We start from the raw sequence: 55213 nt of genomic DNA, 5'->3' as shown, positions 1-55213 counted from the left end.
TCCACTGCAGGGCGTCAAGGTGGTCGAGCTGGCCGGGATCGGTCCGGCGCCGTTCGCGTGCATGATGCTCGCGGAGCTGGGCGCCGACGTACTCCGGATCGACCGGCCCGGTGGTGGACTGGCCTTCGGGCCGCCGGAGTACGAGCTGGTGAACCGCGGTCGTCGCAGCGTGGCCCTGGACCTGAAGAGCCCGGCCGCGATCGACGTCGTACGACGCTTGGCCGCGCAGGCCGACGTACTCGTCGAGGGCTTCCGGCCAGGCGTCGCCGAGCGCCTCGGAGTCGGTCCGGAGGACTGTCACGCGATCAATCCCCGGCTGGTCTACGGGCGGATGACCGGCTGGGGTCAGGACGGTCCGCTCGCTCAGACCGCGGGGCACGACATCGACTATCTCGCGGTCTCGGGTGCCCTGCATCTGATCGGTCGTGCGGGTGGACCGCCGCAGGTGCCGGCCAACCTGCTCGGTGACTTCGCCGGCGGCTCGCTCTACCTGGTGGTCGGCGTGCTCGCGGCGCTGCACGAGGCCCAGCGCAGCGGCCGCGGTCAGGTGGTCGACGCCGCCATCGTCGACGGCTCCGCACATCTGACCACGATGCTGCTCGGCGCGCTGGCCGCTGGGAACTGGCGGCAGGACCGCGGGACCAACCTGCTCGACACCGGCGCGCCGTTCTACGACGTGTACGAGACGTCTGACGGCAAGCACGTCGCCGTCGGTGCGATCGAGCCGCAGTTCTACGACGAGCTGATCGCGAAGCTCGCGATCAGCGCCCCGGATCGCAACGACCCGGCCGACTGGCCCGAGCTGCGCAAGGTGCTGACCGAGACCTTCCTGCAGCGGACCCAGGCCGAGTGGGCGGAGATCTTCGACGGCTCCGACGCCTGCGTGGCGCCGGTGCTGCCGCTCGCCGCCGACCACCCGCATCTTGTTGCCCGAGGCACCTTCGTGGGGCACGACGGAATCCGCCAGGCCGCCCCCGCACCCCGCTTCTCCGGTACGCCGACCAGCCTCGGGCGACCGCCCGCGCGGCCCGGACAGCACACCCGCGAGGCATTGACCGAGTGGGGTGTCACCGACCTCGACGACCTGCTGCAGACCGGCGCCGCCGTACAGAACTGAGAGGAACCGCCCGATGGAACGTCAGCTCTTCGACGCCGATCATGACGCCTTCCGGCAGACCGTGCGAGCCTTCTGCGACAAGGAGATCGTGCCGCACCACGACAGCTGGGAGGAGGCCGGTATCGTCCCGCGCGAGCTGTGGAGCGCGGCCGGACACGCTGGCCTGCTCGGCTTCATGATGCCGGAGGAGCACGGCGGTGGCGGTGTGCGGGACTACCGGTTCAACACCGTGCTGATCGAGGAACTGACCCGCGCCCGCGCGAGTGGTGTCGGCTTCACGATCCACACCGACATCAATTCGGCGTACCTGCTGGACTATGCGACCGAGGAGCAGAAGGCGCGGTGGCTGCCGAAGTTCTGCTCCGGCGAGACCATCACCGCGATCGCGATGACCGAGCCGGGCGCCGGCAGCGACCTGCAGGGCATCCAGACCACGGCGCGACGCGACGGCGATCACTATGTGCTGAACGGGCAGAAGACGTTCATCTCGAACGGCATCCTCGCCGACCTCGTCATCGTGGTGGCCAAGACCGACCCGGCGGCCGGGGCGCAGGGTGTCTCGCTGCTGGTGGTCGAGCGCGGCATGCCCGGGTTCGAGCGCGGCCGCAATCTGGACAAGATCGGGCTGAAGGCGCAGGACACCGCGGAGCTGTTCTTCGACCACGTCCGGGTCCCGGCGGAGAACCTGCTCGGCGAGGAGGGCAAGGGCTTCGTCTACCTGATGGAGAAGCTGCCGCAGGAACGGCTGACGATCGCGGTCGTCGCGGCGGCCGCCTGCGAGAACCTGCTCGACGACACGCTGCGCTACGTCAAGGAGCGCAAGGCCTTCGGCCGCCCGATCGGCTCGTTCCAGAACAGTCGTTTCGTGCTCGCCGAGCTCGCCACGGAGACGCAGATCGCCCGGGTGTTCGTGGATCGCTGCATCCAGGAGCTGAACGCCGGCACGCTCACCGTGGCCGAGGCCGCGATGGCCAAGTGGTGGACCACCGAACTGCAGAAGAAGGTCGTCGACCGCTGCCTGCAGCTGCACGGCGGCTACGGCTTCATGACCGAGTACCCGATCGCCAAGGCCTACCTGGACACCCGGATCCAGACCATCTACGGCGGCACCACCGAGATCATGAAGGAGATCGTTGGCCGCAGCCTCGGGATCTAACGCTCAGGCTCCTCCTCGACGCGCTGGCCCAGCTCGTAGCGCAACCTGCTTCGGTAGATCGCCAGCCGCAGGTCGATGACTCTGGCCGTGCCTGCTGTCTGCGGCTGCTGGGCGTGGAGGTTGTCGACCACGGCCAGAGCGGCCGACAGGTCCTCGGATTCCCATAAATCCAAGGGCTCGGACCGCCCAAGGCGTGCTAGATAGTCAACCCCGCGGTCTGCGTTGGCCACCGGTCCTCCCAGGCAGGGTAGAGGGCCGGGGTCTGGGGCCACCTTTGACGGATCTGCTCAGACTACGCCTGAGGCTACGGATTGGGCAGTCTGAGGTAGGTCAGGCCGCGGAGGTCCAGATAGACGTCGGACGGGGTGGTGACGACGCGCAGCAGCACGCCGTCGCAGCCGGAACAGCGGGCGACCAGACCGGGCGCGTTCACGTAGACGTGCGATTCGGCGAACACGCCGGTCTGTCCGCAGCCGTTGCACTGGGTGATCGCCGCGGTGACATCCATCGCGAAGACTTGGCTCAGCGCGCCGGCGGCGGCGTTGCCGTCCAAGTAGCTGGCATCTGTGGTCATCACGGGCCTCCTGTCGGTCCGAAACGCTCGGTTCTGACGCGGGCCGGGTCGTGACCGGCGGCAACCAGCAGGTCCGCCACCGCCTCCACGAACGGCGTCGGCCCACACACGTACGTCGTCGGCTCGTCCGCCGGCTTGAAGGCGAGCCGCTCGATCACATCGGCGTCGATACGCCCCACTCGCGGCTCTCCGGCCGGCGCCTCCCGCGTGTAGACGAGTCGTACGTCGACGTCGTCCGACGCGGCCAGCTCCTTCAGATCCTGCACGTAGATCACCGAGGCGGGTCGTCGTACCGAGTAGAGGAGCCGCACTGGTGTCGTACTGGCCGCGGCGGCGTGGGCACGCAGCATCGCGCGCAGCGGGACGATTCCCGATCCACCGCCGATCAGCTGCACCGGCCCTTCCTGCTCGGGCTTCCAGACGAACCACCCGCCGACCGGACCGCGGATCTCCAGCGGGTCGCCCACCTGCAACACGTCGACCAGGTACGGTGAGACCTCACCCTCGGGCACCTGCTCGACGGTGAGCTCGATCGTGTCACCGGGCCACGCCGAAGCCACCGAGTACGACCGCGAGGCGCGATACCCGTCGGGCGCCGTCAACCGGACGTCCAGGTGCTGCCCGGCGAGGTGCCCCGGCCAGTCCGGTACGTCGACGACCAGCGTTCGAGCGGTCGCCGTCTCCCGCCGTACGTCGGTGACAGTGCCGACCTGCCAGGTCAGTCGCCGGCGTATCGTTGTTCTTTCCATGGGTCTCCGTACTCGTGGTAACCGGCGGTCTCCCAGAAGCCGAGGTCCTGGTTGTCGGACAGCACCAGGCCGCGGACCCACTTCGCGCTCTTCCAGAAGTACAGGTGCGGGACCAGCAAGCGGGCCGGGCCACCGTGTTCGGGGTCGATCGGCTCACCGTCGTACTCGTAGGCGATCCAGGCCTGACCGTCGAGCAGGTCGTCCATCGGCACGTTGGTCGTGTACCCGCCGTAGCTGTGCACGAGTGCGTAGTCGGCGCTGGTCTCCACATCCGCGAGCAAGGTGTCGAGCGAGACGCCCTTCCAGTTCGTCTCCAGCTTCGACCACCGGGTCACGCAGTGGATGTCCTTGGTGATCTCGTCGGCAGGCAGCGCCAGCAGCGCGGCCCAGTCCCACTTGGTCGCCTCACCCGTCTCCGTGGTGACGGTGAACTCCCAGTGTTCGGTCCGGATGTGCGGGGTCGGGCCGGCGGACAGCACCGGGAAATCCCGCGTCAGGTACTGCCCGGGCGGAAGCTCCGATCCACTCCGCCGGCGCCCGCTGAATCCCGGCGACACAATCCCCATCGCAACCTCCCCTGAATCATCTGAAGGCAGTCAATCACGCTGCGGCCTAGACTGTCAGGGAAGGTGCTGCCCCAGACCCCGGCGGCTGTGCGCGGGCTGACTGGATGGAGCATCGATGAGCGAATGGATCGGTCTGCCCGCAGCCGTGGCCGAGAAGGCCTCCGCACCGAAGCGAGCCAAAGAGCCTGAACCGGAGCGCGTCCCGGACGCCGAACCGAGCGTGTCCCCGCCTGACGGTGAGTCGACCGACGAGTAGGGCCGCTAAGGTGAGTCATCCGCCCGGCGGCGGCACGAGTCTGGATGGAGCGGGTGGATCAAGACCGCGGTGCCAGGGTGTGGGGGGCGATCGACGCCGCTGCGCGAATCGACGGCGCATTGCCTTCGCTGCGCTACGCCGTGTCGGCCTGCGCCGACGCACTGTCGGCCGTAGGCGCCGGGCTGTCCATGTCGCCTGACGGCGGACCGTACGAGCCGCTGCTGGCGACCAGGCCTGAGGTCGGTGAGTTGGAGGAGTTGCAGTTCACCCTCGGCCAAGGTCCCAGTGCCGATGCGATCGCGAGCGGCGCGCCGGTGCTGGCGACCGATCTGTCCGCGATGGATGCGGTCAAGCGGTGGCCCGCGTTCGCGCCGGCCGCGGCCCAGCACGGCGTGTGCGGCATCTTCGCCTTCCCGATCGGTGCGGGTGCGGCCAGGATCGGAGCGCTGAGTGTCTACCGGCGGCAGCCCGGACCTCTCGGCGGCGATCAACTCCTGGACGCCTTGGTGTACGCCGACGCGGTCTTCGTCCTTGCGCTCGACGATCGTCATGGGTTGAGCGCAGACTTGGACCAGGTGATCGATGCGGCGTTCACCGCGCGCCGTGCGGAGGTGCACCAGGCTGCGGGACTCGTGGCGGCCCAGCAGCGCATCAGCGTGACCGATGCGCTCGCTCTGCTGCGTGCCCACGCGTTCAGCAGCGGCAGACCGTTGCACCGGGTCGCCACCGAGGTCATGGCTGGTCATCGGTACCTGGATGGCGACCATCAGGGCGTCATCGCCGACGGGAGCGACGGCCGTGGTGATCCGCCGGGACGGGACCCGGATCCGCCGGGATCCGACGGTCCGGACAAGCAGGAATCGGAGCAAGCTGAGAATGAAGAGGAGGATGAAAGATGAGCGTGTCTGACCGCAGGGCGAGAGAAGTGTTCATCGAGCTGGCTGACACCCTCGTCGACGATTTCGACATCATCGACTTCCTGGATCGGCTCGCCACGCGCTGCAGCGAGCTGCTGGGGGTGTCGGCGTGCGGCATTCTGCTCGTCGACCACCACGGCGCACTGAACCTGGTGGCGGCCTCCACCGAGCAGGCGCGGTTGGTGGAACTGACCCAGTTGCAGAACTCCGAGGGACCGTGCCTGGACGCGTTCACGACCGGGCGCCCGGTCCAGTCCGGGGACATGCGTCAGGCCGATACGCGGTGGCCCCGGTTCAGTGCCGCGGCGATCGACGCCGGCTACCTCGCGGTGCACGCGTTGCCGATGCGGCTGCGCGGTACCGTCCTCGGAGCCGTCAACCTGTTCAGCGCCACCGCCGGACCGCTCGACGACGACACGATCGCGCTGGGGCAGGCACTGGCCGATGCCGCGAGCATCGGCATCATCCACCAGCGCGCACTGGCCCGCCAGGAGATCGTCACCGAGCAACTTCAGTCGGCGCTCAACAGCCGCATCCTGATCGAGCAGGCCAAGGGGTTCCTCACCCACAGCCTTGCAGTCGGCGTCGACGAGGCGTTCGCCATCATGCGGACCTATGCGCGGACCCACAACCGCCGCCTCACCGACGTCGCCAACGACGTCGTCGAGGGCCGGGTGAACATCATCGTGCCGGCGCAGGAATCACCGCCCGCCTAGGAAGGCCACCGCACCGGCCGGGGGAGACGAGCTCCGCCGGCCGTCAGCGGCGCTTGCTCTGGGTCCGCCGGATCGTGTCGCGCTGCGTCTCGCCGACAGCTCGCTCGTACGCCAGCACCAGGCCCTGGATCGTCACCGGCTTGAACCGCTCGACCAACTGCTGGATGTGCTCCGGCGGACCGCCCGAGTCCCGGTAGTGCGGCCACACCTTGGTCCGGAACACCTCGGTCAGCTCCTCAGCGATCGCGCGGCCGTGCTCGGTGAAGATCCGGCCGGCGGCCAGTACGGCGTCGACCGGCAGATCCAGATCGAGGAGCTCGACCCCCAGACTGAGGTGCGCGGTCGCGACCTGGAACACGTCCTCGTCCGGCGTCGGCTCGACCACGCCGAGCGCGACCAGCATCTCGATGTCGTCGTCGCTGAGTTCACGACCGGTGCGTCGTACCAGGGCTGTGCGGTTCAGGGTCTCCGGGAGGTCGCGCATCCATGGGGTCAGTAGCGTCCGGTGCAAGGCGATGTCCTGCGGTGTCGCGTTCGGCGGGATGCGGTCCAGATAGCCCTCGATCGCGGACAGAGTGAAGCCGTGCGCCTGCAGTTCGCGGACCAGATCGAGCCGGGCGATGTGCTCCGGGCCGTAGTAGCCGACCCGGCCGCGCCGGATCGGTGGCGGGATCAGGCCGCGGCCGGCGTAGAAGCGGAGCGTCCGCACCGTCATCCCGACCCGAGTTGAGAGCTCGTCCACCGTCAGTGTCGCCTCGTCCACGGTTCCCCCCGCACTGGTTTCCGGCATGGCGGAGATCATAACGAGGCCCCCTTGACCATCGTGACACCAGAACTGTCACAATCGTGGGGAGTCTTCGACCGACGGGATCATGATGACCAGTGAAGCCTTCCTGTACGACGCGATCCGCACCCCCCGCGGCAAGGGCAAACCGACGGGTGCCCTGTACGAGGTCAAGCCGATCCAGCTGATCACCGGCCTCCTGCACGAACTGCGGGACCGGCACCCCGAGCTGGACCCGGCCACGATCGACGACGTCGTCCTCGGTGTCGTCACACCGATCGGCGACCAGGGCATGGACATCGCCCGGACCGCGGTGCTGGCGGCGGGCTACCCGGAGACGACCGGCGGCGTACAGCTCAACCGGTTCTGTGCGTCCGGCCTCGAGGCGGTCAACCAGGCGGCGCAGCGGGTCCGGTCCGGGTGGGAGGACTTCATCCTCGCCGGCGGCGTCGAGTCGATGTCCCGGGTGCCGATGGCGTCCGACGGCGGCGCCTGGGCGATGGACCCGGAGACGGCCCTGGCGACGAACTTCATCCCGCAGGGCATCAGCGCGGACCTGATCGCGACCCTCGACGGCTTCTCCCGCACCGACGTCGACGCGTACGCCGCCGAGTCGCACGCCCGAGCCGCCAAGGCCTGGGCGAACGGCTACTTCGGCCGCTCGGTCATTTCGGTACAGGACCGCAACGGCCTGCAGATCCTGGACCACGACCAGCTGGTCAGGCCCGGTACGACCGTCGAGACGCTGGCCGGACTGCCCGTGTCGTTCGCGGCGATCGGAGAGCACGGCGGCTTCGACTCGGTCGCCCTGGAGAAGTACGTGACCGTCGAGCGGATCAATCACGTCCACCATGCCGGCAACTCGTCCGGCATCGTCGACGGCGCCGCGCTGGTTGCTGTCGGCAACGAGAAGGCCGGCGAGGCGCTCGGCCAGGCACCTCGCGGCCGTGTGGTCGCCACCGGCGTCAGTGGCGCCGACCCGACCATCATGCTGACCGGTCCGGCACCGGCCGCCCGCAAGGCGCTGGCCAAGGCCGGGCTCGAGGTGAGCGACATCGACCTGTTCGAGATGAACGAGGCGTTCGCCGCCGCGGTCATGCATTTCATGAAGGATCTCGGCGTACCGCACGAGAAGGTGAACGTGAACGGCGGCGCGATCGCGCTCGGTCACCCGCTCGGTGCCACCGGCGCCATGCTGATCGGAACCCTGCTGGACGAACTGGAGCGGCGCGAGCTCCGGTACGGACTGGCCACCCTGTGCGTCGGCGGCGGGATGGGCGTCGCGACGATCATCGAGAGGCTTGCGGCATGATCTCCTGGCAGAACGTCGACGGTGTCGTCACGCTGACGATGGACGACCCCGACGCGTCGGCGAACACCATGACCGAGGCGTACCTCGCCGCGATGGCGCAGACCGTGGAGCGGTTGCAGGCCGAGAAGGGCGGTCTGAAGGGGGTGGTGATCACCAGCGCCAAATCCACCTTCTTTGCCGGCGGCAACCTGCAGATGTTGTCGCAGATCCAGCCGGGCGATGCGGCCGAGGTCTTCGCCACGGTGGAAGAGGTCAAGCGACAACTCCGCGCACTGGAGACGCTGGGTGTCCCGGTCGTCGCCGCGATCAACGGTTCTGCGCTCGGTGGTGGCCTGGAGATCGCGCTCGCCTGTCACCGCCGGATCGTTGCTGACGACAACCGGATCGAGCTGGGTGTACCCGAGGTGACGCTTGGCCTCCTGCCCGGCGGTGGCGGCGTGACCCGGACTGTCCGGATGCTCGGCCTGCAGGACGCGCTGATGAACGTGCTGCTGCAAGGGCAGCGGATGAAGCCTGCCCATGCCAAGTCGGTCGGCATCGTGGACGAGGTCGTCCCCGCCGCGGAGTTGCTCGATGCCGCCTGTCGCTGGATCGAAGCGTACGACGGTGACGCCAAGCAGCCATGGGATCGCGACGGTTACAAGATCCCCGGCGGTACGCCGTCGTCCCCGAAGCTGGCCGCGTTCCTGCCGGCCTTCCCGGCGAACCTGCGCAAGCAGTTGAAGGGCGCGCCGTACCCGGCGCCGCGGGCGATCATGAGTGCGGCCGTCGAGGGCAGCCAGGTGGACTTCGCCACGGCTTCGCGGATCGAGTCGCGGTACTTCGTGTCGCTGGCGACCGGGCAGATCGCGAAGAACATGATCCAGGCGTTCTTCTTCGACCTGCAGGCGATCAACGCCGGCGCGTCGCGGCCCGACGGCGTACCTCGCTACTCGGCCCGCAAGGTCGGCGTCCTCGGTGCCGGGATGATGGGTGCCGGGATCGCGTACGTCTGCGCGAAGACGGGCATCGACGTGGTCTTGAAGGACGTCACGCTCGAGGCGGCCGCTCGCGGCAAGGAGTACTCCGAGAAGCTGCTCGCGAAGCAGGTGCAGAAGGGGCGGACGACCGCGGGACAGGTGGAGGAGTTCCTCAGCCGGATCACGCCGACCGCGGACCCGAACGACCTGGCCGGCTGTGATCTGGTGATCGAGGCGGTCTTCGAGAGCGAGGAGCTCAAGCAGAAGGTGTTCGCCGAGATCGCCGGCGTGGTCGAGCCGGACGCGCTGCTCTGCTCGAACACCTCGACACTGCCGATCACCTCACTCGCCGACGGCATCGACCGGCCGGACGACTTCATCGGCATGCACTTCTTCTCGCCGGTCGACCGGATGCCGCTGGTCGAGTTGATCGTGGGGGAGAAGACCTCGGACCGTGCCATCGCCAAGGCGTACGACGTCGTACGGCAGATCAAGAAGACGCCGATCGTGGTCAACGACAGCCGGGGCTTCTTCACCTCGCGGGTGTTCGGGACGCTGGTGATGGAGGGTGCGGCGATGGTCGCCGAGGGCATCGACCCGGTGACGATCGAGCGGGCCGCGACCCAGATGGGCTTCCCGGCGCCGCCGCTGGCGATGCTGGACGAGGTCACGCTGACGCTGCCCCAGAAGATCCGGGACGCGGCCAGGGCTGCCGGCGACAGCGCCGGCGCGTTCGACGAGCACCCGGGGATGGCGGTCGCGGACCGGCTGGTGAACGAGTTCGACCGGCGCGGGAAGGCCGCGGGTGCCGGCTTCTACGACTACCCCGCGGATGGTCCCAAGACCCTGTGGCCCGGACTGTGGGAGCACTTCCCGCGACACGACGACGTACCGCTGATCGATCTGCAGGAGCGGATGACGTTCGCGATGGCGCTGGAGACGGTCAAGTGCCTCGACGAAGCGGTACTACGCTCTGTTGCCGACGCCAACATCGGATCGATCTTCGGCATCGGCTTTCCACCGCTGTACGGCGGTGCGCTGCAGTACATCAACGGCTATGGGCTGCCGGCGTTCGTCGAGCGTGCGCGGGCGTTGGCGTCCTCGTACGGAACCCGGTTCGAGCCGCCGGAACTGCTGGTGCGCAAGGCTTCGGCGGGGGAGATGTTCGGCTGATCACGGTCTGATACCGCCCGAGCAACATTCCACAGATTCGAACAAAGAAGAGCGCGCCCGGTCTTGCGCCGGGCGCGCTTTTGAGCGATGGTGCTACACACTTCTCCAACGATTCACCTGGGAGCGTCGGAGCGGAATCCTCCCGCCGGATGGGTACCGTGCCGGAAAGACCTGTGGCGAAGCCTGTTGGAATGTTGGATCTAGTTGTAGCGTGTGCGAAATCGGAGATGCTTAACGCCGTTAAGTAACTCGGAACCGCCGGCGTCGTACCCCCTGCGGCGCTGTTCCTCGGGAAGGTGGAATTCATGCCTGCTCATGTTCCGAACGCCGGTCTGACCCGGCGGGATCTGCTCAAGCGGACCGGCGGCCTGGCCGCGCTCGCCGCGTTCACCGCGGCCTGCGGCGGTAATACCGGCCGGCCCTCGAGCGGGGGCGATGACGGCGGCGGCGCCAAGGCGACCTTGTCGCAGTGGTACCACCAGTACGGCGAGACCGGCACTCAGCAAGCCGCGACGAAGTACGCCAAGGCCTACACCGATGCGAACGTCACGATCGCGTGGACCCCCGGTGACTACGCCGCCAAGCTGTCGTCCGGCCTGCTGTCGAACAAGGGCCCGGACGTCTTCGAGAGCCAGCTCAACATCGGGATGGTGAAGAGCAACCAGGTGGTCGCGCTGGACGACATCATTGCCGACGTCAAGGACGACTTCCAGCCCGGTGACCTGGCCACCAACACCGTCGACGGCAAGGTCTACGGGATCCGGATGATCGTGGATCCACAGGTGATCTTCTACCGCAAGTCCCTGCTGGACAAGGCCGGGATCAAGCCGCCGGAGACGATCGACGACCTGATCTCCGCGGCCAAGGAACTCACCACGAACAAGGTGAAGGGCATCTTCGTCGGCAACGACGGCGGTCTCGCCCTGGGCGGGCCGGCGCTGTGGTCGTCAGGCGGCGACCGCCTGACCGAGGACCACAAGCCGGGCTTCACCGACGCCCGCGCGGCCCAGGCGTTCGGGAAGCTGCACGAGCTGTACGCGAGCAAGAGCGTGCTGCTGGGCGCGCCGACCGACTGGACCGACCCTGGCGCCATCAACCAGGGCCTTACAGCGATGCAGTGGATCGGCATGTGGGCCGTGCCGGGCATGCAGAAGGCATTCGGCGACGACCTCGGCGTGATCCCCTTCCCCGCGCTCGACGCACAAGGCAAACCAGCGGTGTACTCCGGCGGCTGGACCCAGTTCGTCTCGGCCAAGAGCGCGAACGTCGACGCGGCGAAGAAGTTCGTGAAGTGGCTGTGGATCGACAAGGAAGACTTCCAGGAGGACTGGTCGCTGAACTACGGCTTCCACATCCCGCCCCGCAAGAGCCTCGCGGCCAAGGCATCGAAGCTGCAGAGCGGCGTCGCGGCGGAGACGGTCAAGCTGACCGCGGACTACGGCCACACCGACGACCCGGCCTGGACGCCGAAGATGAACACGGCGTTCAACGACATGCTCACGAACGTGATCAAGAAGGGAGCCGACCCCGCCGCCGAGATCACCAAGGCCGAGAAGACCGTCAACGACGAGTTGTCCCGGTTGTTCGGGTGAGCCGCAGCGCACCGGCAGACACGCAGCCGGCCGCGTCCTCCGCCACCACTGGTGAGCGGCGGAGGACGCGACACCGGCGGGGGATCGCCGGCACCACGATGTCGTTCTGGCTGTTCGTCGGACCGTTCGTCGCCGGGCTGCTGATCTTCTCGTACCTGCCGATCATCTGGAGCCTGGTCCTCAGCTTCTTCGAGGCCTACAACACGGTCACGCCGTCGAAGTTCGTCGGGCTGCAGAACTACATCGACATGCTCACCGACCACAACTTCTTGTCCAGTCTGGGCACGTTCACGATCTTCGCGGTGTTCATCGTGCCGCTGACGTTCGTGCTGTCGCTGGCGCTGGCGTTACTGGTCAACCAGGTGAAGATCGCCCGCGCGTTCTTCCGGTCAGTGTTCTTCCTGCCGACCGCCTGCTCGTACGTGGTGGCCTCGCTGATCTGGAAGCTGTCGATCTTCAACGGCGTCCGGTTCGGCCTGGCCAACACCGTCCTCGGCTGGTTCGGGGCGGATGGCATCGCCTGGCTGTCGACCGTCGATCCGCCGTGGTACTGGATCCCGCTCGTCACAGTCCGGCTGTGGCTGCAACTCGGTTTCTACATGATCCTGTTCATCGCAGGACTGCAGCGGATCTCGCCGACGCTCTACGAGGCGGCGTACGTCGACGGTGCGAAGCCCGGCTGGCAGGTGTTCCGCTACATCACGCTGCCGCAGTTGCGCGCCACGTCGGTCGCCGTACTGATCCTGAACCTGATCGCGGCGTACCAGGCGTTCGACGAGTTCTACAACCTGATCGGCAATCAGAACTACGGCCGGCCGCCACTGGTCTACCTCTACAACATCTCGCTCGGGTCGATCCAGGACCTCGGCCACGGCTCCGCGGGTGCGCTGATCCTGGCCGTGATCATCATGATCGTGACGTTGCTGCAGAGCCGGATCTTCGGCTTCGGGAAGGCGGGTGACTGATGTCGGCCACTGAACGTACGTCGGGAACCCCACAGCCGATCGGCTTCAGCCGCAGCCCGCTCGGTGTGGTCGGCATGGTGGGGCGCTGGATCGCGTTGTTCGTCGCGGTGGTGCTGTTCCTGCTGCCGTTCTACCTGATCGTGCGCAACGCGCTGTCCACCGAGGCGGACATCACCGCACCGGACTGGACGTTGTTCCCGAAGGATCTGCAGTGGGGCAACATCAGCGAACTGTTCAACGACACCCAGGTGCCGATGGCGCGGGCGATGTACAACTCCGCGGTGGTCGGCGTCCTGGGCACCGCCGGACAGTTGCTGCTGGCATCGATGGCGGGGTACGGCCTGGCCCGGATCCCGTACCGGCACGCGGACAAGATCTTCTACGCGATCGTCGCCACGCTGATGATCCCGGCCGCGGTCACCTTCATCCCGAGCTTCATCGTGGTGTCTTCGCTCGGCTGGGTCAGCACGTTGCGCGGCCTGATCATCCCGACGCTGTTCAGTGGGTTCGCGGCGTTCCTGTTCCGGCAGTACTTCCTCGGCTTCCCCAAGGAGTTGGAGGAGGCGGCGCGGGTGGACGGTGCCGGGTACTTCGGGGTGTTCTGGCGGATCGTCGTTCCGAACTCGCTGCCGTTCTTCGCCGCGCTGGCCGCGATCACGTTCATCGGCAACTGGAACTCGTTCCTCTGGCCGCTGGTGATCGGTCAGGACTCGTCGTCGTGGACCGTCCAGGTCGCGATGTCGACGTTCGTGACGGCCCAGACCATCAACATCCACGAACTGTTCATGGCGGTCGCCGTCTCGATCCTGCCCCTGGTCCTGATCTTCGCCTTCCTCCAGCGCTACCTCATCCAAGGAGTAACCCAATCCGGCATCAAGGACTGAGAACCACCCCCGGTGCCCGCAAATACATCACCAACGAATACATTGTGACCACCACAATGCTCCAACTTCTTGAACGCTGAAGAAGTTGCGAATACCCCGGCGGGGAGTCCACCAGGCTCCCCGCCGGTCCTGTATCCAGCCCCGAAGGACACCGCCTCCGGCAGAGGTTCTTGGTCAGGGTCGGGGGCGGCGGGACCAGAAGAGGGCGTGGGCTGAGGAGCCTTCGGGGATGACGGCTTGGTGTTCGATGGTCAGGCCGGCTTGGGTGATCCAGGTGCGGTTGGTGTCGGCGTCGGTGTGGCTCCACCACATGGGCGCTCCGCCGTCGAGCCAGTCGTCGTCGACGCCGGTCCAGGCGTGCTGACCGGTGGTGCACAGGAACCATCCGCCGGGGCGGAGCCAGGTCGCGATCTTGTGCAGCAGGTCTTGCTGCTCGTCCTGCGGCATGTGGATCAGGGCGTACAGAGACACCACGGCGTCGAACGACTCGGCCGGGAACTCCAGCGACGTCGCGTCGGCGCGGATGAACTCACCATCCGGCACGAGTTCACGAGCGCGACGGATCTGCACGTCGCTGATGTCGACCCCGGTGACGTGATGTCCCGCGGCCGTGAGTTCACGCGCGACCGGCACCCCACTCCCGCAGCCGACGTCGAGCACCCGACTACCACTCTCGAGCCGCGCGATCAGCTCGTCGATCCAGGTCCGGTACTTCGAGTCGGCGCCGGTCGCCTCGTCGTACCGCCGCGACAGTACGTCGTACCCACGCCGAACTATCTGCTTCGGATCGTCGTCCGTCATGCTCGCCGACGCTAACGGCGACGATCGGCACCGGCAACGGGTTTACGCGGCGCTTCGCTGGACGGTCACGAGCCAGGCCGGAGCGCCGTTCTCGTCGTGGAACACCGTCCTGACCCGCTCCGGCACGATCGACGCGATGCTCCAACCAGAACCGGGACAGAACGCCATCCGCAGATCCTCTTGACGCACGGGATGCGGACCGACGTCCGGCCCTTCGTCGCCGAAGCAGAGCACATACAGCGTCCCGCCGTACTCCGTGGCCGTCGCGAGGCTGGCGGCGTACACCTGCCGCTCCTCGGTGTTGAACGTATGGAACAACCCGGAATCCAGCACCGTCTCGAACCGCCGCCCCAACCGCTCCAGGTGCAGGGCGTCAGCCATAGCGAAGTCGGCCGAGATCCCGCGCTCGGCAGCCTTCTCGCGCGCCATCTTCAACCCAGTCTCGGCGACGTCGACGCCCAGCACCGGCAACCCCATCGAGGCAATCAGCAGCGTGTTCTCGCCGCTCCCGCACCCCGCATCAAGCACCGTACCGGCAAACCCGCCTGCCGCCGCGACCCGTTGGACAGCCGGCTGCGGCCCGCCGAAATCCCAAGGAGCCGAACCATCCCAGTACGACGCATCCCACGGCCGGCCGGACATCCGCTCATGACTCGTCGGTTGCCGCCCGCCGAACAGATCGTCCTGCGACATCGGGTGTCCCCTTCCGTGCGACTGCTTTCATCCTGGCACTCAGCAGGGCCGCCTCGCGAAGGATCCTGAAGGTGGTGGCTCAGGATGCTCTTCGGCACCGACGTCTCGAACCGGACCCGGAGTTCGATCGGCATCGAACTTGTTCTAGAGTAGTTCTATGACTATCGAACACCGCCGGGGTGTCACGGTGCTCGCACTGGTCGCCGCCTTCATGGTTTTCGTCGACGGCACGATCGTGCACCTGACCCTCGCCCAACTCGCCGAGCACCTGCACGCCTCGCGGCCGGAGCTGGAATGGGCCGTCAACGCCTACACGCTGTCCTTCGCGGCGGTGATGCTCGGCGCCGGCGCGATCACGGACACGCTCGGCGCCAAGCGCGCGTTCGTGGCCGGGCTGCTGATCTTCACCGCGTCCTCCGCGGTGTGTGCGGTCTCGACGTCGATGCTGATGCTCAACCTCGCCCGGCTGATCCAAGGCGCCGGGTCTGCGCTGCTCCTGCCGAGCGCGCTTGTACTAGCCACCGCAACCGCGCGAGACGAGCAGCTGCGGCACCGCCTCGTCGGGTGGTGGGCCGCCGCAGGAGGTGTCGGCATGGCGGCCGGACCGCTGCTGGGTGGTGCGTTGGTCGCCGTGGCCAACTGGCGGGCCGTGTTCGCGGTGAACGTCGTCATCGGCATCCCGGCCGCGATCTGGGCTCTGCGCTTCATGCCTAGTGTTGCGAGTGCCGGTCGGCGCCTGGACGTGGCAGGCATGGGTACGGCGACTGTGCTGATCGGCGGACTGGTCTTCGCCCTCATCGAGGCGCCCGCCCAGGGTTGGCTGAGCCGTCCTGTCGTGACCGCAGCCGCCCTGACCGTGGCTGGTCTCATCGGCTTCGTCTGGGCCGAACGCTCCACCCGTACGCCGCTTCTTCCGTGGGGCGTGTACTCCGATCGCGGGTTCGTGGTCACCGCCGTACAGGGGGCCTTGTTCAACTTCGCGTTCTACGGGCTGCTGTTCGCCATGAGCCTGATGCTGCAGCAAGGTCGCGGACTCGGCCCACTAGTGAGCGGACTGCTGTTCCTGCCGCTCACCGGCTTGATCTCGATCGGCAGCATCTGCGCGGCTCCACTCGCCAAGCGCCTCGGCCGCCGAGGCGTACTCGCCCTCGGTCAGGCAGTCCTGGCAGTCACCCTCGCCGCGGTCGCGTGGACCAGTACGTCGAACGCACTGTGGCCACTGGCACTCGCTCTGATCCCCGCCGGCTTCAGTGCGGGCCTGCTAGTACCCACCATGACCTCACAGTCGATGGCCGCCGTCGTACCATCCGCCCACGGCGCAGCCTCCGCCGCCTTCAACACGTCCCGCCAACTAGGCGCCGCCATCGGCATAGCCACCTTCGGCCCCCTCCTAGGCACCACCACCAACCTCAACACCGGCTTCATAACCTGCGTCACCGTAGCCGCCACAGCCACCGCCACCACCCTCCTCCTAACCGCCACCACCACAATCGGCCGCCGTACCAAAACCACCCCAGCGCCCACTCCAAGCACCTGCCACCTCGACCCCACCACGTCCTGACACCCGGCCACACAGCTTGGCTTGAGAGCACCAGTGGGGTTACTAGACGCTCACCCCTGTCGGCACACGCCCATCGCGTGGGGAAAGCAGTACGCCGGGGGAGTCGCCTTGGGGGAGGCGACTCCCGAGTGGGGCTACTCGGCGATTTTGTAGGTCGGGGTGATGATGGCTCGGGCGAGGGTGTGGAAGGCGAGGTTGAAGCCGACTACGGCGGGGGAGGCGTCGCTGTCTACCTCGAGGGCTTCTACGTCCATCGCGTGGACGACGAAGTAGTAGCGGTGGACTTGGTCACCGGGGGGCGGGGCTGCGCCGCCGAAGGCCTTGGTGCCGAAGTCGCTGCGGACGTGGAAGGCGCCGTTGTCGAGGCGTTCGGGGGTGCCGGCGCCGGTGGGGAGTTCGGTCACGCTCGCGGGCAGGTTGACCAGGACCCAGTGCCAGAACCCGGACACGACCGGCGCGTCGGGGTCGTAGCAGGTGACGACGAAACCCCTGGTCTCCGCCGGGAAGCCGGACCAGCTCAGCTGCGGCGACTTGTTGCCGCCGGCGAACGCGTGGTCTTCGGCCAGCTGTTCGTTGTCGGCGACGTCGGTGCTGGTGACGGTGAAGGTACCGGCCTGCGGGAGCAGTTCGTACGGGTCCGGGGCGACGGGACGATCGAGCGACATCTGTGTTCCTCCGGGATCTCGCAAGGTGTGGTGATTCCGACATTACTGTCCACATCGCGCTGGTCCGGACCGGGGCACACGTCCGGGGATGCGAAGATCGGACTCGACCCCGCCCAACCGGGCGGGAGGGGTGTGGTGGAGTGGAGGAGTGCGGTGGTGGAGTACCTGGATCGGATCGGGCCGGCGGATGGTGCGGCGATGCGGGCTGCCGCGGAGCGTCAGTCGCAGCTGACGAAGCCGGCCGGCTCGCTCGGGGTGCTGGAGGAGTTGTCCGTCCGCGTCGCCGGGATGACCGGTAGTTGCCCGCCCGAGGTGCCCGCGCCGGCGGTGGTGACGGTGTTCGCCGCGGATCACGGCGTACACGCACAAGGCGTGTCGCCCTGGCCGCAGGAGGTGACCGCCGCGATGCTGGCGAACTTCGCTGCCGGCGGCGCCGCGGTGAACGCCTTCGCGGCCAACAACCGGGTCGATGTCCGCGTCGTCGACGTCGGCGTGGCGACCCCGGTGGAGCAGTTGGACATCATCCACGCCAAGGTCCGGCCCGGGACGCGCGACCTGTACGTCGAGGACGCCCTCACCGAGGACGAGGTGCGCGACGCGATTGCCGTCGGCTTCGACCTGGCGGACCGCCTCATCCAGGACGGGTACCGCTGCCTGCTCACCGGCGACATGGGCATCGCCAACACGACCGCGAGTGCCGCACTGATCGCCACCTTCACCGGCTCGACCGCGGACGCGGTGACCGGCCGAGGCACCGGCATCGACGACGCCACACTGGCCCACAAGACCGCGATCGTCCAGGAGGCGCTCGCAAGTCACGACGTACCAGCGACCGAGCCGCTCAAAGCACTCCAGGCGTACGGCGGCCTCGAGCACGCAGCGCTGGCCGGATACCTCCTCGGCGCAGCGGCGAACAAGGTCCCGGTCATCCTGGACGGGGTGATCGCAGGCGCGGCCGCCCTCGTCGCCCAGGCTCTCCACCCTGCGGTGATCGACTACTGCGTCGCCGGACACCGCTCGGCCGAGCCAGGTCACGCGATCGCACTGAAGACGCTCGGCCTCCAGCCGCTGGTCGACCTGGACCTCAGGCTCGGTGAGGGCACCGGCGCGGTGCTGGCGTACCCGATCCTGACCTGCGCGGTCCGAGTGCTGGCCGAGATGGCGACCTTCGAGTCCGCGGGGATCACCTCGTGACGGATCAGTACCTGTCCGGCCTCGTGCTGGAGGGACGACGCGTGGTCGTCGTCGGCGGTGGCGGCGTCGCGCAGCGGCGGCTCCCGCGCCTGCTCGAGTCCGGCGCGAAGATCGACCTGATCTCACCGTCGATCACCCCCACCATCGAGGGGCTGCTCTCCAACCCGTCCCTTTCCTGGACCGAGCGCGGCTATCAGTACGGCGACCTGGACGGATCCTGGTACGTCGTCGTGGCCACCGACGACACCGCGGTCAACGACCAGGTGTCGCAGGAGGCCGAGGAACGCCGGATCTTCTGCGTCAGGTCCGACGACCGATCCCGGGCAACCGCATGGACGCCGGCATCAGGACAGCACGACAACGTGACGATCGGCGTACTCGGCGGCGGCGATCACCGCCGTTCGGCCGCGGTCCGGGACGCCATCCTGGAAGGTCTCCGGACAGGGGAGCTGGGCGCACGCGAGGCCGGGAAGCACCCCGGCGTCTACCTGGTCGGCGGCGGGCCGGGCGACCCTGACCTGATCACGGTGCGCGGACGGCGGTTGCTGGCCGAGGCGGACGTGGTCGTCGCGGACCGGCTCGCGCCGCAGCAATTGCTGGACGAGTTGCATCCGGATGTCGAGCTGTTCGACGCGGCCAAGCTCCCGCGCGGCCGGGCGGCTCAGCAGGAGGAGATCAACCGGATCCTGGTCGACCGCGGTCAGCAAGGAAAGGTCGTCGTACGGCTGAAGGGCGGCGACCCGTACGTCTTCGGCCGCGGCTTCGAGGAAGCACTGGCCTGTGCCGAGGCCGGTGTCCGGTGGACGGTCGTGCCGGGCATCACCAGCTCGATCTCGGTGCCGGCGGTTTCCGGCATCCCGGTGACCCATCGCGGTGTGACCCACGAATTCACCGTCGTCTCGGGCCACATCCCGCCGTCGCACCCGGACTCACTGATCAACTGGGATGCGTTGGCGCAGCTGTCCGGCACGCTCGTGCTCCTGATGGCGGTCGAGAATCTGGCTGCCATCACCGAGCGCCTGATCGCCGCCGGTCGTCGCGCTGACACCCCGGCCGCGGCCATTGCCGACGGCACCCTTCCGGGTCAGCGGATGGTCACGTCCGACCTGGCCGGGATCGCCGCAACGATGGCCGAAGCGGGCGTCGGCGCCCCCGCGATAGTTGTCATCGGCAACGTCGTCGACGTGGCCGCGCAGGCACGCCGCGACGGCACCCGGGCCTGAGACCGCATGAGCCCACAGGTCCCGCTGGACGATCCGGCCGACCCGCGGTTGGCGGACTACGTCCGGCTGCGGGAGGTGACGCTTCGCCGGTTGCTGGAGGAAGAGCACGGGCTGTTCATCGCCGAGGGCGACAAGGTGATCCGCCGGGCCGCGGACGCCGGGTGCGAGCCGCGGTCGTTCCTGCTCGCGCCGCGCTGGCTCGACTCGCTGGCCGACGTCCTCGCGCAGTGGCCGGACGTGCCGGTGTACGTCGTCTCGGAAGAACTGGCCGAGCAGGTCACCGGCTTCCACGTCCACCGCGGCGCCCTCGCGTCGTACCGCCGCCGACCGCGGGTGCCACTCCAACAGCTCCTCAACGAGGACGTCAGGCGGATCGCGATCTTCGACGACATCGTGGATCACACGAACGTCGGTGCCGGCTTCCGCGCGGCCGCGGCGATGGGCGTCGAGCTCGTGCTGGTGACCCCGACCTGCGCCGACCCGCTCTACCGACGTTCGATCAAGGTGTCGATGGGGACGGTCTTCCAGGTACCGTGGACCCGGCTGGACTCCTGGCCCGGCGACCTCGCCCAACTGCAGGACCGCGGCTTCGTCGCAGCCGCGTTCGCGCTGACCGACGACTCGATCACACTCGACGAATTGGTCGCCCGGAACGATGAACGGCTCGCGTTGATCTTCGGTACCGAAGGACACGGCCTCAAGCCGCATGTGCTCGAAAAGGCAGATCTGGCGGTGCGCATCCCGATGGCAGGCGGCGTCGACTCGCTGAACGTGGCAAGCTCAGCAGCGGTCGCCTTCTACGCCACGCGACCCATGTCTTAGGGGGAGCGATGCGTACGACGGAACGCCTGGTACTGCGTCCGTTCCGCGAAGAGGATCTGGAGCCGTGGGCCGCGCTCAACCTGGACCCTGAGGTCCTGACGTACCTCGGTAGGCCGCTCAGCCGGGAGGAGTGTGACCGGATCGCGTCGGCGGTGAACGAGCGGTACGTCTCCGACGGGTACGGCTTCCTCGCGGTCGAACGACGTTCCGACGGCGCGTTCCTCGGCGCGTGCGGTCTCACCCGGGAGCAGTGGTATCCGGACGATCTGGAGATCGGCTGGCGACTGGCCCGTGAGTACTGGGGTCACGGCTACGCGACGGAGGCCGCGGTCTCCTGGCTGGAGCACGGCTTCACCACGCTGGACCTGCCGCGGATCATCGCCGTCACCGACACTCCGAACCAGCGCAGCATCGCCGTCATGCGTCGGCTCGGCATGACCTTCGACCACGAGGTGGAGCTCGAGGAGGACGGCGTACCGTTTCGTGCCACTGTCTACACGATGACCGCGGAGGCTTGGCAGGCATGCGGAAAGTAGTACTCATCACGGGAATGCAGGCTGCGGGGAAGTCCACCATCGCACCACTGCTGGCCGCGCGGCTCGGGCCGCCGGCGGCGACCCTGGACGGGGACGTCTTCTACAAGGCGGTGGTCGCGGGCGCCGAGGTGATGACGCCGGACCCGTCGGCCGAGGCGGTCCGCCAGTTGGAGCTGCGGTACGACGCCTCAGCACTCGTCGCCCAGCACTACGCCGACGCCGGGTTCGACTTCGTCTGCAGCGACATCATGCTCGGGGAGCACGTCGAGAAGTGGTTCGCCGGGTTGCGTGGTGTGGAGACGTACCTGGTTGTGCTGTACCCGTCGGTGGAGTCGATCGTCGAGCGGGAGATCGGGCGAGGAGGCAACAACGCCTACCGCGACTGGCAGGAACCTGGCGGCACGCTCGCGGACGGGGTCCGGGCGCTGCAGAAGGATCTGGACGCGATGCCGCGCCGGGGTCTGTGGCTCGACACCAGTGACCAGACCCCGGAGCAGTCGGTCGACGCGATCCTTGCGGATCTCCCGAAGGCCCGCTGGTAGAACCTCAGGTGGCCTGGGATTCCTGGTGGTGCTCGTCGTGCTCGATCATCGGGGAGACCGGCCAGTCCGACGGGTAGTCCGGCGCGAGTTCCTCGGCCTCGCCGAACAGGCGCTTGCGGTACTTGCGGGACAGCCGGTCGCCGAAGACCGTGCCCTGGGTGTGGTCGGTCTCGTGCTGCAGGCAGCGGGCCAGCAGGCCGTCGCCCTCGAAGCTGACCGGCACGCCGTGCTGGTCGACGCCGGTGACGCGGGCGAAGTCCGGGCGGGCGCACTTGGTGAAGGCACCCGGCAGCGAGAGACAGCCTTCCTCGCCCTCGTCCAGCTTGCGGTCCTTACCCTCGGGGACCTCGACCACCGGGTTGCAGACGACGCCCTGGACGTGGTTGCCGTCCTTGTCCGGGCAGTCGAACACGAACAGCTGCAGGTCCACGCCGACCTGGTTCGCGGCCAGGCCGACGCCGTCGGCTGCTCGCATCGTCGCGACCATGTCGGCGACCAGCGTCTGCAGGTCGGCACCGAAGTCGGTCACAGGCTGGTTGACCCGGTGCATGACGTCCTCACCCCACCGGGTGATGGGCCGCACCGAACCGTTCACAGGCAACGTAGACATGCGAGAAATCCTAGCTGCCGGCTCCGGTGCGGGTGGCCGAGGATCCGGCTACCCGCACCGGCAGGGACTACTTGGCGTTGATCTCGTCGCGCCAGGCGACCCACTCACGGAGCAGGCCGAGGTCGTAGTCGGGGCCGGACGTCGAGACAGTGAACAGGCGACTGCCGACGTCCAGCAGCGATTTGCCGATCTGCTCGGGCGACTTGTCGCCGACCGCGGCCGAACGCTCGATCTCGCCCGGGTCGCGGCCGATCGTCTTGCAGTGCTCGTCCAGGACGGCGTGCTTGTGCGCGAGCGTCTCGGCGTCACCGAAGCCGTGCCAGATGCTGGCGTGCTTCGCGACCAGCTTCAGCGTCTTCTTCTCGCCGCCGCCGCCGATCAGCACCGGGATGTCCCGGGTCGGCAGCGGGTTCAGCTTGGCCCAGCGCTGCTCGATCCGCGGCAGCGCCTCGCCGAGCGCGTCGAGCCGGCCGCCCGCCGTACCGAACTCGTAGCCGTACTCGTCGTAGTCCTTCTCGAACCAGCCCGAGCCGATGCCGAAGATCAGCCGGCCGTCGCTGATGTGGTCGACCGTGCGGGCCATGTCGGCGAGCAGGTCGGGGTTGCGGTAGGAGTTGCAGGTGACCAGGGCGCCGAACTGGATCCGCTCGGTCGCCTCGGCCCAGGCCGCCAGCATGGTCCAGCACTCGAAGTGCAGACCCTCCGGCTCACCCGACAGCGGGTAGAAGTGGTCCCAGTTGAACGCCACGTCGACGCCGATCTCCTCCGCCGCCGCGACCGTCCGCCGGATGTCGGCGTACTGCGCGTGCTGGGGCTGGACCTGGACGCCGATCCGTACCGGGAAAGCGGCGTACGGACGGTCGATGGACTCGGAATCTGTCATGGTAGAGATCCTATCCGCGTTGCGGAGGGCCCTCCGGATCGGGCCGGAGAATGGACCACGAAGGGGGTACGGCGGCATGCCGGACGATGACGGGGTGGACGAGTTCGCGCGCCTGTTCAAGCGGTTCCTGGAGCGGATGCAGCAGAGCGGCCCGGCCGGCCGGGAGAGCCTGCGGGACCGGCTGCGCGCCCATCTGGGCATCGATCCCGAGCAGGTTCCGGTGGTCACGGCGAGCTTCGCGTCGTACGACCTGCCGAACGTGCAGCGCGCGGTCGAGGCGTGGTTCGACGAGTTCGAGGTGCTCGGCCTGGCCGGGTCGAACCGTGGGCACCACACCCTCAGTGAGCTGCTCGAGATGGCCGAGTACGACCGGTTCGGCATCGGCGCGGTCGACTACCAGCGGCTGCAGATCGACGTCGACGAGGAGATGGACTGCGTCGCGTTCGGGTTCTATCTCGGCGTCCGGGGCTCCGATCGGTACGTCGCGCTGTTGCGCGCGGCGAACCCGCAGTACGGGCGGATGTCGGTCGACCTGGAGGTGCTCTCGGTCGAGAAGGAGGCCGGCGATCGCTTCCTCGGTGCGATGCCTGACCTGATCCGCGAGCACAACGTGTTCCGCGGCAAGGTGATCTCGTTCGAAGGACACGACTTCGGGCACGGGGTCGGCCCGTTCCGGCTGCACCCGCGACCCGGAGTCGCTCGCACGGACGTCGTACTGCCGGACGGCGTGCTGGAGCGGGTCGAGCGTGAGGTGATCGGGATCGCCGAGCACCGGGAGACGCTCCTGACGGCCGGTCAGCATCTGCGTCGTGGGGTGCTGCTCTACGGGCCGCCGGGGACGGGGAAGACGCACACCGTGCGGTACCTGCTGTCGCGGTTGCCCGAGTTCACCGTCGTACTGCTCGCGGGGACCAGCATCCAGTACATCTCGCCGGCCTGCGCATTGGCCCGGCTGCTGCAGCCGGCGCTCGTCGTCCTGGAAGACTGCGACCTGGTGGCGGAGGCCCGCGACTATACGAAGGGGATGGAGAATCCGCTGCTGTTCCAGGTCCTCAACGAGATGGACGGTCTGGCCGAGGATTCCGACGTCGCCTTCCTGCTGACCACGAACCGCGCCGATCTGCTCGAGCCGGCGCTGATGCAGCGCCCCGGCCGCGTCGATCTGGCCGTCGAGGTGCCGCTGCCCGACGCCGAGGGACGGACCCGGCTGCTGAGCCTGTACGGCCCGAACCTGCAGCCCAGCGCGGACGTCATCGACGAGGTGATCAGTCAGACCGACGGCACCACGGCCTCCTTCATGAAGGAACTCGTCCGCCGTACTGTCCTGCTGGCCGCCGAGTCCGGCGCATCGCCCGACTCGGGCCACCTGCGAGCCGCTGTCGTCGAGCTTCTGTCGTCCCGGGACGCGCTCACCCGCCGACTCCTCGGAGCCACCAAGGGCGACGTACCGGACTACTCACCTGGCGAGCCGGCCCGCCCCGGCCTCTACCCAGGCTGATCACTTGAAGGCTGATCACTTGAAGTACGTGGCCAAACAGCCGAGCATGTGCGCGACGCCGGTCCGGACCTCATTCTCCTGCTCGGGCGCCAGCCCGGTGCTGCGGTAGTCGAGCCGTGTCCGTCCCGCACCGGCCTCCGTCAGTTCGACGGTGACCTCCTCGGGATCATCGACGTACAGGACGACCTGCCGCGGCAGGTCCACCGAGCCGAAGCGGATGGTGAACGGCACCTCACTCGAGCCGTCGGCGCTGACGAAGACGGCCGCGATCAGACCGCCGGGGCGAGCGTCGATGGTGACGCGGTCTGCGGGCGTGGTGAAACCATCCGCGACGAACCACGCCGCGAACGGCACGGGTTCGGTGAAGGCACGGGCCACCTCGGCGGGCGGTGCGTCGACGGTCTGGGTGAGCGTGAACATGAGCGGGACCTCCTGGCTGGATCGACCTGACACCAGCACTGTGCCCGAGCAGTCTTACGGTTTCTTTCCGGTCGGTATCCGGTCCGCGTACGCCGTCGCCCAGTCACCGAGCGCGCGGATCGGAACCAGGAGGTCCTCACCGGGCTTGGTGAGCGAGTACTCGACCCGCGGCGGCGCCTCGGCGTACCGGCGGCGCTGGACGAGGCCGTTGTGTTCCAGGCGGCGCAGCGTCTCGGTCAGGACCTTCTGGCTGATGCCGCCGATCTGCTCCCGGAGCTCGCCGGGACGGGCGGGGCCGTGGGACAGCGCGTACAGCACGACCATCGGCCAGCGTCCGCTCAGCAGCTCGGCGGCGACGCGAGCCTGGCAGTCGGCGAAGAACGTCACGGCCCCATTGTGCCTCGCTCGTTGCGCACCGGAAGGTGTGCAACGAACCGTCTACCGTCGGCGGCATGCGAATAGGAACACTGGGCAACGGGTTGATGGCCGAGGCGCTGGCCAGGCACTGGGCGCGCGAACACGAGGTGATGATCGGTGGCCGCGACCCCGGCCGAGCGAGCGAGTTGGCGGGGCGCATCGGCTCCCAGGCCGGCACCTTGCAGGAGGCAACGATCTTCGGTGACGTCCTGTTGCTCGCGCTGCCGGCGGAGGTTGCTGTGGACGCGGTCCGAGGGCTCGAGATCCCACCGGGCCGGATTCTGATCGACTGTACGAACGCGATCGACCAGCAAGACTTCACACTCGCAGAACCAGCCATGGCCGAGCGCATCGCCCGAGCTGTCCCACACGTCCACGTCGTCAAGGCCTTCAACCTGGCCGCAGACTCGGTCTGGAAACGCCCACCGGACGGCCTCGGCGTGCCGCTGTGCGGCGATGATCCGGCCGCGGTGACTCGAGTCGGCCAACTGATCAGTGACCTCGGCTGCACCCCGGTGCCCGCAGGCGGCCTGGGTCGGGGGAAGTTGCTGGAGGCAACTGCAGCCCTGGCGATCGGCATCTGGGTGACGGGTGGCGACGTACGCCGGATGTTCCCACCGCTGGACGCCGCGTTCGGGTCAGTCCGCCCGGGACAGCCGGAGGCTCCAGACCGGGAAGAGGAGATAGGTGCCGGCCCAGCCGAAGCCGCCGAGGTAGGTCCACGCAGGCGCCGTGTCGGCGTCGTCGAGGCCCATGAAAATGCCGGGTGCGCTGACGAAGCCGAGCAGCATCACCACTCCGGCGATCAGGCCGCTCCGGCGCAGCCGTCGTGACAACGGGTCGTCGGCGGCGCCGCGGTTGACGGCGACGAGCCAGATCCCGATCACGGCGAAGCCGGCGCTCGACACCAGACCCGACAGGAACCAGCCGGTGGCATCGGTCAGGATGAGGATCGAACCTACGACGGCAATCGCGGCGCCGAGGGTGGCTGTCCCGACGAGAACGCCCTGAGTGCGAGCGTCGGAGTACTGCCAGAACCAGGCCAGGACGGCGCTCAGTACGGCGAAAAGTCCGTTGCCCGCATCGTTGATGGCACCAAAGGGCCCACCGGCGGTGAAGTACACGATCAGGCACAGGCACGAGCCGAGGCCGACGAGCCCATGAACCAAGGCCAGCCCGCGCAGTCGTCCCTCGCGACCGATCACCATCGGTCCCCCCGGCGTGTTGAGTTCGGACCAACAGAGTGTCCCGCGAGCGGTCCGCCTGGCAACTAGGAGGTGCGGTCCGCGAAGAGTTGGTTGAGTTCGGCCTGGGGGATCTGGTCAGCGGCGAACGTGATGGTGCCTCGGGTGGCGAGCTCTTGGGCGCTGCGGCGGATGAAACCGAGGGCAGCGCGGGCGATGCTGCCGCCGAGGCTGATCCGGGTGACGCCGGCGTCCTGCAGTTCGGCGACGGTCAGCGTCGACGTACCCAGGCCGATCACGACGTTGAGTGGACCGTCGATCTCGCGCACCAGGGTGGTGATCGTGTCGAGCTCGTTGACGCCTGGCACGTAGAGGCAGTCGGCGCCGGCCGCCCGGAAGCGGTTGGCCCGGTCGATCGAGTCGCTCAACGACGTCGGGGTGCGCAGGATCTGGCCGTCGGTGCGCGCCGTGAGCACGAAGTCGGCACCGGCCGCCTCCCGGGCCGCGACGATCCGCTCCACTGCGAGCTCGACCTCGTACAGCTCGCGTCCGTCGAAGTCCTCGATGTTCCCGCCGGCCAGCCCGATCTCGCGAGCCAGCGTGATCGTCTCGGCGACCTTGGCCGGCTCGGCGCCGTACCCGTCCTCGAGATCCCCGTTCACCGGTACGGCGCTCGCCGCGGCGATCTCCTGCATCCGCGCGAACATGGCGTCCCGCGACACAGCGGGCGCGCCGTCGGGCAGCGTGTGATCGCACTTCGCCATCGAGAACGCGATCCCGGCACTGGTCGTCGCGATCGCCGGGAAGCCGGCCTCGCCCAGCAGGACCGCACTCCCGGCATCCCAGGCATTCGGCATCACGAAGCGGCCGGCGTGCAGTTCGTGGAACGTCGTCATGACCGTGGGATCTCCTGGGCGGCGGCCTCGTCGACCAGCCACAGCGTGCGGTCCAGACCCTTCGGCCGCGCCGCGGGCACGTCGCCGCCGCTCAACGCCTGACCGACAGCGTGAGCCTTGTCCTCACCCGAAACCACGAACCACACCTCGCGCGCCCGGTCGAGCGCCGGGAGCGTCAGCGAGACGCGGGTCGGCGGCGGCTTGGGGGAGTCGTGGACGGCAACCGCCGCGACGTCGGTGACCTTCAGCTGGGCGTATCCGGGAAAGAGCGATGCCACATGCCCATCGGGCCCGACGCCGAGCATCAAGACGTCGAACGTCGGTACGCCGTCCTGATCGCCGGAACCCATCGCGGCCTTCAACTCGGCCGCATAGGCCTGCGCGGCCGCCTCAGCGCCTTGGCCGGAGTCGGCCGGCATGGGGTGGACCCGGGCTGGATCCACGTCCAGGTGCGAGAGCAGCGCCTCGCGATTCTGGGTCTCGTTACGCTCCGGGTCGCCGTCCGCCAGGAACCGCTCGTCGCCCCACCAGAACTCGACCCGCCGCCAGTCGATCGCATGCCGGGCGGGGGACTCGGCGACCGCGCGGTACACGACCGCTGCGACCCGGCCGCCCGTCAGTACGACGTGAGCGACCCTGCCACTGCTCTGGACATCGACGAGACGGGTGATGAACCGCGCCGCGACGGCGTGGGCCAGCCCGTCGGCGTCGCGGTTCACCAGGACGGACGGGGCGCTCATGAGCGCCCCGCCACTCTCTTGCCCGTGCCCTTCTTCGCCGCGGTCTTCCGCGCCGGCGACTTCTTCGCAGCAGCCGTCTTCTTGGCCACAGTCGTCTTGGCGGTGGTCTTCCTGGGAGTGCCCGCAGCGGCAGACTTCTTCGCGAAGGACTTCTTCGCCGCCGTCTCCTGCACCGGAGTGCTCGCCACCGTCGCCTTCTTCGCAGCGGCAGACGCACGCTCGGCCGCGGTCTTCCGCTGGGCGGCGGCAACCTTCTTGACGTCGTCCGGCATCGACTCCCGCTCGACCAGACACTCGAGCGTCCGCGCGTACACGTCGTCCGGGTCGAGCCGGCGCAGTTCCTCACTCAGCAACTCGGACGTCGTACGGCGCTTCAACGCGACCGGCCGGTCCGGCTGGCCGGGGATGCTGAACGTCGCCACCGCACCATCCGGCCGGGTCAGCGCGATCGGTCCGGCCGGCGTGAACATGCGCACGGCGGTCACGCCCGGGCCGCGCGAGTTCTTCTGCTCGACCGGTACGCCGAGCCGGCACTGCAGCCAGGCGGCCATCAGGTCAGCACTCGGGTTGCCCTTCGCGGACACGACCTCGGCCGCGCTCACCTTGGTCGGGTACTGGTCCAGGGCAGCCGCCATCAGCGCACGCCACGGCGTCAGGCGCGACCACGCGAAGTCCGTGTCGCCCGGCTCGTAGCCCTCGGCCCGCGCCGAGAAGTCGACCGACGCACGCCGGGTCGCGGCCGCATCGGTGACGCGGCGACGGCCCAGCTTGCCCAGCGGGTCGTCGGCGGGCACCTTCGGCCCGCCGCCCGGCCACCAGACGATGACGGGGGAGTCCGGCAGCAGCAGCGGGGTGATCACGGACTCGGGCACCTTGGCCAGCTCACCGTGCAGCCGCAGCAGCACCGCCTCGCCGGGAATGCCTTCACCCACACGGACTTCGGCATCGAGCCCGGGTGCACCGCGGCCGGGCCGCAGGATCGCGACCAGGACGCGGGACGGGTGCTCGCGACCGGCCTCGTTCGCGGCCTTCATCGCATCGTGGTGGGACGCCTCGTCGACGACCACCACGATCGTGCCGACCATGCCCATGGCCGGCGAGCCCGCGTTCCGGCGGGCCCGGAGCAGTGCCGACGCGATCTCGCTCGACGTCGTACCGGTGAGGTCGATGATCATGGCCGCCTCCAGGTGCGTCCGTCGCGGGCGAGCATCTCGTGCGCGGAGGCCGGGCCCCAGTCGCCGGACGCGTACTGCTCCGGCGTGCCGTGCTCGGCCCAGTAGTTGATCACCGGGTCGAGGATCTTCCAGCCCAGCTCGACCTCGGTGTGCTGCGGGAACAGCGGCGGGTCGCCGAGCAGTACGTCGAGGATGAGCCGCTCGTACGCCTCGGGCGAGGACTCCGTGAACGAACCGCCGTACTGGAAGTCCATGTTCACGTCGCGGATCTCCATCATCGTGCCGGGCACCTTGGCGCCGAAGCGCATCGTGATGCCCTCGTCCGGCTGGATCCGCAGGACCAGCGCGTTCTGGCCCAGCTCCTCGGTCTCGGTCTTGGTGAACGGCAGGTGCGGCGCGCGCTTGAACATCACCGCGACCTCGGTCACCCGGCGGCCGAGCCGCTTGCCGGTGCGCAGGTAGAACGGGACGCCGGCCCAGCGGCGGGTGTCGACGTCGACCCGGAGCGCCGCGAAGGTCTCCGTCGCCGACGACGCCGGGATGCCGTCCTCCTGCAGGTAGCCCTTCACCTTGACGCCGCCCGCCCAGCCGGCCGCGTACTGACCGCGGGCGGTGTGCAGGTCGAGGCGCTCGGACAGCTTCACCGCGGCGAGAACCTTTTTCTTCTCCTGCCGCAGCGACCAAGCGTCGAAGCTCACCGGCTCCTCCATCGCGACCAGCGCGAGCAGTTGGAGCAGGTGGTTCTGGATCACGTCGCGGGCGGCGCCGATGCCGTCGTAGTACCCGGCCCGGCCGCCGATGCCGATGTCCTCGGCCATGGTGATCTGGACGTGGTCGACGTAGTGGCTGTTCCAGACCGGCTCGAACATGGAGTTGGCGAACCGCAGGGCCAGCATGTTCTGGACGGTTTCCTTGCCCAGGTAGTGGTCGATCCGGAACACCGCCTCGGGCGGGAACACGGACTCGACCACCTGGTTCAGCTCACGCGCGCTCTTCAGGTCGTGGCCGAACGGCTTCTCGATCACCACGCGCCGCCAGGAGCCCGGCGTTTCCCTGGTCAGCCCGTGCTCGGACAGCTGCTGCACGACCTGCGGGAACAGGCCGGGCGGGATGGACAGGTAGAACGCGTGGTTGCCGCCGGTGCCGCGGTTCACGTCCAGCTCGTCGACGGTCTCCCGCAGCCGCTCGAACGCCGCGTCGTCGGTCAGGTCACCCGGCACGAACCGGAACCCCTCGGCCAGCTGCTGCCAGACCTCCTCGCGGAACGGCGTCCGGGCGTGCTCCTTGACCGAGTCGTGCACGATCTGCGCGAAGTCCTGGTTGGTGTAGTCGCGACGGGCGAACCCGACCAGGGCGAAACCGGGCGGCAGCAGCCCCCGGTTCGCCAGGTCGTAGACCGCCGGCATCAGCTTCTTGCGGGCCAGGTCACCGGTGACGCCGAAGATCACCAGGCTGCACGGCCCGGCGATCCGCGGGAGCCGCCGATCCTGCGGATCCCGCAGCGGGTTCACCGGACCGGTCGACTCTTCGTCGAGCTGAGCGGTCATCAGCCGCTTCCCTCCGAGTTGTGGTTCCGAACAGGGCTAGTTTGCGAAGAGGGCACGAAGCTGTTGTACGCCGCTCGCCGGGTCGGTCAGGTGCAGGCGCAGTACCGGACGGCCGCGCTCGGCGAGCACGTTCGCGTCACCGGCCGCCTGGGCCGAGATCAGCGTGCCGAAGGTGAACGGCCGGTCGGGGATCTCGACGTCGGTCGGGTGCGCGCCGGTGATCTGCAGGAACACGCCCTCCGGATGGCCGCCCTTGTGGTACTGGCCGGTGGAGTGCAGGAACCGCGGACCCCAGCCGAAGGTCACCGGACGGCCCGTGCGGGTCGCCAGCGCCGGCCGGACAGCGGCCAGATCGGAGTCGCGTTCGGAGTCGAGGTAGGCCATGACGGCCAGGTACCCCTTGGCGTCGAGCTTGCCCAGCAGCGCGTCGACCGCGCCCTGCAGCGAGTCCACGCCGTCCAGCAGCCCCTCGGAACCACGGACCTCGACGGAGCCTTCGGTGAAGGCCGCCGCCTCCGGCTCGGGCTGTGCGTCGAGCAGACCGCGGGCCGCCTTCTTCGCACTCTCCACGTCCGGCTGGTCGAACGGGTTGATCCCGAGCAGGTAGCCGGCCACCGCCGTGGCGACCTCCCACAGCAGGAACTGACCGCCGAGCGAGCCCGACGTCAGCGCCGTCGGCACACCGCTCGCGGCCTTCTCGGCCAGCAACGCGTTGGTGAGGTCGGCCGCCTCGCTCCGCAGCTCCGGAGCGCCGACCTCAACCGCAACCGGCAGTACGCCGGTGCCGTTCTTGCCGGTGCTCTCGGCGATCAACTGCTCCGCCCAGTCCGGGAAGCCGACGATGTCCGAGCCCTCGGCCGTGATGATCGCCTTGTCCCGCCCCGCGCTGGCCGCGAGTACGGCGCCCAGCCACAGAGCCGGATTGTCGGTCGAGTCCGCCTGCAGCTCCGGAGCGGCCTCAGCCGCCTGGTCAAGCAGCTCGGCGATGTCCGCGCCGGCCAGACCGGACGGAACCAGCCCGAAGGCGGTCAGCGCGCTGTAGCGGCCGCCGATGTTCGGGTCGGCGAGGAACGTCTTGCGGTAGCCCTCGTCGGCCGACAGCTTCTCGAACGGCGAACCCGGGTCGGTCACCACGACGATCCGCGACGCGGCGTCGATGCCCGCGTCGGTGAACGCCTTGACGAACGTCCGCCGGTGGCTGTCGGTCTCGACTGTGCCGCCGGACTTGCTGGACACCACGATGACCGTCTTCGACAGGTCCCCGGCCAGTGCCCGCGCGACCACGCTCGGGTCCGTCGAGTCCAGTACGACGAGCTCCACGCCGGCGGTCCGGGTGATCACCTCGGGAGCCAGCGACGAGCCGCCCATGCCGGACAGCACGACCCGGTCCACACCCTCGGACCGGAAGTCCGCCTGCAAGGCCTCGATCTCGGCCAGCAGCGGCCGCGAGGTCTCGTGCAGGTCGACCCAGCCGAGCCGGATCGAGGCCTCGTGCTCCGCCTCCGGCCCCCAGATCGTCGCGTCCTTGGCGGCGATCCGGGAGGCGATCTTCTCCGACACCAGCCGGTCGACGACCTCGGCCCAGTCGCCGTTGTGGGTGCTCACCTTCGGTGCGGTCACTTGGCAGCACCCTTCAGTGCCGCGGTGACGGTGTCCTGCAGCTCCGACCAGGACGCGTCGAACTTGGCCACGCCCTCGTCCTCGAGCACCTGCACGACCTCGTCGTACGAGATGCCCAGCCGCTCCAGGTCCGCGATCACCTTGCGGTCGGCGTCGTACTCGCCGCGGACCGTGTCACCGGTGAACTCGCTGTGCTCCTCGACCGCCTTGATGGTTGCCTCAGGCATCGTGTTGACGACGCCGCGGGTGACCAGGTTGTCGACGTACAGGGTGGGGGAGTACGACGGGTCCTTGGTGCCGGTGGAGGCCCACAGCGGGCGCTGCGGCTTGGCGCCGGCGGTCTCGATCTCGCGCCAGCGGTCGGTGTCGAAGATCTCCTCGTACGCCTCGAACGCGAGCCGCGCGTTGGCGATCGCGGCCTTGCCCTTGAGCGCCTTGGCTGCGTCTTCGGAGGCGGTGCCGATCAGAGCATCCAATCGCTTGTCCACCTCGGTGTCCACCCGGCTGACGAAGAACGACGCCACGCTGGCGATCTTGGTCACGTCGTGACCGTTCTCGATCGCCTGCTCCATCCCGGACAGGAACGCGTCCGCGACCGCCCGGTAGCGGTCCAGGGAGAAGATCAGGGTCACGTTCACGCTGATCCCGGCGGCCAGCGTCGCGGTGATCGCGGGCAGGCCCCCCATGGTGGCCGGGATCTTCACGAACACGTTCTCCCGGCCGACGGCCTCCCACAGTTCCTTGGCCTGCCGGTTCGTCTTCTCGGTGTCGCGCGCCAGGCTCGGCTCGACCTCGATCGAGACCCGGCCGTCCTGGCCCTCGGTGTCGTCGTACACCGGCTTGAACAGGTCGGCGGCGTCGCGGACGTCGTCGGTGGTGATGACCCGGATCGCCTCGTCGGTGGAGACACCCTCGGCTGCGAGCCGGGAGACCTTCTCGGCGTACGCGTCGGCGTCGGAGATCGCCTTGGCGAAGATGGTCGGGTTCGTCGTCACGCCGACGACGTGCTTGTCCTGGATCAGGTCGGCCAGGCTTCCGCTGGTCAGCCGCTGCCGGGAGAGGTCGTCGAGCCAGATGGACACACCCGCGTCGGCGAGTGCTTTCAAGCGATCGTTCATGTCCGGAGCCTTCCGAATGTTCTGTTGTGTGAGTGTCAGTTGGCGTCGGCGGGTCCGACCGGGCCGGCCGACGCTCGCTTGGGCGGCACGCCCGGGCCGCTGATCTGCGCGGCCGCGGCGATGCTGTCCTTGGCAGCCTGGACGACAGCGCCGGCGGTGATGCCGAACTCGTCGTACAGGGTCTGGTAGGCGGCCGACGCGCCGTAGTGCTCCAGGCTCACGCTGCGGCCGGCGTCGCCGACGATGGCGTGCCAGCTCTGCGCGACGCCCGCCTCGACCGAGACCCGGGCCCGGACGCCGGCCGGGATGACGGACTCGCGGTACGCGTCATCCTGCTCGTCGAACCACTCGCGCGAGACCATCGAGACGACGCGCGCCTTGACGCCCTCGCCGGCCAGCGTCTCGCGGGCCGCGACGGCCAGTTGCAGCTCGGAGCCGGTCGCGATCAGTACGACGTCCGGCGTGCCGTCGGTGTCGAGCAGCGTGTAGCCGCCCTTCTTGACGTTCTCGGTGGTGGCGAAGCCGTCGGTGCCCCGCGGGAACGTCGGCACGTTCTGCCGGGTCAGCGCCAGGCCGGCCGGGCGGTCGGTGTGCTCGAGGATCGCAGCCCACGCGGCCGCGGTCTCGTTCGCGTCACCCGGGCGTACGACGTCCAGGCCCGGGATCGCCCGCAGTGCCGACAGGTGCTCGACCGGCTGGTGGGTCGGGCCGTCCTCGCCGAGGCCGATCGAGTCGTGCGTCCACACGTAGGTGACCGGCAGCTTCATCAGCGCGGCCAGCCGGACCGCCGGGCGCATGTAGTCGCTGAAGACGAGGAACGTGCCGCCGTACGGGCGGGTCAGGCCGTGCAGGGTGATGCCGTTCAGCACCGAGCCCATGGCGTGCTCGCGGATGCCGAAGTGCAGGACGCGGCCGTACTCGTCGCCCTGGAACTCCTTGGTGGAGTACTCCGGCGGGATGAACGACGGCTGGCCCTTCGGGGTGGTGTTGTTCGAGCCGGCCAGGTCGGCCGAGCCGCCCCAGAGCTCGGGCAGCACCGGTGACAGCTTGGTCAGCACCTCGCCGGAGGCGGCGCGGGTGGCCACACCCTTGGCGTCGGCCTCCCAGCTCGGCAGCACGTCCTTCCAGCCGGACGGCAGCTCACGCTTCGACAGCCGGTCGAGCAGCGCCGCGCGCTCCGGATTCGCCGACCGCCAGGCGTCGTACCTGACGTCCCAGTCGTCCTGCAGGGCCTTGCCGCGCTCGAGCGCCTGGCGGGTGTGCGCGAGCACGTCGTCGGCGACCTGGAAGCTCTGCTCCGGGTCCCAGCCCATGACCTTCTTGGTCGCGGCCACCTCGTCGGCGCCGAGGGCGGAGCCGTGGATCTTGCCGGTGTTCTGCTTGTTCGGGGCCGGCCAGCCGATGATCGTGTGCAGCCGGATGAAGCTCGGCTTGTCGGTGACCGCCTCGGCCGCCTGGATGGCGTCGTACAGGGCCTGGACGTTCTCCTCGTAGCCGGTGCCGCCGTTGGTCCAGTCGACGTCCTGGGTGTGCCAGCCGTACGCCGCGTAACGCGCCGCCACGTCCTCGGAGAACGCGATGTCGGTGTCGTCCTCGATCGAGATCTTGTTGGCGTCGTAGATCAGCGTCAGGTTGCCGAGCTTCTGGTGCCCGGCCAGCGAGGACGCCTCACCCGAGACGCCTTCCTCCAGGTCGCCGTCCGACGCGATCACGTAGATGTGGTGGTCGAACAGACCCTCGCCCTTGGGGGCGTCCGGGTCGAGCAGGCCGCGCTCGCGGCGGGCCGCCATCGCCATCCCGACCGCGTTGCCGACACCCTGGCCGAGCGGACCGGTGGTCGTCTCGACACCCTTGGTGTGGGCGTACTCCGGGTGGCCCGGGGTCCTGCTGCCCCAGGTCCGCAGCGACTTCAGGTCGTCCAGTTCGAGGCCGAAGCCGGCCAGGTAGAGCTGGATGTACAGGGTGAGGCTGGAGTGGCCGGCCGACAGCACGAACCGGTCCCGGCCGGCCCAGTGCGCGTCCGCCGGGTTGTGCCGCATCACCTTCTGGAACAGCAGGTACGCCGCCGGCGCCAGGCTCATCGCCGTACCGGGATGGCCGTTGCCGACCTTCTCCACCGCGTCCATCGCGAGCACCCGTACGGTGTCGACCGCGCGCTGGTCGAGGTCGGTCCATTCAAGCTTCGGGCTGGTCTTCTCCGTCACGCCGGCGGCGCTCCTCTCGATGGCTGCGTCAGGTCTTCCGGTCAGCGTCGAGGGGATCGCGACCGGCCTCACCGGCCGGTTCGATCGCGCCCCCGCGCGTCACCGTGAGCGAGCCTACTCGCCCTGACCTTTCCTGCCTTCACTGATCCGCAACCTGGTTGGTGGCGTCGTTGTTCCCGGGGTGTTCCGGACGTCCGCGACATCACACCCGGGCCCATTTCACGCCATCGGAATCACATCCGGATGAACACCGGCCCACACTTGTTCGTCGGACTGACCCGGGGGGTGAACGAACCCTCCTACGGGGCGTCGTAGACTGTCGAATCGTCAGCGCCGGGTCTCCGGCGTCAACCCACTCAGTTCGAGGTGTTCGTGACGGCCGTCGACCCGCGTCCAGCCGCGACGACGTCGTACCCGACGCCGCAGCCGGACGGTACTGCTGTTCTCAGTCCGTCGGTGCGCGACGTGGTGAAGGCGTACGTCGGTCTGACCAAGCCCCGCATCATCGAGCTGCTGCTGATCACCACCGTGCCGGTGATGTTCCTGGCCGCCGGGGGAGTGCCCGGCCTGCAGGTCGTCGCGGCCACCCTGGTCGGCGGCATCCTGGCGGCCGGCAGCGCGAACACGATCAACTGCGTGCTCGACCGCGACATCGACGAGCAGATGCGCCGGACCCGCCGCCGCCCGCTGCCCCGGCACGCGGTCAGCCCGCGGTCGGCGACGATCTTCGGCATCGTGCTGGGCATTCTGGCCACCCTCGAGCTCGGCCTGCTGGTCAACTGGCTGTCGGCGGTGCTGGCCCTGGCCGCGAACGCGTTCTACGTCTTCGGCTACACGATGGTGCTGAAGCGCCGGACCGTGCAGAACATCGTCTGGGGCGGGATCGCGGGCTGCTTCCCGACCCTGATCGGCTGGACCGCGGTCACCAACGAGCTGGCCTGGACCCCGGTCGTGCTGTTCGGAGTGGTCTTCTTCTGGACGCCGCCGCACACCTGGTCGCTGGCGATGCGCTACCGCGAGGACTACGCGTCGGTCGACGTACCGATGCTGCCCGTGGTCGCCACCCCGGTCGCCACGGCCCGGCAGATCATGGCGTACTCCGTGGTGATGGTGATCACCTCGATCGCGCTGTGGCCGGTCGCGGGCACCGGTTTCGTGTACCCGCTGGCCGCGATCGTGCTCGGATTCCTGTTCCTCCGCGAGGCCCGCGCATTGTTGCTCCGGGCCCACACCGGAGCCGACGGAGCCGCACTGCGGCCGATGCGGCTCTTCCACTTCTCGAATATCTACTTGGCTCTGCTGTTCATTGCCGCGGCCATCGATCCGCTCCTGCACTGAGCGTCGCCCCGCGGGTGCGGGGAGTTCTCCGGTTGACCTAATCGTGATCCGATGTTGCGATGTGGGGGTCTGCGGAGGGGGATCCGCACCTGGGGAGACGTGACTTCAGGGGGTTCGCAGTGGGGGTACGAACACGCATTGCCGCGGTCGCGGCACTCGCCTTGGCCGGTTCCGTACTGGTGGCCGGAACGGCCGACGCCGGTGGGCATTCGAGCAGTTTGAAGCCGGTGGCAACGGGTCTGGACGGCCCGCGCGGGGTTTCGACGTACGGCAAGAAGGTCATCTACAGCGTCACGGACGGTTCGGTCTATGCCACCGACGGCAAGAAGACCTGGAAGCTCGGCCAGGTCCCGGGTGGATTCCCGCCCGCGATCGACACGAGTTCCCGGGGTACGACGTACGCGTTGACCGGCGCGGGCGGGGAACCTGGTCAGCCGACCCCGCCGGGCGGCGCGACCCTGTACCGGCTGCGGCCGGGGAAGTCGCCGGTGGTGGTCGCCGACATCGCGAAGTACCAGGCCACGGACCCGGATCCGTACAACCAGGCAGATTCGCCGACGGAGACCAACCCGTTCGGCGTCGCGGCGCTGAAGGACGGGACGGTGCTGGTAGCGGATGCCGCCGGCAACGACCTGCTCCGGGTCTGGCCGAACGGCAAGATCAAGACCGTCGCGCGGCTGAAGCCACGCACGGTCAAGGTTCCGGCCGGTCTCGGGGCGGAGGCGCCGCCCGCCGGAACGCCGTTCGTGGCCGAGGCTGTCGCCACGTCGGTGACGGTCGGGTCGGACGGCTACTGGTACGTCGGTGAGCTGCGTGGCTTCCCGGCAACTCCGGGGACGTCGGAGATCTGGCGGATCAAGCCGGGCTCGGTGGGCGCGGTGTGCGATCCGGCCAAGCCGTACAAGGGCAAGTGCCAGCGGTACGCCGACGGTTACACGTCGATCGTCGACCTGGCCGGTGGCCCGCACGGCACGCTCGCCGTCGTACAACTGGCCAGGGACAGCTGGCTGAAGTTCGAGATGGGCGGTTCGACCATCGGTTCGCTGTACCTGCAGTACCCGGGCAAGCACCACAAGGCCGGGTACAAGAGGGAACTGGTCCGCGGTCAGCTCAACCTGCCGGGCGGCGCCGCGTTCAGCAAGTGGGGTGACCTGTACGTCGCAGGCCCGATCATCGGCACTGGCGCCGTGTACAAGGTGAGGCACTAAGAGTAAGTGGTGCGCCCGCAACGTGTCCTACGTTGCGGGCGTGCCGCGTTCGGCGTAGACCGCGGTGACGAGAGCGATCAGCAGCCCGGCGAAGAACATGTGTATCAGGACCAGGCCCCACGGGAGGCCGGTGAAGTACTGCGTGAAGCCGACGGCGCCCTGGAGCAGTTCCATCGCGAGCAGCCAGGCGGCCAGCTTCCGTAACGTGCGTGACGTCGCGGTCACGCGGGTCGCGATCACCAGCGCGATCGTGATCCCGAGCAACCCGAACACGAAGTCCGCGTGCAGCTGACTGATCAGTTCCTCGTCGAACCCGTTCCGCCCGGTGTCCGGGTCGCCCGAGTGCGGGCCGGCGCCGGTCACCAAGGTGCCGAGAGCAACGGTCAGCCAGACCGCCACCACAGAGGCGGTCGCGAGCGCGCGGACCACCGGGGGGGTGTGCGGGTAGGGACTGGTCCGGGACCGCCGCATCATCGACACGGTCAGCGTGATGATCACCGGCGAGACCAGGAAGTGCGCCGACACGATCCACGGGTTCAGTCCGGTCAGCACGCTGATGCCGCCGATCACGGCCTGCAGCGGTACGCCGAGCGCGGCCGCGGTCGCGAGGCGCCGCAGGTCCCGGCGGATCGGGCGGTACCGCATCACCACGAGCCAGGTGCAGATCGCGATGACCGCGACCACGAAGCCGAGCATCCGGTTGCCGAACTCGATCGCGCCGTGGATGCCGAGCGCGGCGTGCGGCACGTACGACTCGTCGGTGCACTGCGGCCAGGTCGGGCAGCCGAGGCCGGAGCCGGTCAGCCGGACCAGTCCGCCGGTCACCACGATGCCGATGTTCGCCACCACCGACGCCCAGCCCCAGCGCCGGACGACATCCAGGCTCGGCTCGGGCACCAGCCGCCAGAAGGCGTTGACTGGTTCGGTCTCTTGTGGCGGGGTCTCCGTGCTCATCACCGGCACACTCTAGAGAAAGGTCTGCTCAGTCCCAGCGGAAGGTCCTGGACACCAGGTATCCGAGCACCCCGGCCCACAGAGCGAGAGACAGTGCGGCGGCCCACGGGATCACACCCTCGATGGTCGAGTTCGCCAGCCCGTTGGCCAGCGCGGCGCTCGGCAGCAGCCGGACGACACCCTGCATGCCGGCCGGGTACTCGTCGACCGGTGTCATCACCGCACCGCCGACCAGCAACAGCAGATAGAGCAGGTTGGCCGCGGCCAGGGTGGCCTCGGCCCGGAGTACGCCGGCCATCAGCAGTCCGAGGGACGCGAAGGCCGCCGTACCGCACAGGACCATCAGGATCACCCCGAACACGGCGTCGAAACCGCCGGCCGGATCCCACCCGAGGGCGAAGCCGGTCCCGATCAGGACGGCGAGCTGGATCACCTGCACGACCAGGACCGCGCCGATCTTCCCGGCGAGCAGTCCGGTCCGGGACAGGGGAGAGGCGCCGAGCCGCTTGATCACGCCGTACCGACGCTCGAAGCCGGTCGCGATCGCCAGCGAGGTGAAGGAAGAGGACAGGACGGCGAGCGCCAGCACCCGCGGTACGGCGTCGTCGATCGCCCGGCCGTCGCCGAGCGGCAGCCGGTCGCCGAGTCCGGTGCCACCCAGAAGCAGGAGGATCCCGAGCGGGATGACGAGCGCCAGCAGCAACTGCTCACCGTTGCGGATCAGGAGCCGGAACTCCATCCGTGAATGCGCGAGCACCTTCCGCGGCCAGGGAGCGCTGCCCGGCTGGGGCGCATAGGTGGTCATGAGCGCTCCCGCTTCGGTGGTGCCGTCAACGCGAGGTAGACGTCCTCCAGAGACTTCGCGCCGTGCTCGGTCAGCGCGTCCGGAGTGCCCGACGCGATCACCTTGCCGGCGGACACCACGTGGACCTGGTCCGACAACTGCTCGGCCTCGTCCATCGCGTGGGTGGTGAGTACGACGGTCACGCCGTCGTCGCGCAGGTCGCGGATCAGCTGCCAGATCTCCCGCCGGCCGTGCGGGTCGAGCCCGGTCGTCGGTTCGTCCAGGAACGCGACCTCCGGCCGCCCGACGATCGCCAGCGCGAACGACAGCCGCTGCTTCTGCCCGCCGGACAGCCGCCTGTACGGCGTCCTGCCGCAGCTACCGAGGTCGAGGCGCTCGACCAGGGCCGGGATCTCGAGCGGGTGCGAGTGCAGGGTGGCGACGTACCTCAGCATCTCGACCGCACGGACGCCGGACCAGGCACCGCCCTCCTGCAGCATCACGCCGATCCGCGGCATCAGCTCGTCGTGGTCCGCGATCGGGTCCAGCCCGAGCACCCGGACCCGGCCGGACTCCGGCCGCCGGAACCCCTCACAGCTCTCCACGGTGGTGGTCTTGCCGGCGCCGTTGGGGCCGAGCACGGACGTCACCGTGCCGACGGTTACGGTGAGACTGAGACCGTCGACCGCGGCCTTGTCGCCGTACCGCACGACGAGGTTGTCGATCTCCACCGCGACTGGCACGGATGAAGTCTAGGACCGGGCTGCCGCGCCTTCGGCGCGGGTGGGGAGCGGAGCCCGGCGGCGTGACGCTGGTCACGATCGGCCCCCGCCTCCCGCGTGCGCGCGGAGGCGGTTAGGTGAGCCTTATTTGAAGGCCCCCGGGAATTACGCGACACTGATGTTGTGAAAAATCCTGCGACTACCGGAGCGGCGCCCACCGGCGCGGTTGCGGCGCGGGACGAGTCCACCCGGGACCGGGTCGCCCGCTCGATCCAGACCAATGGTCCGTCCAGCGCCGCGGTGCTCGCCGAGCGCCTGGAGCTGACGCCGGCGGCGGTCCGCCGGCATCTCGACCACCTGCTCGAGGACGGCCTGGTCGAGTCCCGCGAGGAGCGTGTCTACGGCCCCCGTGGCCGCGGCCGCCCCGCGAAGGTCTTCGTGCTGACCGACACCGGCCGGCACGCGTTCCACCAGGCGTACGACGACCTGGCGGCCACCGCGCTGAAGTTCATCGCCGAGTCCGGCGGTGACGAGGCGGTCGCGGAGTTTGCCCGGGGCCGGGTCGCCGAGGTGGAGCAGCGGTACCGGGAGCTGGTCGACGCCGCTCCCGACAGCGACAAGGCGGAGGCACTCGCCCGGGCCCTGACCACGGACGGGTACGCCGCGTCCACGGCGAAGGCCGCGCACGGCGAGCAGCTCTGCCAGCACCACTGCCCGGTCGCGCACGTGGCCGAGCAGTTCCCCCAGTTGTGCGAGGCCGAGACCGAGGTGTTCTCCCGGTTGCTCGGCCGGCACGTCCAGAGATTGGCCACCATCGCCCACGGCGACGGTGTCTGCACCACACATATTCCCGGCCACGTCCCGGCCCCCCAGGCCGTGTCCGGTCCTGCCCCTGTAACCGACGGCGAATCTGCGAGGACTGCACGATGACGCAAACCGCTCACCCCGAACTGGAAGGCCTCGGCAACTACCAGTACGGCTGGGCCGACTCCGACGCTGCCGGCGCGGTCGCACAGCGCGGCCTGTCCGCCGACGTGGTGCGGGGCATCTCCACCCTCAAGAACGAGCCGGAGTGGATGCTCGACCTACGGCTGAAGGGTCTGAAGCTCTTCGACCGCAAGCCGATGCCGTCGTGGGGCGCGGACCTGTCCGGGATCGACTTCGACAACATCAAGTACTTCGTCCGGTCGACCGAGAAGCAGGCCTCGAGCTGGGAAGAGCTGCCCGAGGACATCAAGAACACCTACGACAAGCTCGGCATCCCGGAGGCGGAGAAGCAGCGCCTGGTCGCCGGCGTCGCGGCGCAGTACGAGTCCGAGGTCGTCTACCACCAGATCCGCGAGGACCTGGAGGCCCAGGGCGTCATCTTCCTCGACACCGACACCGGCCTGAAGGAGCACCCGGAGATCTTCCAGGAGTACTTCGGCTCGGTCATCCCGGTCGGCGACAACAAGTTCGCCTCGCTGAACACGGCGGTCTGGTCCGGCGGCTCGTTCATCTACGTGCCCAAGGGCGTGAAGGTGGACATCCCGCTGCAGGCCTATTTCCGGATCAACACCGAGAACATGGGCCAGTTCGAGCGGACCCTGATCATCGTCGACGAGGACGCCTACGTGCACTACGTCGAGGGCTGTACGGCGCCGATCTACAAGTCGGACTCGCTGCACTCCGCGGTGGTCGAGATCATCGTGAAGAAGGGCGCCCGCTGCCGCTACACGACGATCCAGAACTGGTCGAACAACGTCTACAACCTGGTCACCAAGCGCGCCACCTGCGAAGAGGGCGCGACGATGGAGTGGATCGACGGCAACATCGGCTCCAAGGTGACGATGAAGTACCCGGCGGTCTACCTGATGGGCGAGCACGCCAAGGGCGAGACTCTGTCGGTCGCGTTCGCGGGCGAGGGCCAGCACCAGGACGCCGGGTCGAAGATGGTGCACAACGCGCCGTACACCTCCAGTTCGATCGTGTCGAAGTCGGTGGCCCGCGGTGGCGGCCGGACGTCGTACCGGGGGCTGGTCGAGGTGGCGCCGGGGTCGCACCACAGCAAGTCAACGGTGCGCTGTGACGCGCTGCTGGTCGACACCATCAGCCGCTCCGACACCTACCCGTACGTCGACGTCCGCGAGGACGACGTGGCGATGGGACACGAGGCGACCGTGTCCAAGGTCAGTGACGACCAGCTCTTCTACCTGATGAGCCGGGGCATGGCCGAGGACGAGGCGATGGCGATGATCGTCCGCGGCTTCATCGAGCCGATCGCCCGCGAGCTCCCGATGGAGTACGCGCTGGAACTGAACCGCTTGATCGAGCTGCAGATGGAAGGGGCCGTCGGCTGATGTCCGCCGCTGAAACCCTGGTCGCCACCGGCAACCGGGCGCACTCCCACGGGCCGGGTTCCCCGGTCCCGCTCCAGGCCCGGAGCGAGCGGCCGACGTCGTACGACGTCGCCGACTTCCCGGTGCCGAACGGGCGCGAGGAGGAGTGGCGCTTCACCCCGGTCAAGGCCCTCAAGGCGCTGTTCGCCGACGAGGCCGGCACCGAGACCCCCAAGGTCGACGCGTCCGGTCCCGACGGTGTGGTGTTCGAGACCGTCGCCGCGGACTCGCTGAAGGTCGGTACGCCGCAGGACCGCTCCGCCGCGATCGCCTGGAACCAGGCGGGCGAGGCGCTGGCGGTGCGCATCCCGGTCGAGGCCGAGCTGACCGAGGCGGTGCACGTGAACGTCGCGAGCCTCGGCGCCCGCGGCTTCAGCCACCTGATCGTGGACGCCGGCCGGCACAGCCGCGCGATCGTGATCATCGACCACACCGGTGCCGGTGAGCTCGGCAGCAACGTGGAGATCGTCGTCGGCGACGGCGCCGAGCTCCGTGTGGTCAGCATCCAGCAGGGCGACCACGAGTCGATCCACCTGGGTCAGCACGACGCGCTGATCGGCCGGGACGCCCGGCTGCACCACGTCGCGGTCACCCTCGGCGGCAAGATCGTCCGGATCGGCACCAACGTCCGGTACGCCGGTCCCGGTGGCGACGCCGAACTGCTCGGGGTGTACTTCGCCGAGTCCGGTCAGCATCACGAGCACCGGCTGTTCGTCGACCACGAGGCGGCCAACTGCAAGAGCAACGTGCTCTACAAGGGCGCGCTGGCCGGTGACAAGGCCCGCTCGGTGTGGATCGGCGACGTGCTGATCCGGGCCGCGGCCGAGGGCACCGATACCTTCGAGCTGAACCGCAACCTGGTCCTGACCGACGGCGCCCGCGCCGACTCGGTCCCGAACCTGGAGATCGAGACCGGCGAGATCGAGGGCGCCGGGCACGCGTCCGCGACCGGCCGGTTCGACGACGAGCAACTGTTCTACCTGCAGGCCCGCGGCATCCCCGAGGACGAGGCCCGGCGGTTGGTGGTGTCCGGCTTCTTCAACGACATCATCGGCAAGATCGGCGTTCCCGAGGTCGCCGAGCACCTGCACGACGTGATCGAGCAGAAGCTGGCCCGGACGGCCGAGCTCAGCGCCGCCGCGGCGGCGGCCACCGGACACACGGCGGTCGCGGGACAGTGAGCGACAGCTTCGAGCGCGCCTGCGCTGCCGCCGACGTACCGGATGAGGGAGTCATTCCGGTCGAGGTCGGCGGCGTGGAGGTCGCGGTCGTGAAGAGCGAGGGACAGTTCTTCGCGGTGCGGGACGAGTGCTCGCACGCGCAGATCCAGCTGTCCGAGGGCGAGGTCGAAGCCTGCGAGATCGAGTGCTGGCTGCACGGCTCCCGCTTCGACCTGCGCACCGGTGAACCGACCGGTCTGCCCGCGTACGAACCGGTGCCGGTGTATCCGGTCCGGCTCGACGGCGACGACGTACTCGTCGACGTGAAGAACCCCCTGAACCAGGCATCCCTGTAAAAGACAGACGGAGATAGAAGAACTCATGGCGACACTCGAGATCCGCGACCTGCACGTGTCGGTCGACACCGAGAACGGCCCGAAGCAGATCCTGCGCGGCGTCGACCTGACCATCGCGGGTGGTCAGACGCACGCGATCATGGGCCCGAACGGTTCCGGCAAGTCGACGCTGGCGTACTCGATCGCCGGCCACCCGAAGTACAACATCACCAGCGGCACGGTGACGCTGGACGGCGAGGACGTGCTCGACATGAAGGTCGACGAGCGCGCCCGGGCCGGCCTGTTCCTGGCGATGCAGTACCCGGTCGAGGTGCCGGGCGTGTCGGTGGCGAACTTCCTGCGGACGGCAAAGACCGCGATCGACGGCGAGGCGCCGAAGCTGCGCACCTGGATCAAGGACGTCAACAAGGCGCTCGGTGATCTCGAGATGGACCCGGACTTCGGCACCCGCAACGTGAACGAGGGCTTCTCCGGTGGCGAGAAGAAGCGGCACGAGATCGTCCAGCTGGAGCTGCTGGACCCGAAGATCGCGATCCTCGACGAGACCGACTCCGGCCTCGACATCGACGCGCTGCGAATCGTCTCGACCGGCGTCAACCGGTTCGCGGAGAAGGGTGACAAGGGCATCCTGCTGATCACCCACTACACCCGGATCCTGCGCTACATCACGCCGGACTTCGTGCACGTGTTCGTCGACGGCCGGGTGGCCGAAGAGGGCGGTCCGGAGCTGGCCGAAGAGCTCGAGGCCAACGGCTACGAGCGTTTCCTGAAGGCAGGCGCCAAGTGACCGACGCCCGGACCACCTTCAGCAGTCCGCTGGACCTGCAGTCGGTCCGGGCGGACTTCCCGATCCTGTCGCGCGAGCTCGCCGGCGGGTTGCCGCTGGTCTACCTGGACTCGGCGAACTCCTCGCAGAAGCCGCGCCAGGTGGTGCAGGCGATCGAGGACCACTACCTGAAGCACAACGCGAACGTCGCGCGGGCCATGCACCAGCTCGGTGCCGAGGCGACCGCGGCGTACGAAGGTGCCCGGGACAAGGTCGCGGCCTTCATCGGCGCGCCCGACCGCAACGAGATCGTCTTCACCAAGAACATCTCCGAAGCGCTGAACCTGGTGGCACACACGGTCGGCGGCTCGCTGAAGCCGGGTGACGAGGTGGTCATCTCCGAGATGGAGCACCACTCGAACATCGTGCCGTGGCAGATGGTCTGTGAGCGGACCGGGGCGACGCTGAAGTGGTTCGGCGTCACCGATGACGGCCGGCTGGACCTGAGCAACGTCGACGAACTCATCAACGAGCGGACCAAGATCGTGTCGCTCACCTGGGTGTCGAACGCGCTCGGCACCATCAACCCGATCAAGGAGCTCGCCGCGAAGGCGCACGCGGTCGGCGCCCTGATGGTGGTCGACGCCGCGCAGGCGGTGCCTCAGCTGCCGGTGAACGTGGCCGAGCTCGGAGCGGACCTGGTCGGCTTCACCGGGCACAAGGTGGTCGGGCCGACCGGGGTCGGCGTGCTCTGGGGCCGTTACGACCTGCTCGCCTCGCTGCCGCCGTTCCTTGGCGGCGGTGAGATGATCGAGGTCGTGCGGATGACGGGTTCGACGTACGCCCCGCCGCCGGCCCGGTTCGAGGCCGGTACGCCGCCGATCGCGCAGGCCGTCGGGCTCGGTGCGGCCGTCGACTACCTGTCCGGGATCGGGATGGACAAGATCGCGGCGCACGAGCACGCGATCGTGGAGTACGCGCTCGAGGGGCTGAAGACGGTGCCGGGGCTGACGATCCTCGGTCCGACCGAGGCCAAGGACCACGGTGGCGCGATCAGTTTCGAGCTGGACGGCGTGCACCCGCACGACGTGGCGACCGTGCTGGACACACGCGGAATCGCGGTACGGGCCGGGCACCACTGTGCGCGGCCGGTGCACGAGCGGTTCGGCGTACAGTCCTCGACGCGGGCGTCGTTCTACCTGTACACGACACCGGAGGAGATCGAGGCGCTGGTCGACGGCCTCGGGTTCGTCCGTTCTTTCTTCAAGGTGGCCTGACGTCTCATGCAGCTTGACTCGCTGTACCAGGAGATCATCCTGGACCACTACCGCAGCCCGCACCACACGGGACTGGCGGATCCGTACGACGTGGAAGTGCACCACGTGAACCCGTCCTGTGGGGACGAGGTGACGCTGCGCGTGGAGCTGGACGGCGACACCGTCACCGGCATCACGCACGAGAGTGTCGGCTGCTCGATCAGCCAGGCCGCGACCTCGGTGATGTCCGACCTGGTGATCGGCAAGCCGGTCGCCGAGGGCATGGCGACGTACGAGAAGTTCCTCGAGCTGATGCAGGGCCGGGGGAATGTCGAGCCGGACGAAGAGGTTCTGGAGGACGGCGTCGCGTTCGCGGGCGTCGCGCAGTTCCCGGCCCGGGTGAAGTGTGCGCTGCTGGGCTGGTCGGCCTGGCGGGACGCGACCGCCCGGGCGCTGGCGCAGAACGAGTCCCAGGACGCCGCACAGCAAGAAGGAGTGAGCAATGCCTGACCAGACCGACGAGAAGATCGAGCTGCCCGAGGTCGACCTGCAGGCGGCGGCCCAGGGGTCACAGCCCGGCACCAGCCCGGCCGCGGTCGAGGACGTGACCGAGGCGCTGAAGGATGTCGTCGACCCCGAGCTCGGCATCAACGTCGTCGACCTGGGCCTGATCTACGGGATCACCGTGGACGACACCAGTACGGCGATCATCGACATGACGCTGACGTCGGCGGCCTGCCCGCTGACCGACGTGATCGAGGACCAGACCAGAATGGCGCTGGACGGCCTGGTCAACGACTTCCGGATCAACTGGGTCTGGATGCCGCCGTGGGGCCCGGAGAAGATCACCGACGACGGCCGCGACCAGTTGCGGGCGCTCGGCTTCAACGTGTGACCCGAACGGTGTCGGTGGCACCGGAGCGGCTGGACAGGTGGCTGGCCGGCTTCGGTGACCGCCACGGCGCGGTGAGGTACGACGTGACGCCGACGAGCGTCACCGCCTCCGCGTCGGACGGCTCCGTCGCCGTCGTCGAGGTGCCGTTCGCACCCCTGGAGGAGTTGTCGAAGGACGGCCTCCTGGCTCATGTGCTGCGCGAGTGGCGGCTGGGTGTGCTGCTCGTCCGGCGCGGCGGCTACGGCGCCGGGGTGTTTGCCGGGGGCAAGCTTGTGGACTCCAAGGTCGGATCACGCCACGTGCAGGGGACGACGAAGGCCGGTGGCTGGTCGCAGCAGCGGTACGCGCGCCGGCGGGACAACCAGGCCCGGGAGGCGTTCGCCGCCGCGACCGAAGTAGCGGTGCGGATCCTCGGGCCGGCCCGGCTGCAGGCGCTGGTGTGCGGGGGAGACCGCCGGGCGGTCGACACAGTGCTGGAGGATCCGCGGCTGAAAGACGTGGCTGGACTGGTGCGGCCGCCGTTCCTCGGCGTACCGGATCCGAAACAGAGGGTCCTCGAGCAGGCCGGCGCCGACGCACGGGCGATCCGGATCGAACTGACCGATCCTCCTGAGGATTCGCGCTGAGGCGTGAACGTCATCCCACCTGGGCATACTGAGGTCCTCGCGGCCATTGCACAGGGAGGACAGCGGTTGAACTCGGAACTGCAGTTCTGGCGTGCCATGGCCGGCTATGCGCTCGCGCGAGCCCGCGCCCAGCGTTCCCGCAGGGGCCGGACCCAGCTCGGCGCGTCCTCGCTCGAATGGGCGATCATCTCGGCCATCCTGGTCGCCGCCGCGCTGGCGGTCGGCCTGATCGTCCGCCGCGTCGTCGACAAGCGATCAGGCGCGGACTGACGGCGTACCGAGGTCAGAGCGGGTTGGCCGACCAGGTGTCGCAGGCGTTCATGTCGCCGGAGTCCATCCCCGCCTTGAACCAGCGCATCCGCTGCTCGGCGGTGCCGTGGCTGAAGCTCTCCGGGTTCACCTGTCCCTGGGTCTTCTCCTGGATCCGGTCGTCACCGACGGCGGCGGCCGCGTCCAGGCCGCGGGCGATGTCGTCCTCGGTCAGGCCGCTGATGAACGTGTCGCCGTCCTTGTCGGGCACGGTCGTCGCGTGGTTGGTCCAGATCCCGGCCAGGCAGTCGGCCTGCAGTTCGGACCGGACCGAGTCCGACGTCGGGCCGTTGCGGGTCTTGATCCGGCCGAGGATGCCGTACAGGTTCTGGATGTGGTGGCCGTACTCGTGTGCCACGACGTACGCCTCGGCGAAGTTGCCGCCCTTGGCGCCCAGTTCGGACTGGAGCGTCTGGAAGAACCCGAGATCCAGGTAGACCCGCTTGTCCGGCGGGCAGTAGAACGGCCCGACCGCGCTGGTGGCCGGTCCGCAGCCGGTGCTGACCGAGCCGTCGAAGACCCGCATCGGCGCGCGGGTGTACTTCTTGCCCCGGCGTGGCAGTTCCGCGGCCCAGAAGCCCTCGATCGAGTTCTGGTAGAACACGAACCGGCAGTCCGGGTTGTCCTGCAGGTCGGTGCCCTTCTTGCACGAGTCGAGGTTGCCGGCCGCGGTGTTGCGGACCGATGGCTCCTGGCTGCCGCTGTCGCCGCCCGGCAGGCCGCCGTTCAGCAGCAGGATGACGACGAGCAGGATGATGCCGCCGATGCCGCCGCCCACCGGGATCATCCCGCCGGGCAGTCTGCCGCCGCCTCCGCCACTCCCACGGGTGTCCTCGACCCCACTGGTGTCGAGATCCGCGTCCGGGTTGAATTTCACAGCACTTAGACTAGACCTGACCACGGGGGACTTTGGCGTGTCGTGACGCTGCGCCGCCGACCCGCTACCGCCAGCCCCCTGCCTTGACTCCCGACCCTGAGGACGCCTGCGACCGCGATGATCACTGTCTCCAACCTCGAGGTCCGCGTCGGTGCCAGGCAGTTGCTCGCGCCCGCCTCGTTCCGGGTCGGACCCGGCGACAAGGTGGGTCTGGTCGGCCGCAACGGCGCCGGCAAGACCACGCTGACCAAGATCCTGGCCGGTGAGGGTCTGCCGGCCAGCGGCTCGGTGTCCACCTCCGGCGAGATCGGCTACCTCCCGCAGGACCCGCGGACCGGGGATCTGGAGATCCTGGCCCGGGACCGGATCCTGTCCGCCCGCGGCCTGGACGACGTCGTACGCCGATTGCGCAGCGCGGAGAAGTCGATGGCCAGCGCGGACGACAAAACCCGCGCGAAGGGGATGCGCCGCTACGAGCGGGCCGAGGCCGACCTGCACGCGGCCGGCGGGTACGCCGCCGAGTCGGAGGCGGCCCGGATCGCGGCGAACCTGGGGCTGCCGGATCGGGTGCTGGGGCAACCGCTGGGCACGCTGTCGGGTGGTCAGCGCCGCCGGGTGGAGCTGGCCCGGATCCTGTTCGCCCAGGCGGAGACGCTGCTGCTGGACGAGCCGACCAACCACCTCGACGCGGACTCGATCATCTGGCTGCGCGACTTCCTCAAGTCGTACCCCGGCGGCGTGATCATGATCAGCCACGACGTGAACCTGCTCGAGGAGACCGTCACCCGGGTCTTCCACCTGGACGCGAACCGGGCCGAGATCGACGTCTACAACGTCGGCTGGAAGGCGTACCTCACGCAGCGCGAGGCCGACGAACGGCGGCGCAAGCGCGAGCGGGCGAACGCGGAGAAGAAGGCGACCCAGCTGGTCGACCAGGCGAACAAGATGCGCGCCAAGGCGACCAAGGCGACCGCGGCTCAGCAGATGCTGCGGCGGGCCGAGCAGTTGATGTCCTCGCTCGAGGACGAGCGCAAGACCGACCGCGTCGCGAAGATCGCGTTCCCGACACCGGCGCCGTGTGGCAAGACGCCGCTGATGGCGCGCGAACTGTCCAAGTCGTACGGCTCCCTGGAGATCTTCACCGACGTCGACCTCGCGATCGACCGCGGCTCGCGGGTCGTCGTACTCGGGCTGAACGGTGCCGGCAAGACCACGCTGCTGCGAGTCCTGTCCGGGCTGGAGAAGTCCGACACCGGCGAGGTGATCGACGGGCACGGGCTCAAGCTCGGGTACTACGCGCAGGAGCACGAGACGCTCGACGTGAACCGGACCGTGCTGGAGAACATGAAGTCCGCGGCCCCGGATCTGAACGAGACGCAGGCGCGCAGCGTGCTCGGCTCGTTCCTGTTCACCGGCGACGACGCGGAGAAGCCGGCCAAGGTGCTGTCCGGTGGCGAGAAGACACGGCTCGCGCTGGCGACGCTGGTCGTCTCGGCCGCAAATGTTCTGCTGCTCGACGAGCCGACCAACAACCTGGACCCGGCCTCGCGCGCCGAGGTGCTGAACGCGATCCGCTCGTACGCCGGTGCGATCGTGCTGGTCACCCACGACGAGGGCGCCGTCGAGGCCCTCGAACCAGAGCGCGTCCTTCTGCTTCCGGACGGCGTCGAGGATCTCTGGACCAACGACTACGCCGACCTGGTGTCGCTCGCCTAAGTTAATCGCGAGTAATGTTCCTCGCATGAAGGAACTGCGGTTGACGGTGGAGGGTCCGGTGGCTCGGGTCGTGCTGGACCGGCCCGAGGTGCGGAACGCGCAGACCCCGGCGATGTGGCGGGCCTTGGCCGACTTCGGTACGACGCTGCCGGCCGACGTTCGCGTGGTCGTGGTGTCGGGGGAGGGGCCGTCGTTCTCGGCGGGACTCGACCGGCGGCTGATGATGGGTGAGGGCGTCGACGGCCAGGAGGCGTTGCTCACGCTCGGGGCGAAGCCCACCGCCGAGGTGCACGAGCTGATTGCCGGGTTCCAGGCGGGATTCTCCTGGTTGCGGCGGCCGGAGATCATCAGCATCGCTGCGGTCCAGGGCCACGCCATCGGCGCCGGCTTCCAACTGGCGCTGGCCTGCGACCTCCGCGTCGTCACGCCGGACGTCCGCTTCAGCATGCGCGAGACCGCCCTCGGCCTGGTGCCGGACCTCGGTGGCACCCAACCGCTCGTGCAGCTGGTCGGCTACTCGCGAGCGCTGGAGCTCTGCGCGACCACCCGGTGGGTGGAGGCGAGCGAGGCGAAGGAACTCGGTCTGGCGAACATCGTCGTACCACCGGAGGAGCTCGCCGGGACGGTCAACGATCTGACCGACGCGCTCCTCGCCCCGTTGCCCGGCGCGATCCGCGAGACCAAGGCCCTGCTCCTCGGTGCCGCGGACCGTTCCTACCAGGACCAGCTGAAGGCCGAACGCGAGGCCCAGGAACGCCGCCTCAAAGAGCTCCTCGCAACCCTCAGCTGAACGCCGAAATGTACCTGGCCAGGACGCTGGTGATGTTGGGGCAAACGCGCGACCTTGTGCACCAACCGACCACCAGCGCTCCGCCGATCTGGTCGACCCGTGCTCGAGGTCGCCTGGGCCGGACACGCGGACAGGAGGTGTCGAGCGGTCGGCGCCTCGCGCAGGTACTGCTGAGCGTGCCGAGTACGTGTCCGGCGTGACACCTCCTGTCGAGACGCACGACCCACCACATATCCGGCCGGCGCAGTCCGGCCTCCAAGCACAGCGCCGGCCGTCGACCCGCCGGGTCATTTCGACGGATAACCCCTGCAATTGCCGGTTGTCACCTCGCGTTTTGGGGGAAGAACCGGTGATTTCAGTGGATAACCCATGGAATGCGTGGCGCGGGGTCGGCGGGGTCGTGCGGCGGCGGGGCGGGCCGGGGTGGGCCGGGGTGGGGTGGGGTGGGGTGGCCCTAGTGCCAGTTGCTGATCTGTACGTCGCGGGGCGCGGGGTCGCCCGTACCGGTCTCGACGTACTTCTTCAGGCTCAGCAGGTACGAGCCCCACTTGGTGCTGCAGTGGTACATGAACTCGACCGGCTCCTTCCAGCCCTCGTGCTTGAACAGGACGATCGTGTAGTCGTCGGCCGTGCTGAGGTCGAAGCGGACCTCGGTGCCGATCCACTCCTCGGGACCGTGCACGACCTCCCAGCGCACGAGCTCGCCGGGCCTGGTCTCCAGCAACTTCATGCCGAACGAGCCGCCGGCGACGGGGAAGTGGAAGTCGATCACGCCGCCGACGGAATCGTCGCCTTGGGTGTCGTCGGTCCACCAGCCTGCGAGGCCAGGGATCGTGGTGAGGGCCTTCGAGACGTCCTCGGGGGACGCCGTGATTCCGACGCGGTGCAAGATGTCGAGCATGGGAGTACCTCTCGTTCAGGTGTCTGTACTGCGTTGAATGGATTCGGCGATCCGCTTGATGCGCTGGAGCCGGCGGTCCCAGGCGTCACTGACCGAGGTCAGTTGCGCGATCGCTCGGGCAAGCTGTGATTCGTCCACGGTGTAGCGCCGTTCCCGCCCCGCCGGCTTGGCGTGCACCAGGCCGACCCGCTCAAGGACGGCGAGATGTTTGGCGACGGCCTGCCGGGTGACCGGCAGTTGATCGCTCAGGCCGGTCGCGGTCCCGCCGCCGTTCGCGAGCAGCAGGTCGAGCATCCGTCGCCGGGTCGGATCGCCGACCGCCGACCAGAGCCCGTCGTCGATCACGGCGCGGACACCAGCCGGTCGACGTACGGGACGAGGCGGGGGAGGAAGTAGTTCCAGCCGTTGATGTGATCGCGGTACTGCGCCTCGGACGCCTCGTCGAACCCGGTCTCGGCGAAGCGCAAGACGGTGCCCGTGCCAGCGGCGACGAGGTCGAAGGTCACCAGCAGCGAGTTCGCTTCGGTGGCGGTCTCGCCCTCCGGATAGTCCCACCGGAAGGCGAACCGTCGCGGCGGGTCGGCCTCGACGACCGTGAGCGCAACGACCTTCCCGTCCGGCTTCTCACCGAACGAGACGGTCCCGGTGGCGCCGGCGACCGGGTCGAGGTCCGCATCGTCAGGCCACCACTCGCGCAGGTGCTCCGGCGAGCTGATCACCTCGTAGACCACCTCGGGCGCTGCCTCCACCCGGATCTCCCGCTCGATGGTCCGGTCCGCCATCTCACCCACCGTCCTTTCGCAACCTTTGGTTGCCTATGACTGTAGAGCACTCTCAGAGCATCCGCAACCATTGGTTGCATGACGGTCAGTGGGAACATTGTGATGACCTGAACTGTTGTGAAGCTTCACGACACAGGAGCGGGGAGGAACTGCATGTCCTCAGGGATGGCACGCGCCGGCATGGGCGCTTACGGCTGGCGGCGCCAGGATTCGTCCGTGACCGGGCAGAAGCTCGCCAAGGGCACACTGCGCCGGATCGCGCGGTTCGCGAAGCCGTACCGCTGGTACATCTCGGTGTTCCTGGTGCTGGTCATCCTGTCGGCGTTCATGGTCATCGCCTCGCCGCTGTTGTTCAAGAAGATCGTCGACGACGGCATCACCAAGGGGAACGCCCGACTGGTCACCGCGCTCGCGCTGGTGGTCGCCCTGCTCGCGGTGGTCGAGGCCGGGCTCGGGCTGATGCAGCGCTGGTTCTCCGCGCGGATCGGCGAAGGGCTGATCTTCGACCTGCGGACCAAGGTCTTCGGGCATGTGCAGCGGATGCCGGTCGCGTTCTTCACCCGGACGCAGACCGGCGCGTTGGTGTCCCGGCTCAACAACGACGTGATCGGCGCGCAGCAGGCGTTCACCTCGACGCTGTCCGGCGTGGTCTCGAACATCATCAGCCTGATCCTCGTGGTCGGCGCGATGCTGGTGCTGAGTTGGCAGTTGACGGTGGTGGCGATCCTGCTGCTGCCGGTGTTCCTCATCCCGGCACGGATCCTCGGTCGCCGACTGGCCGCGCTGACGCGCGAGCAGATGAACCTCAACGCCGAGATGTCGACGGCGATGACCGAGCGGTTCAGCGTCGGCGGAGCACTGCTGGTCACGCTGTTCGGTACGCCGTCGATCGAGAACAAGGACTTCGGTGAGCGAGCCGGACGGGTCCGCGACCTGGGCATCCGGATCGCGATGCTTGGCCGCGTGTTCTTCACGGCACTCACCCTGGTCGCCGCATTGGCGACCGCCTTGGTGTACGGCGTCGGCGGCAACCTGGCTGTCCGCGAGACGCTGACCGTCGGGACCCTGCTGGCCCTGGTCGCCTTGCTCGGCAGGCTGTACGGCCCGCTGACGGCACTGTCGAACGTGCGGGTCGACGTGATGACCGCGCTGGTCTCGTTCGAGCGCGTCTTCGAGGTGCTCGACCTCGAGCCGATGATCAAAGACGCTCCGGATGCCAGGGAACTGCGCAGTGAGCGGGCCGGGGTCGAGTTCGACCACGTGGCGTTCGCCTACCCGACGGCCGAGCAGGTGTCGCTCGCGAGCCTGGAGTCGGTTGCTGTGCTC

The 55213-nt window shown here is 68.7% G+C and carries 59 protein-coding genes and 1 pseudogene (2 of these 60 only partly in view); 33 read left to right on the top strand and 27 right to left on the bottom strand.

The genetic code is table 11. From position 1 onward, the window contains the following. Window positions 1–1117 carry the 3' portion of a CaiB/BaiF CoA transferase family protein gene (locus E0H75_RS15290; protein ID WP_131514222.1) on the top strand. It extends 5 nt beyond the left edge of the window, so the window shows 1117 of its 1122 coding nt (coding positions 6–1122); its start codon lies off the left edge, out of view; the stop codon is at window positions 1115–1117. 13 nt (window positions 1118–1130) lie between these two features. Beyond that, window positions 1131–2273: an acyl-CoA dehydrogenase family protein gene (locus E0H75_RS15285; RefSeq protein ID WP_131514221.1), complete on the top strand. Its 1143-nt coding sequence runs from the start codon at window positions 1131–1133 to the stop codon at window positions 2271–2273. Here the strand turns inward: E0H75_RS15285 and E0H75_RS43080 are convergent. The 4 genes from E0H75_RS43080 to E0H75_RS15270 form a co-directional block, all read right to left on the bottom strand. Beyond that, the gene (locus E0H75_RS43080; RefSeq protein ID WP_165553766.1) at window positions 2270–2446 is read right to left on the bottom strand and encodes a hypothetical protein; all 177 of its coding nucleotides are present in this window, start codon (window positions 2444–2446) and stop codon (window positions 2270–2272) included. The genes E0H75_RS15285 and E0H75_RS43080 overlap by 4 nt on opposite strands. 131 nt (window positions 2447–2577) lie before the next feature. Next, on the bottom strand, window positions 2578–2847 hold the full coding sequence (locus tag E0H75_RS15280; RefSeq protein ID WP_131514220.1) for a DUF6510 family protein: 270 nt from the start codon (window positions 2845–2847) through the stop codon (window positions 2578–2580). After that, complete coding sequence (locus E0H75_RS15275) at window positions 2847–3596, bottom strand: ferredoxin reductase (RefSeq protein WP_131514219.1); 750 nt, start codon at window positions 3594–3596, stop codon at window positions 2847–2849. Before E0H75_RS15275 ends, E0H75_RS15280 begins: the two co-directional genes overlap by 1 nt. Next, on the bottom strand, window positions 3566–4162 hold the full coding sequence (locus tag E0H75_RS15270; protein ID WP_131514218.1) for a sulfite oxidase-like oxidoreductase: 597 nt from the start codon (window positions 4160–4162) through the stop codon (window positions 3566–3568). Before E0H75_RS15270 ends, E0H75_RS15275 begins: the two co-directional genes overlap by 31 nt. A gap of 115 nt (window positions 4163–4277) precedes the next feature. Between E0H75_RS15270 and E0H75_RS43075 the strand changes: the two genes are divergently transcribed. The 3 genes from E0H75_RS43075 to E0H75_RS15260 are packed head-to-tail and all read left to right on the top strand — an operon-like array spanning window position 4278 to window position 6051. Beyond that, entirely contained in the window at window positions 4278–4418 is a 141-nt protein-coding gene (locus tag E0H75_RS43075; protein WP_165553764.1) for a hypothetical protein, read from the top strand. Between the two features lie 44 nt (window positions 4419–4462). Continuing rightward, window positions 4463–5317 (top strand): GAF and ANTAR domain-containing protein, encoded by an 855-nt coding sequence (locus E0H75_RS15265; protein WP_131514217.1) that lies wholly within the window; start codon window positions 4463–4465, stop codon window positions 5315–5317. Further along, complete coding sequence (locus E0H75_RS15260; protein ID WP_131514216.1) at window positions 5314–6051, top strand: GAF and ANTAR domain-containing protein; 738 nt, start codon at window positions 5314–5316, stop codon at window positions 6049–6051. Before E0H75_RS15265 ends, E0H75_RS15260 begins: the two co-directional genes overlap by 4 nt. Before the next feature lie 43 nt (window positions 6052–6094). On the opposite strand, the gene E0H75_RS15255 is transcribed toward E0H75_RS15260, so the two are convergent. Further along, window positions 6095–6841: a MerR family transcriptional regulator gene (locus E0H75_RS15255; protein WP_238163033.1), complete on the bottom strand. Its 747-nt coding sequence runs from the start codon at window positions 6839–6841 to the stop codon at window positions 6095–6097. An 82-nt stretch (window positions 6842–6923) separates the two neighbouring features. On the opposite strand from E0H75_RS15255, the gene E0H75_RS15250 reads away from it, so the two are divergent. The 5 genes from E0H75_RS15250 (at window position 6924) to E0H75_RS15230 (ending at window position 13720) form a co-directional block, all read left to right on the top strand. Continuing rightward, a complete protein-coding gene (locus E0H75_RS15250) occupies window positions 6924–8147 on the top strand; it encodes an acetyl-CoA C-acetyltransferase (protein WP_272948907.1) in 1224 nt (407 codons plus the stop codon). Beyond that, window positions 8144–10279 (top strand): 3-hydroxyacyl-CoA dehydrogenase NAD-binding domain-containing protein, encoded by a 2136-nt coding sequence (locus tag E0H75_RS15245; RefSeq protein ID WP_131514214.1) that lies wholly within the window; start codon window positions 8144–8146, stop codon window positions 10277–10279. Before E0H75_RS15250 ends, E0H75_RS15245 begins: the two co-directional genes overlap by 4 nt. A gap of 305 nt (window positions 10280–10584) precedes the next feature. After that, window positions 10585–11871, top strand: a complete 1287-nt coding sequence (locus E0H75_RS15240; RefSeq protein WP_131514213.1) for an ABC transporter substrate-binding protein — start codon at window positions 10585–10587, stop codon at window positions 11869–11871. Continuing rightward, complete coding sequence (locus E0H75_RS15235) at window positions 11868–12836, top strand: carbohydrate ABC transporter permease (RefSeq protein ID WP_238163032.1); 969 nt, start codon at window positions 11868–11870, stop codon at window positions 12834–12836. The genes E0H75_RS15240 and E0H75_RS15235 overlap by 4 nt, the downstream gene beginning before the upstream one ends. Further along, window positions 12836–13720 carry a carbohydrate ABC transporter permease gene (locus tag E0H75_RS15230; protein WP_131514212.1) on the top strand — a complete coding sequence of 295 codons (885 nt, stop codon included), beginning with the start codon at window positions 12836–12838 and terminating at the stop codon, window positions 13718–13720. The genes E0H75_RS15235 and E0H75_RS15230 overlap by 1 nt, the downstream gene beginning before the upstream one ends. A 174-nt stretch (window positions 13721–13894) precedes the next feature. Here the strand turns inward: E0H75_RS15230 and E0H75_RS15225 are convergent, their stop codons facing one another. Both E0H75_RS15225 and E0H75_RS15220 read right to left on the bottom strand, forming a co-directional pair. Further along, the gene (locus E0H75_RS15225) at window positions 13895–14521 is read right to left on the bottom strand and encodes a class I SAM-dependent methyltransferase (RefSeq protein ID WP_131514211.1); all 627 of its coding nucleotides are present in this window, start codon (window positions 14519–14521) and stop codon (window positions 13895–13897) included. 42 nt (window positions 14522–14563) lie between these two features. Then, the gene (locus tag E0H75_RS15220) at window positions 14564–15214 is read right to left on the bottom strand and encodes a class I SAM-dependent methyltransferase (RefSeq protein ID WP_202873006.1); all 651 of its coding nucleotides are present in this window, start codon (window positions 15212–15214) and stop codon (window positions 14564–14566) included. A gap of 157 nt (window positions 15215–15371) precedes the next feature. Here E0H75_RS15220 and E0H75_RS15215 point away from each other — a divergent pair, with 157 nt between their 5' ends. Further along, window positions 15372–16775 carry an MFS transporter gene (locus E0H75_RS15215; RefSeq protein WP_131514210.1) on the top strand — a complete coding sequence of 468 codons (1404 nt, stop codon included), beginning with the start codon at window positions 15372–15374 and terminating at the stop codon, window positions 16773–16775. A 134-nt stretch (window positions 16776–16909) separates the two neighbouring features. Here the strand turns inward: E0H75_RS15215 and E0H75_RS15210 are convergent, their stop codons facing one another. Next, on the bottom strand, window positions 16910–17440 hold the full coding sequence (locus E0H75_RS15210; RefSeq protein WP_131514209.1) for a YbhB/YbcL family Raf kinase inhibitor-like protein: 531 nt from the start codon (window positions 17438–17440) through the stop codon (window positions 16910–16912). A gap of 156 nt (window positions 17441–17596) precedes the next feature. Between E0H75_RS15210 and cobT the strand changes: the two genes are divergently transcribed. The 5 genes from cobT to E0H75_RS15185 are packed head-to-tail and all read left to right on the top strand — an operon-like array spanning window position 17597 to window position 21757. After that, on the top strand, window positions 17597–18634 hold the full coding sequence (cobT, locus tag E0H75_RS15205) for a nicotinate-nucleotide--dimethylbenzimidazole phosphoribosyltransferase (protein ID WP_238163031.1): 1038 nt from the start codon (window positions 17597–17599) through the stop codon (window positions 18632–18634). After that, window positions 18631–19857, top strand: a complete 1227-nt coding sequence (gene cobA, locus E0H75_RS15200; RefSeq protein ID WP_131514208.1) for a uroporphyrinogen-III C-methyltransferase — start codon at window positions 18631–18633, stop codon at window positions 19855–19857. The genes cobT and cobA overlap by 4 nt, the downstream gene beginning before the upstream one ends. A 6-nt stretch (window positions 19858–19863) precedes the next feature. Then, a complete protein-coding gene (locus E0H75_RS15195; protein ID WP_131514207.1) occupies window positions 19864–20679 on the top strand; it encodes a TrmH family RNA methyltransferase in 816 nt (271 codons plus the stop codon). 8 nt (window positions 20680–20687) lie between these two features. Beyond that, window positions 20688–21215, top strand: coding sequence for a GNAT family N-acetyltransferase (locus E0H75_RS15190; RefSeq protein ID WP_131514206.1), 528 nt, complete (start codon window positions 20688–20690; stop codon window positions 21213–21215). Further along, a complete protein-coding gene (locus E0H75_RS15185; protein WP_165553762.1) occupies window positions 21203–21757 on the top strand; it encodes a phosphotransferase-like protein in 555 nt (184 codons plus the stop codon). The genes E0H75_RS15190 and E0H75_RS15185 overlap by 13 nt, the downstream gene beginning before the upstream one ends. A gap of 4 nt (window positions 21758–21761) precedes the next feature. Here the strand turns inward: E0H75_RS15185 and def are convergent, their stop codons facing one another. Further along, entirely contained in the window at window positions 21762–22367 is a 606-nt protein-coding gene (gene def / locus E0H75_RS15180; protein WP_131514204.1) for a peptide deformylase, read from the bottom strand. 67 nt (window positions 22368–22434) lie between these two features. Further along, window positions 22435–23250, bottom strand: coding sequence for an LLM class F420-dependent oxidoreductase (locus tag E0H75_RS15175; protein ID WP_131514203.1), 816 nt, complete (start codon window positions 23248–23250; stop codon window positions 22435–22437). A gap of 76 nt (window positions 23251–23326) precedes the next feature. Here E0H75_RS15175 and E0H75_RS15170 point away from each other — a divergent pair, with 76 nt between their 5' ends. Continuing rightward, complete coding sequence (locus E0H75_RS15170) at window positions 23327–24748, top strand: AAA family ATPase (RefSeq protein WP_131514202.1); 1422 nt, start codon at window positions 23327–23329, stop codon at window positions 24746–24748. Between the two features lie 15 nt (window positions 24749–24763). On the opposite strand, the gene E0H75_RS15165 is transcribed toward E0H75_RS15170, so the two are convergent. Together E0H75_RS15165 and E0H75_RS15160 are read right to left on the bottom strand one after the other, a co-directional pair. Continuing rightward, window positions 24764–25168 carry an SRPBCC family protein gene (locus tag E0H75_RS15165; protein ID WP_131514201.1) on the bottom strand — a complete coding sequence of 135 codons (405 nt, stop codon included), beginning with the start codon at window positions 25166–25168 and terminating at the stop codon, window positions 24764–24766. A 54-nt stretch (window positions 25169–25222) separates the two neighbouring features. Continuing rightward, window positions 25223–25555 carry a winged helix-turn-helix transcriptional regulator gene (locus E0H75_RS15160; RefSeq protein ID WP_131514200.1) on the bottom strand — a complete coding sequence of 111 codons (333 nt, stop codon included), beginning with the start codon at window positions 25553–25555 and terminating at the stop codon, window positions 25223–25225. 65 nt (window positions 25556–25620) lie between these two features. On the opposite strand from E0H75_RS15160, the pseudogene E0H75_RS44110 reads away from it, so the two are divergent. Further along, window positions 25621–25860 (top strand): annotated as a pseudogene (locus E0H75_RS44110) (NAD(P)-binding domain-containing protein); the annotation flags it as partial. Window positions 25861–26223: 363 nt separating this feature from the next. Here the strand turns inward: E0H75_RS44110 and E0H75_RS44105 are convergent. From E0H75_RS44105 to tkt, 8 genes are all read right to left on the bottom strand, one after another. Then, on the bottom strand, window positions 26224–26793 hold the full coding sequence (locus tag E0H75_RS44105; RefSeq protein ID WP_238163030.1) for a hypothetical protein: 570 nt from the start codon (window positions 26791–26793) through the stop codon (window positions 26224–26226). A gap of 62 nt (window positions 26794–26855) precedes the next feature. Then, the gene (locus E0H75_RS15150; protein ID WP_131514198.1) at window positions 26856–27665 is read right to left on the bottom strand and encodes an isocitrate lyase/PEP mutase family protein; all 810 of its coding nucleotides are present in this window, start codon (window positions 27663–27665) and stop codon (window positions 26856–26858) included. Further along, window positions 27662–28405: a 6-phosphogluconolactonase gene (gene pgl, locus E0H75_RS15145; protein WP_131514197.1), complete on the bottom strand. Its 744-nt coding sequence runs from the start codon at window positions 28403–28405 to the stop codon at window positions 27662–27664. Before pgl ends, E0H75_RS15150 begins: the two co-directional genes overlap by 4 nt. Continuing rightward, window positions 28402–29580 (bottom strand): glucose-6-phosphate dehydrogenase assembly protein OpcA, encoded by a 1179-nt coding sequence (locus E0H75_RS15140; protein WP_131514196.1) that lies wholly within the window; start codon window positions 29578–29580, stop codon window positions 28402–28404. The genes pgl and E0H75_RS15140 overlap by 4 nt, the downstream gene beginning before the upstream one ends. Then, window positions 29577–31127 carry a glucose-6-phosphate dehydrogenase gene (gene zwf, locus E0H75_RS15135; RefSeq protein ID WP_131514195.1) on the bottom strand — a complete coding sequence of 517 codons (1551 nt, stop codon included), beginning with the start codon at window positions 31125–31127 and terminating at the stop codon, window positions 29577–29579. The genes E0H75_RS15140 and zwf overlap by 4 nt, the downstream gene beginning before the upstream one ends. Before the next feature lie 36 nt (window positions 31128–31163). Then, entirely contained in the window at window positions 31164–32747 is a 1584-nt protein-coding gene (locus E0H75_RS15130) for a glucose-6-phosphate isomerase (RefSeq protein ID WP_131514194.1), read from the bottom strand. Beyond that, the gene (tal, locus tag E0H75_RS15125) at window positions 32744–33865 is read right to left on the bottom strand and encodes a transaldolase (protein WP_131514193.1); all 1122 of its coding nucleotides are present in this window, start codon (window positions 33863–33865) and stop codon (window positions 32744–32746) included. Before tal ends, E0H75_RS15130 begins: the two co-directional genes overlap by 4 nt. A gap of 35 nt (window positions 33866–33900) precedes the next feature. Continuing rightward, window positions 33901–36069, bottom strand: a complete 2169-nt coding sequence (gene tkt / locus E0H75_RS15120; protein WP_131514192.1) for a transketolase — start codon at window positions 36067–36069, stop codon at window positions 33901–33903. A gap of 372 nt (window positions 36070–36441) precedes the next feature. Here tkt and E0H75_RS15115 point away from each other — a divergent pair, with 372 nt between their 5' ends. Beyond that, window positions 36442–37407 carry a heme o synthase gene (locus tag E0H75_RS15115; RefSeq protein WP_238163029.1) on the top strand — a complete coding sequence of 322 codons (966 nt, stop codon included), beginning with the start codon at window positions 36442–36444 and terminating at the stop codon, window positions 37405–37407. A gap of 119 nt (window positions 37408–37526) precedes the next feature. Then, window positions 37527–38615 carry a ScyD/ScyE family protein gene (locus E0H75_RS15110; RefSeq protein WP_165553760.1) on the top strand — a complete coding sequence of 363 codons (1089 nt, stop codon included), beginning with the start codon at window positions 37527–37529 and terminating at the stop codon, window positions 38613–38615. 27 nt (window positions 38616–38642) lie between these two features. On the opposite strand, the gene E0H75_RS15105 is transcribed toward E0H75_RS15110, so the two are convergent. The 3 genes from E0H75_RS15105 to E0H75_RS15095 are packed head-to-tail and all read right to left on the bottom strand — an operon-like array spanning window position 38643 to window position 41096. Further along, window positions 38643–39569: a COX15/CtaA family protein gene (locus E0H75_RS15105; RefSeq protein WP_131514189.1), complete on the bottom strand. Its 927-nt coding sequence runs from the start codon at window positions 39567–39569 to the stop codon at window positions 38643–38645. Between the two features lie 28 nt (window positions 39570–39597). Then, entirely contained in the window at window positions 39598–40374 is a 777-nt protein-coding gene (locus E0H75_RS15100) for an ABC transporter permease (protein ID WP_131514188.1), read from the bottom strand. Beyond that, on the bottom strand, window positions 40371–41096 hold the full coding sequence (locus E0H75_RS15095; RefSeq protein ID WP_238163028.1) for an ABC transporter ATP-binding protein: 726 nt from the start codon (window positions 41094–41096) through the stop codon (window positions 40371–40373). The genes E0H75_RS15100 and E0H75_RS15095 overlap by 4 nt, the downstream gene beginning before the upstream one ends. Window positions 41097–41258: 162 nt before the next feature. Between E0H75_RS15095 and E0H75_RS15090 the strand changes: the two genes are divergently transcribed. The 10 genes from E0H75_RS15090 to E0H75_RS15045 all read left to right on the top strand — a co-directional run bounded on the left by E0H75_RS15090 (window position 41259) and on the right by E0H75_RS15045 (window position 48782). Beyond that, entirely contained in the window at window positions 41259–42005 is a 747-nt protein-coding gene (locus E0H75_RS15090; protein WP_131514187.1) for a helix-turn-helix transcriptional regulator, read from the top strand. Next, entirely contained in the window at window positions 42002–43414 is a 1413-nt protein-coding gene (gene sufB / locus E0H75_RS15085; RefSeq protein WP_131366493.1) for a Fe-S cluster assembly protein SufB, read from the top strand. Before E0H75_RS15090 ends, sufB begins: the two co-directional genes overlap by 4 nt. Continuing rightward, complete coding sequence (sufD, locus tag E0H75_RS15080; RefSeq protein WP_131514186.1) at window positions 43414–44634, top strand: Fe-S cluster assembly protein SufD; 1221 nt, start codon at window positions 43414–43416, stop codon at window positions 44632–44634. The genes sufB and sufD overlap by 1 nt, the downstream gene beginning before the upstream one ends. Then, window positions 44631–44969, top strand: coding sequence for a non-heme iron oxygenase ferredoxin subunit (locus tag E0H75_RS15075; RefSeq protein WP_131514185.1), 339 nt, complete (start codon window positions 44631–44633; stop codon window positions 44967–44969). Before sufD ends, E0H75_RS15075 begins: the two co-directional genes overlap by 4 nt. A 25-nt stretch (window positions 44970–44994) precedes the next feature. Next, on the top strand, window positions 44995–45756 hold the full coding sequence (gene sufC / locus E0H75_RS15070; RefSeq protein WP_131514184.1) for a Fe-S cluster assembly ATPase SufC: 762 nt from the start codon (window positions 44995–44997) through the stop codon (window positions 45754–45756). Continuing rightward, a complete protein-coding gene (locus tag E0H75_RS15065; RefSeq protein ID WP_131514183.1) occupies window positions 45753–47012 on the top strand; it encodes a cysteine desulfurase in 1260 nt (419 codons plus the stop codon). The genes sufC and E0H75_RS15065 overlap by 4 nt, the downstream gene beginning before the upstream one ends. A gap of 6 nt (window positions 47013–47018) precedes the next feature. Further along, window positions 47019–47501: a Fe-S cluster assembly sulfur transfer protein SufU gene (sufU, locus tag E0H75_RS15060; protein ID WP_131514182.1), complete on the top strand. Its 483-nt coding sequence runs from the start codon at window positions 47019–47021 to the stop codon at window positions 47499–47501. Next, on the top strand, window positions 47494–47886 hold the full coding sequence (locus tag E0H75_RS15055) for a metal-sulfur cluster assembly factor (protein WP_131514181.1): 393 nt from the start codon (window positions 47494–47496) through the stop codon (window positions 47884–47886). The genes sufU and E0H75_RS15055 overlap by 8 nt, the downstream gene beginning before the upstream one ends. Beyond that, a complete protein-coding gene (locus tag E0H75_RS15050; RefSeq protein WP_238163027.1) occupies window positions 47883–48512 on the top strand; it encodes an acVLRF1 family peptidyl-tRNA hydrolase in 630 nt (209 codons plus the stop codon). The genes E0H75_RS15055 and E0H75_RS15050 overlap by 4 nt, the downstream gene beginning before the upstream one ends. Before the next feature lie 66 nt (window positions 48513–48578). Then, entirely contained in the window at window positions 48579–48782 is a 204-nt protein-coding gene (locus E0H75_RS15045) for a hypothetical protein (RefSeq protein WP_131514180.1), read from the top strand. 13 nt (window positions 48783–48795) lie between these two features. Here the strand turns inward: E0H75_RS15045 and ypfJ are convergent, their stop codons facing one another. Beyond that, a complete protein-coding gene (gene ypfJ / locus E0H75_RS15040) occupies window positions 48796–49698 on the bottom strand; it encodes a KPN_02809 family neutral zinc metallopeptidase (RefSeq protein WP_131514179.1) in 903 nt (300 codons plus the stop codon). Window positions 49699–49815: 117 nt separating this feature from the next. Between ypfJ and abc-f the strand changes: the two genes are divergently transcribed. Both abc-f and E0H75_RS15030 read left to right on the top strand, forming a co-directional pair. Then, on the top strand, window positions 49816–51414 hold the full coding sequence (abc-f, locus tag E0H75_RS15035; protein ID WP_131514178.1) for a ribosomal protection-like ABC-F family protein: 1599 nt from the start codon (window positions 49816–49818) through the stop codon (window positions 51412–51414). Between the two features lie 25 nt (window positions 51415–51439). Further along, on the top strand, window positions 51440–52204 hold the full coding sequence (locus tag E0H75_RS15030) for an enoyl-CoA hydratase/isomerase family protein (protein WP_131514177.1): 765 nt from the start codon (window positions 51440–51442) through the stop codon (window positions 52202–52204). A 454-nt stretch (window positions 52205–52658) separates the two neighbouring features. Here E0H75_RS15030 and E0H75_RS15025 read toward each other — a convergent pair whose 3' ends face one another. Genes E0H75_RS15025 through E0H75_RS15015 form a run of 3 tightly spaced genes read right to left on the bottom strand, consistent with a single transcriptional unit; the run spans window position 52659 to window position 53887 of the window. Continuing rightward, window positions 52659–53105 (bottom strand): SRPBCC family protein, encoded by a 447-nt coding sequence (locus tag E0H75_RS15025; protein ID WP_131514176.1) that lies wholly within the window; start codon window positions 53103–53105, stop codon window positions 52659–52661. Window positions 53106–53120: 15 nt separating this feature from the next. Next, complete coding sequence (locus E0H75_RS15020) at window positions 53121–53450, bottom strand: ArsR/SmtB family transcription factor (RefSeq protein ID WP_238163026.1); 330 nt, start codon at window positions 53448–53450, stop codon at window positions 53121–53123. Beyond that, the gene (locus E0H75_RS15015; protein WP_131514175.1) at window positions 53447–53887 is read right to left on the bottom strand and encodes an SRPBCC domain-containing protein; all 441 of its coding nucleotides are present in this window, start codon (window positions 53885–53887) and stop codon (window positions 53447–53449) included. Before E0H75_RS15015 ends, E0H75_RS15020 begins: the two co-directional genes overlap by 4 nt. A gap of 153 nt (window positions 53888–54040) precedes the next feature. Here E0H75_RS15015 and E0H75_RS15010 point away from each other — a divergent pair, with 153 nt between their 5' ends. Next, window positions 54041–55213 carry the 5' portion of an ABC transporter ATP-binding protein gene (locus E0H75_RS15010; protein ID WP_131514174.1) on the top strand. Its footprint extends 717 nt past the window's final position, so only the first 1173 of its 1890 coding nucleotides appear in the window; its start codon is at window positions 54041–54043; its stop codon lies off the right edge, out of view.

This window comes from Kribbella capetownensis (assembly GCF_004331485.1).
Lineage (GTDB): Bacteria > Actinomycetota > Actinomycetes > Propionibacteriales > Kribbellaceae > Kribbella > Kribbella capetownensis.
Note: the sequence above shows the minus strand (reverse complement) of the source record. Positions and strands in the feature narration are given on the sequence as shown.

What these genes read in the sequence shown, in the direction of transcription:
- tal (WP_131514193.1), bottom strand. Translation starts at nt 33,865, where the DNA reads ATGAACGATCGCTTGAAAGCACTCGCCGACGCGGGTGTGTCCATCTGG.
- E0H75_RS15025 (WP_131514176.1), bottom strand. Translation starts at nt 53,105, where the DNA reads ATGCTCGACATCTTGCACCGCGTCGGAATCACGGCGTCCCCCGAGGAC.
- E0H75_RS15250 (WP_272948907.1), top strand. Translation starts at nt 6,924, where the DNA reads ATGATGACCAGTGAAGCCTTCCTGTACGACGCGATCCGCACCCCCCGC.
- E0H75_RS15230 (WP_131514212.1), top strand. Translation starts at nt 12,836, where the DNA reads ATGTCGGCCACTGAACGTACGTCGGGAACCCCACAGCCGATCGGCTTC.
- E0H75_RS15245 (WP_131514214.1), top strand. Translation starts at nt 8,144, where the DNA reads ATGATCTCCTGGCAGAACGTCGACGGTGTCGTCACGCTGACGATGGAC.
- zwf (WP_131514195.1), bottom strand. Translation starts at nt 31,127, where the DNA reads ATGACCGCTCAGCTCGACGAAGAGTCGACCGGTCCGGTGAACCCGCTG.
- E0H75_RS15195 (WP_131514207.1), top strand. Translation starts at nt 19,864, where the DNA reads ATGAGCCCACAGGTCCCGCTGGACGATCCGGCCGACCCGCGGTTGGCG.
- E0H75_RS15260 (WP_131514216.1), top strand. Translation starts at nt 5,314, where the DNA reads ATGAGCGTGTCTGACCGCAGGGCGAGAGAAGTGTTCATCGAGCTGGCT.
- E0H75_RS15270 (WP_131514218.1), bottom strand. Translation starts at nt 4,162, where the DNA reads ATGGGGATTGTGTCGCCGGGATTCAGCGGGCGCCGGCGGAGTGGATCG.
- E0H75_RS15150 (WP_131514198.1), bottom strand. Translation starts at nt 27,665, where the DNA reads ATGACGACGTTCCACGAACTGCACGCCGGCCGCTTCGTGATGCCGAAT.
- E0H75_RS15175 (WP_131514203.1), bottom strand. Translation starts at nt 23,250, where the DNA reads ATGACAGATTCCGAGTCCATCGACCGTCCGTACGCCGCTTTCCCGGTA.
- E0H75_RS15140 (WP_131514196.1), bottom strand. Translation starts at nt 29,580, where the DNA reads ATGATCATCGACCTCACCGGTACGACGTCGAGCGAGATCGCGTCGGCA.
- sufD (WP_131514186.1), top strand. Translation starts at nt 43,414, where the DNA reads ATGTCCGCCGCTGAAACCCTGGTCGCCACCGGCAACCGGGCGCACTCC.
- E0H75_RS43075 (WP_165553764.1), top strand. Translation starts at nt 4,278, where the DNA reads ATGAGCGAATGGATCGGTCTGCCCGCAGCCGTGGCCGAGAAGGCCTCC.
- E0H75_RS15105 (WP_131514189.1), bottom strand. Translation starts at nt 39,569, where the DNA reads ATGAGCACGGAGACCCCGCCACAAGAGACCGAACCAGTCAACGCCTTC.
- E0H75_RS15055 (WP_131514181.1), top strand. Translation starts at nt 47,494, where the DNA reads ATGCCTGACCAGACCGACGAGAAGATCGAGCTGCCCGAGGTCGACCTG.
- def (WP_131514204.1), bottom strand. Translation starts at nt 22,367, where the DNA reads ATGTCTACGTTGCCTGTGAACGGTTCGGTGCGGCCCATCACCCGGTGG.
- E0H75_RS15220 (WP_202873006.1), bottom strand. Translation starts at nt 15,214, where the DNA reads ATGTCGCAGGACGATCTGTTCGGCGGGCGGCAACCGACGAGTCATGAG.
- abc-f (WP_131514178.1), top strand. Translation starts at nt 49,816, where the DNA reads ATGATCACTGTCTCCAACCTCGAGGTCCGCGTCGGTGCCAGGCAGTTG.
- E0H75_RS15170 (WP_131514202.1), top strand. Translation starts at nt 23,327, where the DNA reads ATGCCGGACGATGACGGGGTGGACGAGTTCGCGCGCCTGTTCAAGCGG.
- E0H75_RS15225 (WP_131514211.1), bottom strand. Translation starts at nt 14,521, where the DNA reads ATGACGGACGACGATCCGAAGCAGATAGTTCGGCGTGGGTACGACGTA.
- E0H75_RS44105 (WP_238163030.1), bottom strand. Translation starts at nt 26,793, where the DNA reads ATGGTGATCGGTCGCGAGGGACGACTGCGCGGGCTGGCCTTGGTTCAT.
- E0H75_RS15265 (WP_131514217.1), top strand. Translation starts at nt 4,463, where the DNA reads ATGGAGCGGGTGGATCAAGACCGCGGTGCCAGGGTGTGGGGGGCGATC.
- E0H75_RS15190 (WP_131514206.1), top strand. Translation starts at nt 20,688, where the DNA reads ATGCGTACGACGGAACGCCTGGTACTGCGTCCGTTCCGCGAAGAGGAT.
- E0H75_RS15215 (WP_131514210.1), top strand. Translation starts at nt 15,372, where the DNA reads ATGACTATCGAACACCGCCGGGGTGTCACGGTGCTCGCACTGGTCGCC.
- E0H75_RS15240 (WP_131514213.1), top strand. Translation starts at nt 10,585, where the DNA reads ATGCCTGCTCATGTTCCGAACGCCGGTCTGACCCGGCGGGATCTGCTC.
- E0H75_RS15015 (WP_131514175.1), bottom strand. Translation starts at nt 53,887, where the DNA reads ATGGCGGACCGGACCATCGAGCGGGAGATCCGGGTGGAGGCAGCGCCC.
- E0H75_RS15100 (WP_131514188.1), bottom strand. Translation starts at nt 40,374, where the DNA reads ATGACCACCTATGCGCCCCAGCCGGGCAGCGCTCCCTGGCCGCGGAAG.
- E0H75_RS15280 (WP_131514220.1), bottom strand. Translation starts at nt 2,847, where the DNA reads ATGACCACAGATGCCAGCTACTTGGACGGCAACGCCGCCGCCGGCGCG.
- E0H75_RS15030 (WP_131514177.1), top strand. Translation starts at nt 51,440, where the DNA reads ATGAAGGAACTGCGGTTGACGGTGGAGGGTCCGGTGGCTCGGGTCGTG.
- E0H75_RS15185 (WP_165553762.1), top strand. Translation starts at nt 21,203, where the DNA reads ATGCGGAAAGTAGTACTCATCACGGGAATGCAGGCTGCGGGGAAGTCC.
- pgl (WP_131514197.1), bottom strand. Translation starts at nt 28,405, where the DNA reads ATGAGCGCCCCGTCCGTCCTGGTGAACCGCGACGCCGACGGGCTGGCC.
- E0H75_RS15255 (WP_238163033.1), bottom strand. Translation starts at nt 6,841, where the DNA reads ATGCCGGAAACCAGTGCGGGGGGAACCGTGGACGAGGCGACACTGACG.
- E0H75_RS15210 (WP_131514209.1), bottom strand. Translation starts at nt 17,440, where the DNA reads ATGTCGCTCGATCGTCCCGTCGCCCCGGACCCGTACGAACTGCTCCCG.
- E0H75_RS15285 (WP_131514221.1), top strand. Translation starts at nt 1,131, where the DNA reads ATGGAACGTCAGCTCTTCGACGCCGATCATGACGCCTTCCGGCAGACC.
- sufU (WP_131514182.1), top strand. Translation starts at nt 47,019, where the DNA reads ATGCAGCTTGACTCGCTGTACCAGGAGATCATCCTGGACCACTACCGC.
- E0H75_RS15165 (WP_131514201.1), bottom strand. Translation starts at nt 25,168, where the DNA reads ATGTTCACGCTCACCCAGACCGTCGACGCACCGCCCGCCGAGGTGGCC.
- sufC (WP_131514184.1), top strand. Translation starts at nt 44,995, where the DNA reads ATGGCGACACTCGAGATCCGCGACCTGCACGTGTCGGTCGACACCGAG.
- E0H75_RS15275 (WP_131514219.1), bottom strand. Translation starts at nt 3,596, where the DNA reads ATGGAAAGAACAACGATACGCCGGCGACTGACCTGGCAGGTCGGCACT.
- sufB (WP_131366493.1), top strand. Translation starts at nt 42,002, where the DNA reads ATGACGCAAACCGCTCACCCCGAACTGGAAGGCCTCGGCAACTACCAG.